This is a genomic window from Thermosynechococcus sp. PP555 (assembly GCF_031583225.1).
Lineage (GTDB): Bacteria > Cyanobacteriota > Cyanobacteriia > Thermosynechococcales > Thermosynechococcaceae > Thermosynechococcus.
In genome coordinates, this window is record NZ_CP134168.1 from 1,792,501 (window position 1) to 1,847,657 (window position 55,157).

Genomic DNA, 55,157 nt, shown 5'->3' on the forward strand with positions numbered 1-55,157 from the left:
TGAATACAGCAAGCCTGATATTGACGTTTAGCCGTGGTGGTTGGTTGGGGTTGGTTGCGGCGACGATCGCTGGGGTGGGGTTGCTGGGGATTTGGTTTTGGCCAAGGTTACCGCTGCAATGGCGGCATTGGGGGGTGCCAACTGTGGGGGGGCTGGCGATCGCCCTCTGTATTGGTGCGATTGTGAGTGTGGCGCCGCTGCGGGAGCGAGCAGCGAGTATTTTTGTTGCCCGAGGGGACAGTAGCAATAATTTCCGCATTAATGTTTGGACGGCAGTGCAACAGATGATTTGGGCACGGCCTTGGCTCGGCATTGGACCGGGGAATGTGGCCTTTAACCAGATTTATCCACTCTATCAGGTGAATGTGCGCTTCACAGCATTGAGTGCCTATTCCATCTTTCTGGAAATCCTTGTGGAAGTAGGGGTGATGGGCTTTAGTGTCTTTCTCTGGTTGTTGGCGGTGCTCGCCGATCGCGCGTGGCGTTGTTTGCGGGCGTTACGGACAACAGCAAACCCTCAAGGGTTCTGGTTGATGGGAGCTGTGGCAACCATGGTGGGAATGCTCACCCATGGGTTGGTAGATACGATTTGGTTTCGCCCGGAGGTGGCTACCCTTTGGTGGCTGATGGTGGCGATCGTTGCCAGCTTTGCGCCGTTGGCAGACCGAACAGAGAATACAGCCGCTAACGGTCTGGATGCTGAGCCGTCAACCTAGGCATAAGCTCGGGATCGCCCGCTTGATCTTGCCAGCCACAGTGGGAGCAATGGCACTGACCTATCTTGAGTTGGGAGTGATGGATGGGTTGCCGACACGCAGGGCAGCGACCGGTGAAGTAAGGGTGGTACATCAGCATCCGAATCTGCTCAACAGGAGGAAGATGACCAATCACTTGCTCAAGACTGGCTGTGGGGGATTCTAGGGAAAACATCAGGGAGTCCACAGGAACGTTCGTATCGGTTGGCACAATCTCTTTTTTTCAGTGTGCGAGCGATCGCCGGCAAGGGGAATCGTAGAAATACGGAAATCTTCCCCCTCTAGCCTGTGGAAAACTCCAAAAAGCCTGTGGAAAATTCTGGGGAAAACCTGTGGAAAACCCCGGAAAAACTCTGAAAAACTGTGGAAAACTTTTTATTCTTTTTCCACTAAGATAATGGCTTGTGGAAAAACCCCCCACTTTTTCCACAAGTTTTCCACAGGGGGGAAGTGGCTCAAAGTCGCTCTGCAAGCGGGTTTCCGAAAATTTTTCCACATTTCCACAGCCCCTACTACTACTATAAATATTATTTAAATAATTTAGTAGCAGTAGTAGATCCCTAGATCTAAGGGGAATAAGATTCTGCCAGAGAAAAATAAAAGATGTGATTTGGGGAACGTGGGGTTAGTTTGAAGCTGGCTTAGAGCTTGAGGAAATCTTGGTTGAGAGGGTTGTGATACTGGGAAACATTAGGAAGACAAGAACAAAACGAAAGGTTGAGATGGCTAGAGGATCAGAACTTCCAAGTGCTTGGGGAAAACTTTGGGGAATTTGGGGAAAACTGTGAAAAAGGATTTGAATTTAGGTTCAGGATGCTCTAATAAGGATCTGTTTGCGCCGCGAAAAATTTTTTTGGCCTGAGAAGGGTCTAGAAGCTCCTAGAAGGAGGGCGATCGCCCTAGTGAGTAGGTTTTATCGTTGAGGGGATTTTGCTGCCCATAGAGGCGATTTTATGAGGGGTTGTCTAGACAACCTTGGGATAACCGTTTGTCGATAGGATAGTCCAAGCAACTACCGTCCTCAAACTTGCCATGACACGCATTGTTACTCTCCTAGGAGCAACCCCAGAACAACAAACGGCACTGGGTCTGGCCATTGCCCAGTGGTTTGCCGAGCGACAGCAGCGAACCTTGTTAGCGGTGCCGAGTCCAGCCACTTCCCTGCAATTTCTCATTGGCAGTCCAGATCGGGCGATTGGTTGGCAACCCAAGTTGCTGTCGGAGGGATTAGCGATCGCCGAGCTGATGGCCACTGAAAGTCTCAACGCGGCATGGCAAGAACTTAGCCGTTTAGTGGAACCCTATTTGCCCCAAGAATTGGTGGGTAAGGTTTATGCGGGCGAATTGGTGATCTTGCCGGGGATGGATACTTTGCTGACCCTAAATGCGCTGCGCGTGCACTACAGCAGCGGTGAGTACGATGTGATTGTCTATGTGGGGGGGAATAGTCAAGATACACTGCGGCTGATTGGGTTGCCCCAAGGGTTGGCATGGTACTATCGCCGCTTTCAACGTTTGCTGGATCAACTGGATCTCAACGCGATCGCCAATGCGATTGGGGGGCCGATCGCCAGCGCAATTATGGCGGCCAATATTGACACCCAAAAAGTGCGTGAGCGTTTCGGTGAGGCGAAGGAGTGGATCGATCGCGGTGTGCAGATTGCCGCGGACTCGCAACGGTTATCGGTGTTTCTGCTAACGGATGGCACAGTGATCTCAACCGCTCAAACCGAATGGTTATGGGGCAGTGCTCAACAGGTGAATGTCCCTATTTCTGAGGTCTTTTGTATGGGGGAACCCACGCCAGAGGTCAGCCGCACGTTTGCACCGCTACGCATTTCCGCTCTTCCTAAAGACTGGAACAACTGGCAAAGTCTTGTTTCCTATCTTCCAGACTTGAACCAGCTAGGAGCGGCACCGGCTCCCTATGAGTTTGATGAGACGCAACAACAGGTGCGCATTTTTCTACCGGGATTTCGCAAAGATCAGGTGAAACTCAGCGAGTTTAGTGGGGAACTGACGGTGGAAGCTGGCGATCAGCGGCGCCACATTGAGCTACCCCCTAGCCTCAAAGGCAAACCCGTTCGCGGGGGTAAATTTGAAGCTCCCTACTTGATCGTCAGTTTCTAAGACTTTCTAAGGTTCAAGGCGCAGACGCACAGAGTCGCGGTGGGAAATCAGGCCTTCTGTTTCAGCGAGGGTCATGACCGCTCCCCCCTGTTTGCGCAAGGCAGCAGGGGTGTATTGAATAATGCTGGAGTGTTTGAGGAACGTTTCTACGCCCAAGGCAGAAGCATAACGGGCGGCACCAGAGGTGGGCAGGGTGTGATTGGGACCCGCGAGATAGTCGCCAACCGCTTCAGGGGTGGAATAGCCGAGGAAAATCGCACCGGCATGGCGCACCTGCTCGACAAGGCTCCAAGGGTCTTCGACTTCCAATTCCAGATGTTCAGGGGCAAAGTGATTGGAGAGTTCTACCGCTTGTTCTAGGCTCTCGACAATGCCAATCAGGCCATAGTGGGCGATCGCCTTCTCGGTGAGAACCCGGCGCGGATGGTCAGCCAATTGTTCGTTCACCGCTGTAACCACCGCCTTTGCAAGGGGCAAACTCGGAGTCAGTAAAATGGCCGCTGCCAAGGGGTCGTGTTCTGCTTGAGCTAGCAAATCAGCGGCAATGTGAACAGGATTGGCCGCCTCATCGGCAATGATTAAGACCTCTGAAGGCCCTGCTAGGGAGTCAATACCAACCCGCCCATAGACTTGCTTTTTGGCAAGCATGACATAGAGGTTTCCCGGCCCTGTAATCACATCCACGCGGGGAATCGTTTCTGTGCCATAGGCAAGGGCAGCAATGGCTTGGGCGCCACCAACGCGATAAATCTCTTGAATTCCCGCTTCTTGGGCGGCAACGAGAACCGCAGGATTAATACCTTTGCCCTGACCGGGAGGGGTGACCATGACAATCCGCTGCACACCGGCCACCTGAGCGGGAATCGCATTCATTAACACCGTACTCGGATAGGCAGCCCGTCCCCCCGGCACATACAGTCCGGCAGCATCAACAGCAGTGTAGCGTTTGCCGAGGACAATGCCATCTTCACCAAATTGCACCCAACTTTTGGGCACGCGCTGGCGGTGGAAGGCTTCAATTTGCTGCTTGGCAAGGCGAATGGCATCGAGGAGTTCTTTGGACACCTGTTGGTAAGCGGCATCCAGTTCATCTCCTTTCACTCGTAAGGTTTCGGGGGTGAGGTCAATGTGATCAAACTGGGCAGTGTACTCAATCAGGGCGCGATCGCCTTCCTTGGCCACACGGCGCAAAATTGCCTCAACAGTAGCCTCTTGGTCGCTCATCTCCCCGCTATCGGTGCGATCGCAAATGCGGCGTAGTTCAGCGCGTAGGTCGGTTAACTGGGTGATGATCCGCAACATGGTCGTTCACGTAGGCGAGGCAGAGAGTCGGGGAAAGGTTAAAAAACCTTAATCAACCCTATCAATAGCTTACAGCGATTTTCCAATTACAGGGGCGGGCTAAGGCTGGCCAACAACGAGTGCTTAGGGCAAGATCGCGATTCACGAGACTGAGCCTTCGGAGTTCGCATCAGATTGCCAAGGCAGCCACTCCTCATCTAGAGCTTCCTCCATTCTGAAGGCGGGGACTTCCGGAATCACGTCAGGGGATAACCCAATCGCTTTCAACATATTTTTCCTTGACTTTTGATAGGAGTCTAGGAAAGCTGCCTTTGCAAATGGCTGAAGACTGGGGCTATCCTGCAAAATTAGCGCAATTTCTAAACGGAAATGACTAATCTCCAACAGCCAACCCCTATAGCAGTATTGTCGCTCAGTTTCCCAGTATTTGAGCTTGAGAAGATGCTCACAAAGACGCAGTAGATAGCTGAATAGGGCGCGTTTTTCGCTTCGACCCAAGCTCTCAATCTCCTCAATTAAATTTTCCACATCTAAGTTGTCAAAGTTCCCTGCCTTGAGGTGGGCAACGGTCTCCTTAAGCCAAAGGTAATAGTCGGTCTCATAGAGGAGTTGGGTCTTAAGACAAGGGGTCATGGGGACTAGATAACAACGGCAACTGGTTTTCTGGTGGAGTATAGCCTAGGTGTTGCCAAGCGCGGGGAGTGGCAACGCGGCCTCGGGGGGTTCGTTGCAGATAGCCCATCTGGAGCAGGTAGGGTTCATAGACCTCTTCAATGGTTTGCACATCCTCACCAGTGGCTGCAGCAAGGGTTTCAATGCCCACAGGCCCGCCTTGATAGGACTCAATTATCAGACTGAGGAGCCGGCGATCGCTCCAATCCAAGCCTGCTGGATCCACATTGAACAGTTCAAGGGCAGCGGTAGCCACCTCTAGGCTAATCGTGCCATCGTGCTTCACATCGGCATAGTCCCGTACCCGCTTTAGGAGCCGCAGGGCAATGCGGGGTGTACCCCGACTGCGGCGGCCAATTTCTAGAGCGGCTTCAGGAGTAATGGGAGTTTGTAAGAGGGCTGCCCCCCGCTGAACGATCTGCTGGAGTTCTTCGGGATGATAAAAGCGCAAGCGCTCCACTAAACCAAAGCGATCGCGCAAGGGCGAGGTCAAGGCGCCGGCACGGGTGGTTGCTCCCACAAGGGTAAAGCGATTGAGTTTCAGTCGTCGCGTGCGTGCCGTTTGCTGTTTGCCCACGGTGAGATCAAGGTAAAAATCCTCCATGGCGGGATAGAGGAGTTCCTCGGTCATGCGGGAGAGGCGGTGAATCTCATCAATAAAGAGAATATCCCCCGCTTGCAGGTTCACCAAGAGACCCACAATGTCACGGGGGCGTTCCAAAGCTGGGGCACTGGTCACTTTGCAGTTGACCCCCATTTCTGCCGCTAAGATCAAGGCAATGGTGGTTTTCCCTAAGCCCGGCGGGCCATAGAGCAGCAGGTGATCAAGGGGTTCTTGGCGTGCCTTGGCTGCCTCGATCGCAATGTGCAGCACATCCTTGAGTTCCTGCTGGCCAATGTAGTCGTGCAAAAAGCGGGGACGTAGGGACTCTTCAGCCGGCGAGTGCTGTTCCTCTGGGGTGGGTTGGTTGGAAAGCAGTAAAGGGGGGCGCGATCGCTCCGGCGGTGAATTTTGCGACGAAATAATCGCCATTGGTGCCCCCTAGGGCAAAGCTTAAGCCCGTTTTAACCAACTAAACATGGAACGCAGTTCTTGACCCACCTGTTCAATGGGGTGTTCTGCCTCCCGTCGCCGCATGGCTGTAAAGCCCGGTTTACCCGCCATATTTTCCAGCACAAACTCACGGGCAAATTGACCCGTTTGAATTTCGTGGAGAATTTTGCGCATTTCCGCGCGGGTCTCCTCGGTAATAATCCGTGGACCACGGGTGAGGTCGCCATATTCTGCGGTGTTGGAGATGCTATCCCGCATTTTGGCAAGCCCCCCTTCCACAATTAAATCCACAATCAGCTTCACTTCATGGAGACACTCAAAGTAGGCCAGCTCTGGCTGATAACCGGCCTGCACCAACGTTTCAAAGCCAGCCTTAATCAGGGCGCTGAGGCCACCACAGAGCACCACTTGCTCACCAAACAGATCGGTTTCTGTTTCTTCGCGGAAGGTGGTTTCCAGAATGCCGGCACGGGTGCCTCCAATCCCCTTGGCGTAAGCCATGGCTAAATCGCGGGCTTGACCACTGGCATTCTGATAGACTGCAAACAGGCAGGGTACCCCTTCCCCTTGGGCATAGGTGCGGCGCACGAGGTGACCGGGGCCTTTGGGCGCCACCATCACCACATCCACATTGTCGGGGGGCACAATCTGGCCAAAGTGAATGTTAAAGCCGTGGGCAAAGGAAAGGACATTCCCCGCTTGCAGGTGGGGGGCAATCTCCTGCTCATAAACAACCCGCTGAACTTCATCGGGCAGAAGAATCATAATCCAGTCGGCCAGTTTCGCAGCTTCCGCCACGGAGTGCACCGCTAGACCATCGGCACGGGCGCGCTCTGCAGAACGACTGCCGGCATAGAGACCCACCACAACATTGAGACCGCTATCCCGCAGGTTGAGGGCATGGGCGTGGCCTTGGGAGCCATAGCCAATGATGGCGATCGTTTTGTCCTTGAGGAGTTCTAATTGGGCATCTGCGTCGTAATACATGCGCGCCATAGTGATGATGTTCCTTTCCAATTGCATTCAGCAGGTCGTTATTATTTCTCTACCACATTGGCAGAGCCGATATAGCACCTCCTAGAGGGCTAGTTGCGGGAGTTAGCGATTACGGGAATAACGATTGTTCCCACCGCCCATGGCTTCACGGGGGCGTGCCTTGTTGACCTTGAGTTGCCGTCCCATCCACTCGGCACCGTCGAGATCAGCGATCGCCGCATCTTCTTCAGCATCCGTGGACATTTCCACAAAACCAAAGCCCCGCTTACGGCCTGTTTCCCGATCCACCGGTAAATAGACTTGTTTGACGGAACCGTACTCGGCAAAAACGGCCTCTAGGTCTTCTTGGGTGGCCGTGTAGGAAAGGTTGCCGACATAAATAGACATAATCTGATCTGCTCCAAAGCAAAAATTGAACCCTGTGTTGACGCTGACTTCGGAGAGACGACTGTCACGTAACCAACCTTCCCTAAAACCGAACTCAAGAATCGCTCTACTTAAAAAACTCAAGCGGCGATTACTCGCCAACCTTGTCTTCCGATTATAGCCGATTGCGATCGCCTGCGCTGCGAAAGTAGGGATGCTACCCTAAAAGAGGTAGATTTTTTGTGAATCTTAACAATGTCCGATTTACCGGCGGTTGTTGTGGGCCTTTCCGGCGGTGTTGATAGTTCCGTGGCCATTGCTAGCCTCAAAGCTCAAGGGTACCCCGTTGTTGGTCTGACGCTGTGGCTGATGAAGGGTAAGGGGCAGTGCTGCTCTGAGGGGCTAGTGGATGCGGCGCGTCTTTGTGAGGAGCTGGGAGTCCCTCACCATATTGTGGATAGCCGCGAAATTTTCGAGAAATATATTGTGAACTATCTGGTCAGTGGCTACGCCAGTGGGGTGACACCGCTGCCCTGTTCCCAATGCAACCGTTTGGTGAAGTTTGGGCCGATGCTCGCCTATAGCCGTGAGCAACTGGGGATTGACTACATTGCTACCGGGCATTATGCCCAAGTGAAATACAATCCCACGAGCGATCGCTATGAACTGTGGCGGGCGGTGGATCGTCATAAGGATCAAAGCTACTTTCTCTATGACTTGCCCCAAGAGATTCTGGCTCATGTGCTGTTTCCTCTTGGTCAGCAAACCAAGGCGCAGACCCGTGCCCTCGCGGCGCAGTATGGCCTGCATACCGCCAGTAAACCGGAAAGCCAAGATCTCTGCCTGATTGAAGCCCATGGCTCCATGCGCCGATTCTTGGATCAGTATCTGCCCAGTCAGCAAGGGGAAATTGTCGATGTCCATGGCCGGGTGCTGGGGTACCATCAGGGGATTCACCACTATACGATTGGCCAGCGCAAAGGCTTGGGAATTGCGGCACCTGAACCGCTTTATGTGGTGGCCTTGGATCGGGAACACAATCGCGTCATTGTCGGCGATCGCGCCACCGCCGGCCGTCGTGAGTGTACAGTGGCCCGGGTGAACTGGGTCTCGATTCCCCCCCCCACAGAACCGATCACAGCCACGGTACAAATTCGCTATCGTACTCCTCCAGTGCCGGTGACTATCATTCCCGCTGCCAACGCTGAGCAGGTACAATTGGAGTTTACTGAACCGCAATTTGGGGTAACGCCGGGGCAAGCGGCGGTTTGGTATGCGGGCGATCGCCTGCTGGGGGGCGGCATTATCCAGCCCTTTGTGACACCGACACCACAACCCCTACAAGCAATGGCCACCCACGTTTAAGGAAAAGACTGACCATGCAAAAGCGCCTTCATTACTCATCCTTGGAAATTAACCGCCGAGCAGAAGAATTAATCAAGCACTCCGCCAATCGCTATCGGATTACGGTGCAAATTGCCAACCGGGCGAAACAGCGGCGGGGGCTAGAGGCCAGTGAAGATCTCGATGATCTGCCCCTGAAGCCGGTGACCCGTGCCATTATCGAAATGTCCGATGAAATTGCTCAACCGGAGTTACTGGCAGATTAGGCGCCATGGGAAGACGACGGGGCTGGACGTTTTTGGGCTGGGTGACGTGGGGGTGCTTGCTGGCACTTCTGTGGCTGCCCCTGAGCAGTACTTGGAGTGTGGGGCGATCGCAACCTGACCCCAACCTACCCGATGCCCCTGCCCAAATTCTCATTAACCCGCGGCTGGTGGCAGAAACCCTCTATCCGAAGTTGCCCGGTTTGCCGAAGGAAAACCACTATATCCGTCAAGACAACCGTCAGCCGGCACCAGAAAGTACCCTCCTTGAGCGATTCATTGTCTATCACACCACTGTCAAAGGGCGATCGCCCCTCTACCGTTTTGACTGGAAAATTTCCCTTGCTGACTATTTGGGGCTGAATGACTTCCTGCGCAGAGAAACCTATCCGGGACGTTCTTACCTGACAGTCAACCCCATGGAAGGGGATATGGCTGCCATTCGCCAACTCAATCGCCAACAACGGGATGCCTTGGTGAGCACACTGGCCACCTTCTACGCCCAGCAAGCGGGGTTACCCACGACTACACCCCAGCGTCCCCAACCCCAAACAACACTGCCAGAACCGACATGGAGACCCCCCACCGTTCTGCCCCCCGTTCCCCAACCCGGCAGTGCTGGACTTTTGGCGCCCCCCGAACCCCCCCGCCCGCTGCCCACTGGGGAATCCCGTTTTTTACTGCCCTAGATGTTTGCAATTGGGTTCATGAGTCATGGCTGTGCCGATTACTGAGTTGCTCACCCCAGAGATTCTCAAACCTGCTCGCTATTTGGGCAATGAGCGAGGGGCAGTTCATAAGCCGTGGCAGGCCGCAACGGTGCGCTGGGTGCTCAGCTATCCGGAAATCTATGAGGTGGGCGCCTCGAACTTAGGACACATTATTCTCTACAACATTCTCAATGCCGTCCCCGATCAACTGTGCGATCGCGCCTACTTACCCGCAGCGGACTTAGCCGCCAAATTGCGAGTGACCCAAACTCCCCTTTTTGCTGTGGAATCGCGCCGCGCCCTGCGGGAGTTTGACCTCATTGGCTTTAGCCTCAGTTATGAGTTGGGTGCCACGAACATTCTGGAAATGCTCGACTTGGCCGGCCTACCCCTGACTTGGCGAGAACGCCAACAGGCACCCCTAGAAGAGATTCCCCTTATCTTTGCCGGTGGACAGACAGCGACATCAAACCCTGAACCCTACGCTGACTTCTTTGACTTTTTTGCCCTTGGGGATGGCGAGGAACTCTTGCCCGAAATTGGCCTCGTGGTGGCAGAAGGCAAACGAGCCGGCTTGAGTCGGCAGGACTTGCTATTGGATTTGGCACAGGTGCCGGGGGTCTATGTGCCGCAATTTTACGATCGCCAAGGGGATGGCGCCGTCAAACCCAATCGTCCCGATGTGCCCGAGCGCATTTTGCGGCGAGTAGCTACCCCGATGCCCCACTATGCCATTGGCTTGGTGCCCTATGTAGAAACCGTTCACGATCGCCTGACAGTGGAAATTCGCCGGGGCTGTACGCGCGGCTGTCGCTTTTGCCAACCGGGGATGCTCACCCGCCCTGCCCGCGATGTTGCCCCCGATGAGGTGATTGCCGCCATTGAAACGGGGATGCGCGCCACGGGCTACAACGAGTTTTCGCTACTGTCGTTGAGTTGCTCCGACTATCTAGCTCTGCCCGCCGTGGGTGTGGAAATTAAAAATCGCCTGCAAAACGAGAACATCTCCCTCTCACTCCCCAGCCAGCGGGTGGATCGCTTTGATGAAAACATTGCCCACATTGTCGGTGGCACGCGCCAAGGGGGACTGACCTTTGCGCCGGAAGCGGGAACGCAGCGGCTACGGGACATTATCAACAAGGGGCTGACCAATGCGGAATTGCTGCGGGGGGTCAAAACTGCCTACGAACAGGGCTGGGATAAGGTCAAGCTCTACTTTATGATTGGCCTGCCGGGGGAAACTGATGCTGATGTGTTGGGCATTGCTGAAACGATCCGCTGGCTGAAGCGAGAATGCTGGATCAAAGGACGCAAGCCCCTGAGCTTTAACCTGACCATCTCTAACTTTACCCCCAAGCCCCATACACCCTTTCAGTGGCACGCCGTCTCCACCAGTGAGTTTCTGCGCAAACAGGAGCTACTGAAGGCGGAATTCCGCACGATCAAGGGGCTAAAGGCCAACTTTACCGATGTGCGCATCTCAGCAATGGAAGACTTTGTCGGTCGGGGCGATCGCCAACTGGGGCCAGTGATCCGCCGCGCGTGGGAATTGGGGGCACGGGAAGATTCTTGGTGGGAAAGCCTCGATCGCGCCTATGCCGCTTGGACGCAAGCCATTCAAGAAGCGGGTCTGGACTGGAAATACCGTCAACTGGAAGCGGGTGAGTGGAATGTCTTTAGTGGTGGCAGCCACAACCTTGATGCGCCCCTGCCTTGGGATCACATTGATACGGGCATTAGTAAAACATGGCTGAAGGAAGACTTGCAGCGTGCCCTAGAAGCGGTGGTCGTTCCCGATTGTTCCTTTGAGGGCTGCTCCCATTGTGGCGTCTGTGGCATTGACTTTGGCCATAACGTGGTCGTGCCGCCCCCCCCGATTCCGCCTATTCAAGGTCAACCCCAAGCCCCCCAAGAACGGGTGCAACGTCTGCGCCTCACCTTTGGGAAAACTGGGGAAATGACGCTTCTCAGCCATTTAGATCTACTGCGCCTCTTTGAGCGAGCAGTACGCCGTGCCCATCTACCCATTGCCTTTACGGGGGGATTTCATCCTTCACCCCGCATCTCCACCGCCAGCGCCTTGCCCCTTGGGGTGACCAGTTATGGCGAAATTGTTGATCTGGAATTTTATCGCGAGGTGGAGCCGTCAACGGTGCTGGAGCAATTGCGGCAACAACTGCCGGCGGAGGTGCCCCTTTACACCTGTGCAGTGGTGCCCTTAAGTGAACCGGCAGCAAGTCAAGCCCTGCGGGCAGCTACTTATGAACTGCTCATCCGTACCCCTGAACCTGTGGAGCGGGACACTTGGCAACAGTGGTTAGAGGATTTGCGAGCCACCCCTGAAATTCTCTATGAGCTAACCACCAAGTCAGGGAAAACCCAAGTGGTGAATTTGCGCGATCGCCTGCTGCAGATCCGCCTCAAGGAGCACCAAGACCACTGGCCTGCCGTCAGCCTCATCTACACGGGAGTCTGTCGCAATGATGGCACGTTCCTGCGGCCAGAGCATTGTCTGTACCTCCTAGAAAAAGTGAGTGGTCTGTCCTTGGAACTGGGGGCGATCGCCCGTCAGAAATTACACCTCGAAACGCCATGAACCTAGCAACGCAAATTCGCGGCGGTCTGATTGTCTCCTGTCAAGCCCCGGCAGATTCCCCTTTGGCGGCGCCAGAAATCATTGCCGCTATGGCAGGGGCAGCGGTTTTGCGGGGGGCAGTGGCCGTGCGCATCAATACCCCGGCCCATATTCAGGCAGTGCGCCAAGCAGTAAAGGTGCCCATTATTGGTCTCTGGAAGCAAGTTTTGCCCGAGTACCCTGTGTATATTACGCCTCGCTTTGCCGATGCGGTGGCCGTTGCGACAGCAGGTGCTGATGTGATTGCCCTCGATGCCACAGCGCGATCGCGCCCTGAACCCCTACAGGACTTGATTCAGCGAATTCACGATGAACTGGGCAAGCCCGTCATGGCCGACATTGACTCCCTTGCAAGTGCTGAAGCGGCGATTGCTGCCGGTGCTGATTGGGTGGGCACGACCCTCTTGGGTTACACCGAAACCACGGCGCATACCCCACCCCCCAGTTGGGCGCTCCTGAGTCAGCTGGTTGAGCACCTCAACGTGCCTATTCTCTGTGAAGGGGGGATTGCCAGTCCCACAATGGCTGTAAAAGCTTTGACTTTGGGGGCTTGGGCAGTGGTCGTGGGCACCGATATTACAGGCATTGACCTCAAGGTGCAGCAGTATGTCCAGACCCTAAAGGCAACGACGATTGAAAATTCTCAACCCTAAATCCTATCCAATTCTATCGGTTTGTATATTTTCCTCTATATTCCGACCGATAAACGAGAGTTTGTGGCAAGATAGAATCCGTAGCTAAAGATACATCGTTAGCCTAGGAGCCACCATCTATGAGCCTAAAACTTGGGGATGTCGTACCCAACTTTACCCAAGCCTCTTCTATGGGGGAAATCAACTTCTATGAGTGGGCAGGGGATAGCTGGGTTGTACTGTTTTCCCACCCAGCGGATTACACCCCCGTTTGTACGACAGAACTGGGCGAAGTGGCGCGGTTACGCTCAGAATTTGAGAAGCGCAATGTCAAAACCTTGGCCTTGAGTGTGGATAGTGTGGAGTCCCACCTCGGCTGGATCAAAGACATTGAAGAAGTCAACAACGTCAAGGTGGATTACCCGATTTTGGCAGATGAAGATAAAAAAGTCTCCAACCTCTACGATATGATCCACCCCAACTCCCTCAACAACCTGACGGTGCGCACAGTCTTTATCATTGACCCCCAAAAACGCCTGCGCTTGACCTTGACCTATCCCGCCAGCACGGGGCGTAACTTTGCTGAGATTCTGCGGGTGATTGATTCGCTGCAACTGACGGACAACTACAGTGTGGCCACCCCCGTCAACTGGCAAGAGGGTCAAGAGTGCGTGATTGTGCCTTCCCTCAGCGATGAAGAGGCGAAGCAGAAGTTTCCCAAGGGCTTCAATGCTGTTAAGCCCTATCTGCGGTTGACACCTCAACCCAACAAATAGCCTAGATTAGCCTAGACAAGTCATGGCGACACCCTGAGCTGTTCGGGGTGTTTTTTTGTGCCTTGGCAGCATCCCAAGATAGGATAATCTTGCACAGCAAAACCAAGGAAAGGAATAGAGGCGGAATGCAGCGCTGGATACTTTGGCTCTTGATACCCCTTGTGGTCTGTTTGAGTGGATGCGTCCAAGCAGATATGGTCATCCAGCATCAGGGACAAACTGGGGGGAACCTCACCTACACGCTGACGCTGCCCCAACCCGATCTCCCTTTTACCGAACAGGTGATTCAGCAGGCGCGCCGCTTGGGGGGAACGATCAAGGAACGGGATAAAACGCATCTTCAGGTGACGATTCCCTTTGACACCAGCCAGCAATTGGCCACTGTCCTCAACCGCATTGGTGGTGTGCCCTATCTTCCCCAAGTCACTGCTGAGGCGGATATTTTTGACCAGAACTGGTTGCTCTTTGTGCGGGAGCGCTTTCGCTATGACATTGATCTGCGCCCCTTGGGTATTGAGTCCCGTGATCAAGCTGTTCTTGTGGCACCGCAGTCGCTCCTGAAGTTTCAACTTGCCCTAGAAACCCCTTGGGGGGCGCGCCCGATTGAGCGTCCAGCCACTACTGCTGATACCGTGGTCAATCCTCATGTTCAGCGGGGGGGCGATCGCCTGACTTGGACATTGATGCCCGGTTATCTGAATCACCTAGAGGCAGCCTATTGGTATCCAAGTCCCTTGGGTTGGGGCACACTGGCGATCGTGGGCTTGCTGGTGCTGGGCAATTGGTTACGCACTCGCCTGCCTAGGAGTCATTCAACCTAGAGTCCCATGAGATGGTCTGGCCCGCCGCAGAGTTGGCAACGGTATCTTGCCTATTTAATAGCGGGACCTCTGATTGTCCTCAATCTCTGGGTGGCGGAGCAAGTTTACCTCTATTTTGAATATCCGATTAATCTCCTTGTCATTGCCGCCATTTTGGCTTTTTTGCTCAATCAAGTGGTGATTCGCCTCTGTGCTCGTGGTTTGCGGCGGCGGAATGCGATCGCCTTGGTGTTACTGATTACCCTTTTGGTGGTCAGTGTCTTGATGCTGTTGCTGCTCCCCCTTGCTATTCAACAGGCGGAAGAACTCCTAAATCAACTGCCAGAGTTGGCGGATACGGGCAATCAAAATTTGCGCCATCTAGATCAAGTGCTGCGCCGCTACCAGTTCCCTGTGGGGGTGAATGACTTGATGGAAGAGCTGACGATCCAGCTCAAAGGGATTGCCGCCATGTTACCGGGTGTGGCGATTACAACCCTAACTAAATTTGTTGATGTGCTCCTCGTGCTGATCCTAACGGTGTATATGCTCTTTTATGGCAGTGAGATTTGGCGCGGACTCATGAAACTGGTACCCAAGCCTTGGCGGCAGATGGTGGATTACTCGCTGCGGCTGAATATTCGCAGTTTTTTCTCGGCACAGCTTTTTTTGGGGCTGTTTATGTTTCTTGCCCTGATTCCCTTTATGATCGCCTTCAAGGTCAATTTTGGCTTTCTCTTTGCCCTGATCATTGGTATTGCCCAGCTCATCCCTGTGGTGGGGGCGACCTTGGGCATTGGTTTAGTAACACTGCTTATCCTTTTTCAGGATGCGTGGCTGGCTTTGAATATTTTCGTGATTGCTGTGGTCTTGCAACAAATTAAGGATAACGTGCTTACCCCGAAGTTACTGGGGGACTTGATGGGCCTGAATCCCCTCTGGCAGTTTATTGCGCTACTCATTGGCGGACGGGTGGCGGGTTTCTTGGGAATTTTGCTGGCCATTCCCCTAGCCGCAACACTGAAAACCGTCCTCGAGTCTGAGCCTGTCGAAGACACCTAACTAGGCGATCGAATAACTAGGCGATCGAAACGTTTTGATCACCGTACACACCCCATGACCGCAAATGTTCATCATGACGGCATTTGTAGCCCCGCCAATCACGCCACTCACAAGGGGAACGGCTCGCGCAGGTAGGGTGAGACTTTTACTCGAGACCTTGCCAAAAATCTGCTGCAAAAGGGGACGCGGAAGCTGCCTGAAGACCGCCATCAGCACTTGGGATAAATTTTTTTGCGCCGCCTGCCGGCCAAAGGTCTTGAAGATTTGCCGACAAAATTGGGTACCGAAGTGGTTTGCAAGTTCAGCGGCAGTAACCCCCAAGGCAGTGGGAATCAGCATCATCAGCACATTTTCGTTTTCAGAATCTAGGCCATAGATGGTGAACAGCGCCGCTGCCAGCTTGATTTGGGCATGGTAAAAGTAGGCAATATCGAGGGGCACGCCAGCCCAGCCCATGACGCCAGTGGCGACTCCAGAACCCACTGACCAGAGGGTGGCTTCATAAATTGCATGGTTGGCCATGCGATCGCGATCGCCCCCCCAGCGAGGATCATGGAGAAATTGGTATCCCCACTGCCGCCCCTCTTCGATGGCAAGGAGCATGAGCTTGAGCAGCCAATCGGGTATAGACGCTGACGCTGTGGCCATAGGCTTAAGAAATAATTGTCAACTTAAGGGATGGCATTGGCATAAATCTACCACAGTCAAAATTGAGCAACAATCTAAAAATGTAAAGTTTTAATAAATAAAGTTTTAATAAAAATTATTGGCTAAAGTGTTGGACTGCATGGATGAATGTGAAACTTCAGGGGAGCGATCGCCCCTTGGCAATTTCTCACCGCTACGCGTTTGTTATAGACGGTATCATTCATCGAGGCACTGTTGAACACGCCCAGATTGACCAATAATTCGAAATCTTTTTTCTTTTTCAACCCGATCTTAAGGTGTTATTCTCTATCTGCTTCTGCAGCTTGCCTTAATGCTAAGAAAGCTTCTTTGAGAGGCTGACTCACTGCACTATCGGGTTCATTCAATACTAGCTTTTGATACGCGTCCAAAAACCTGGCTCGTGACCTGTGGAAAAAATGCAAAAAGTGGCGCAAAAAACCTAGTATGGCTTTCGGGGATCAACATCTGGTCGGTCTATTTTGGCTAACAGACAAGCCATAAGAAGTCTTGTGCACGCCCGATTACTAATCTGTCGGCACACATACTCAATCCGTGAACGAATATCATGGTCTGAAATAGCCGAATTGTTTATATCTTGATAAGCACGTTTTAGGATGTTTGTAAGAGCCTTATCAGGTGTACTCATTGTTTTTTCCTAAAATAATGTCTTTTGATTGATCGCTTTGGGGGCATAATTTGTCCACAGAATCTCAGTTCGCTCATCTTTGGTCGAATGTATTGTTTTGCTCGGGGCGATATTTTTGTACCAATTCGGAGAAGGATACAACTCGTCCATTAAATCGCAATCGTAACCTGAAATGGCAACAATACCTTGAACTGAATTCAGCACGGACGCCAGCTCACGATGTTCTTTGTTGCTCATTTCATAAGCGTAAGCGTTACTATCGCCCCGCGTGTCATGGACATAAGGTGGATTACAGTAAAAAAGCGTATCTGGTGAGTCGTACAAACGTATGACTTCAATAGCGGGTCTATTTTCTATTTGAACACGCAACAAACGCAGGGCTATATCTGGTAAGTCTTCAATTGCACCAAGCCAGCGAGACACAGCTCCTGACATACCTGCTCTACTCGTGTTTTTGCAATTTGCCCAGCGTCCCAGTGTTGCAGATTGAGCTAGACCAGTTCGCACTTGACGGGCGCGTACATAAAACCTTCTTGCACGTTCAACAGGATCTAAAGATGGGTCTATTTCACAGGCGATTGAAAATTCTTCACGTGAAAAAGGGGTGAGACCAATTGCTCTTATCAAACGCTCTGACTCATCTCGTAAGACGCGGAAGAAATTTGCAACCTCACCATCAACGTCATTATATGTTTCTACAGCTGAAGGTTCTCGGTTCAATAAAACAGCAGCCGAGCCCCCAAATGGCTCACAGTAATGGTGGCAAGAGGGTAATAGAGGCAAAAGCCAATCAAGGTGTGAATATTTTCCACCATACCAACCAAATGCTATTATCCTTTTTCTGCTTCGCTTGACGACTGGGGAAGGTGTGCCGTTTCTCTTCATTACACGATGAGTGCCTTTTGCGATACTTCTCGGTATTGTCCTCTACGATGTCGATACCATAAATTGATGCCACTGCCAGCACCGTGTAGCGCTCATATTCAAGTTGAACCTTGGCATAACGGGCTTCCGCGCGAGGATTTCTACCAAGAAGTTGCCAGTACCGCAGGTGGGTTCCAAGAAACGCGAGTTAATGCGTTCGGTTTCTGGCTGGACTAAATCTAGCATGGCCTGCACGATGTGCTGGGGGGTGAGACTTCACCATGGTCAGGAACGCGGCGTTTGGATTTGACAGTTTTTTCCACGGGGACTTGCTGTAAAGGACTCAATGAGGAGGACTTCCTGCTTTCTATTATTTCGGCACAGCTGCTGTCAGTACTTCGTGCCCCTCGGTGGTGACCAAGACATCGTCTTCGATGCGCACACCAATGCCGCGCCAGCGATCGCTAATCTCGGGCTGACCCTCAGCAGGAGTTGCTTCGAGGTGAATATAGATTCCCGGCTCCACTGTCAGCACTTGACCCGGTTGCAGCGTGACCCATGTTTCTTTGTTGTGCTTGTAAAGACCGACATCATGGACATCGAGACCCAGCCAGTGACCGGTGCCATGCATAAAGAAGGTGCGATATTTCTGGGTATTGTTCTCTTTGCCTTCGTTGATCAGATCGTCAATCGCTCCCCGCAGCAGGCCAAGCTCTACTAGACCCTCAACGATCACCCGCACCGCCGCATCGTGGATTTGGTTGTAGGTATTCCCCGGTTGCACCTGCTCAATGGCGGCTTTTTGGGCAGCGAGGACAATATCATAGATCGCCTGTTGCTCGCCGCTGAACTGGCCACTCACAGGAAAGGTGCGGGTAATATCAGCGTTGTAGTAGCGATAGGCACAGCCAGCATCAATTAAAAGTAAGTCTCCTGCTGCCATTTGCCGTTGGTTCTCAGTGTAGTGAAGTACACAGGCATTCGACCCCGAGGCAACAATCGAGGGATAGGCCGGGCCATCGCCCCCCCGTAGGCGAAACAGATGCTCTATCTCTGCCTGAATTTCATATTCCCAGCGTCCGGGGGCAGCCACTTCGCGGGCACGCTGATGGGCTTCGACAGTGATGGCGATCGCTTGGCGCATCAAGGCCAATTCTGCTGCTGATTTAATTTGCCGCATCGGTGCCAAGAGAATACTGGGATCGGCGATCGCCCGTGGGCCTGTGCCCCGTTTTGGTAGTGTCGCCAAGAGGCGCTGATAGTGCTTGAGAATCACTTGATTAAAGCGCTCATTGTGACCAAAGTGGTAATACAGCGGATCCCCCGTCTCCAAATAGCGAGGGAGGTGCTGCTCTAGCTCACTAATGGGATATACGGCATCGGCACCTAATTGCTCCTTGGCTGCTTCTACCCCAAGGCGTGCCCCTGTCCAGATCTCTTGGCTGAGATCCTTGGGCTGCACAAAGAGAACATAGCGATGCTCACTGTGGTTTGGCGCAAAAACAGCAACGGCCTCTGGCTCATTAAAGCCCGTGAGGTAATAAAAGTTACTTTCTTGGCGAAAGTTGTAGTCCACATCATTGTGCATGATGGCGCGCGGGGCACTACAGAAAACAGCGACACCCGTGCCCAATTTCTCTAAAAACTGCTGCTGTCGTTGCTGGTACTCTGTTTTCATCGCGCCTTGAAGAGTGGGTCAACCCTTGGGAATGATGACCCTGAAGTGGTTTGGTGGGGGCGGAGGGACTTGAACCCTCACGACTTGTTTAAGGTCAACGGATTTTCATCCTCCTGCCGCTTTCGCGACCACCCCTTGGGTGTTGAGGATTGGACTCTCCCTTTACCCGCGTAGAGGATCTACGGTAGGGTAGCTCCCGTCGAGTCTCTGCACCTTCCGTTTCCAGTCTGGGTTTGAGAAACGGCTTGGCTCAGGATTGCCCTATTTGCCCTATGGACAAACGTAGGTTTCCCTGAATTTGAGAGCATTCACTTAATAGATTTCTCTACTAAGGCTCAATTTCTTAAGTCCGCAGCGTCTACCATTCCGCCACGCCCCCTTAAGTACCGCTACTATACCACCTTGGCTTTGGGGGATGCAATTCCTACTGGCGTTGGTAATAAGCCCGCAACCCCTCGAGGAGCCGCTGATTTTCGCTGTCACGGCGCACCGCCACTCGGAAGTAGGAAGCGCCCAATTCGGGAAAGCTGCAACAATCACGAATCAAAATGCGATGCTGCTGGAGGAGGTAGGTTTGCAGGGGCAAAATGGCGTCCGTTGCTTTGATGAGTAGAAAGTTTGCCTTACTCTCGGTCACCACCTTCAGTTCGGGCATAGTATTTAAGGCCGCCGCAAAGGCATGACGCGCTGGCGGTAACCATGCCCACGTCTGTTCCTGAAAGGGGCGATCGCCCAAAGCTGTGACACCGGCAATGATTGCTAGATTATTCACACTCCAAGGATCGCGCCACGATCGCCAGCGTTGCCAACGTTCTGGAGAGGACACACCATACCCTAAACGCAGACCCGCCAGACTATAGAACTTCGTTAGCGATCGCAGAACAATCAAGTTCGAGTACTGAGGCACAACCCCCACTAGGGATTCACTAGCCGCCGGCGGCAAAAAGTCCATAAAGGCCTCATCCACGACCACCAAGGCACCCGTCTCTAACAACGGCTGGAGCTGATTCCGCGACCAGAGCTGTCCACTGGGGTTATGGGGATTGTTAATGAGGATGGCATCTTCAGGGGTTAGGGAGGGCGCGATCGCCCCAAAGTCGCTTTGCACCCGGGCTAGGGGAATCGGCACAATGGGGCAAGCAAAAGACGCCAGTGCCCGCTGGTAGTCAGCAAAGGCAGGAGTAATAAGATAAATCTGCTGGCGATCGCCACACTCGCGACCTACCCAAGTCAATAACTCCGCCGCGCCGTTGCCCACCAAAAAATAATCCCTCGGTAGTTGATGCAGGGTGGCAATAGCATCCACTAAGGGACGGCAATCGGGATCGGGATAGTCGCGAATCGTGGGCAAAGCAGTCTGTAGGGCGGCAATCACTGAATCAGGGGGCCCCCAAGGGTTGAGACTGGCCGAAAAATCCAAAATCTCATCGGGAGCACAGCCAGCGATCGCTGCCGCCCAAGCTAAATTGCCACCGTGGCGGGGGGGCATTCAGACTATTTTTTCTTGCCCTTGGCCGCCGGTTCGGGAGCTGCAGGCGGTGCAACTTTTTCTTTGAAGAGTTTCCCTGCTGAAAAGGCGGGAACGGTAGTTGCTGGGATTTGCATTTTTTCTTTCGTTTTCGGGTTGCGTCCCTCACGGGCCTTGCGCTCCCGCGGTTCAAAGGCACCAAAGCCCACGAGCGTCACTTTTTCTCCCTTGGCCACGGCCTCCATGATTTCCTCGACAGTGGCTGAGATAATCGCCTCAACTTGCTTTTTGGTGACGTTGTTGGTGCTATGGGCACGACTAAACACAGCATCCACGAGTTCAGCTTTATTCATGGGGATAACTCCACAGAAACATTAAAGGTTGTTAATTGAGGAACAAATGGGTGAAAGGCACGAAACCCTTGCCTCTGCTTGCTTTCAAGCCTCATTCTAGAATAGCCAGACCCCAACTGGAACCCTGAAACCTTTAAGATATGTGGTTTTCAGCCACTTTTATCCATTAGAAATTTCTCAAACCCTTGATTCATCAGTCTTTTAGTCTATTCCATCCTCTTTGCAGGGATAGTTTGGGGCAGTGACAGTTGTTAGAAAAATTAACAAATCACGGTGTCCCAAGGTCTGAATATCGCCCCAGAGAACAAAAAAGCCCCATGGCTGAGACGATGGGGCATTCACAAATTTCATGAATTTAATGCTTGGATTCGGAGGATTTGATCACAGCGTATTGGCGATGATCTATCCCCTAGGCATCATCCAAGGCGGCAATACCAGGAAGTTCTTTGCCTTCGAGGAGTTCAAGGCTCGCCCCCCCGCCCGTGGAGATGTGACTCATGCGATCGGCAACGCCCACTTTTTCAACCGCCGCCACAGAATCGCCACCACCAATAATCGTCGAGACGCCCTCACTGGTGAGGTCAGCCAAACAGCGGGCGATCGCCTCCGTGCCCTTGGCAAATTGATCAAACTCAAACACCCCCATTGGGCCATTCCAGATCACTGTTTTGCAATCCTTGAGCGCCTCTTGGAAGAGTTTGACCGAAGCAGGCCCAATATCCAGACCCATCCAGCCATCGGGAATCGCTTCGATACTGACCACTTGACTATTGGCATCGGCGGCAAAGTTATCCGCCACCACGACATCTGTGGGCAAGAGCAACTCCACCCCTTTTTCTTGGGCTTTGGCTGCGAGGTGTTTGGCTAGCTCCAACTTGTCTTCTTCCACCAAGGATTTGCCCACATTGAGACCCCGTGCTTTGTAGAAGGTGAAGATCATGCCGCCGCCGATCAGCAATTTATCCACTTTTTCTAAAAGGGCTTCAATCACACCAATCTTAGAAGAGACTTTCGATCCCCCCACAATCGCAGCCAAGGGACGGCGGGGATGCTCAATGGCGTTTTGGAGATATTCCAGTTCTTTCTCAATCAAAAAGCCCGCCACGCAGGGACTGAGGTATTGCGTCACCCCAGCAGTTGAGGCATGGGCGCGGTGCGCAGTGCCAAAAGCATCATTGACATAGACTTCTGCACAGGCCGCTAGTTGCTTGGCAAATTCAGGATCATTTTTTTCTTCCCCCGGATGGAAGCGCACATTCTCGAGGAGACAGACATCCCCATTGGCCATTGCTTGGGTATGGGCCACCACGGCATCACCAATGCAGTCATCGAGCTTGGCCACGGGTTTGTGGAGCAGTTCCGAGAGCCGCTGAGCCACAGGAGTGAGGCGCAGTTTATCATCCACACCCTTGGGACGGCCAAAGTGGCTGACAAGAATCACCTTGGCACCTTTGCTGATCAGGTCTTGAATCGTCGGCAGTGCGGCGCGGATGCGGGTATCATCGGTGATGACACCATTCTCATCGACAGGAACGTTAAAATCCACCCGCACGAGGACACGCTTTCCTTCTAAGTCGGCAGCCGATAACTGTGCCACGGATTTTTTAGACACGCTAGAGCCTCCTAAATGCGTTAAAACATGGATGATGGTACTAGGGGCATAACAATCCCAGCCAGCGATGGAGTGACCCGTTACAGAACCCTCACCTGACCCTCATTCTACCCAAGGGCGTGCCCTTCCACTTGACTCCAATGAGGTGAACTCTATGTTCAAAACCATTCTTTTTCCCATTGACCGTAGCCGTGATACCCAAGAAGCCATGCCCACTGTGGTTGAGATGGTGAAACTGTTTCAGAGTCAGTTGTTTCTGCTCTCGGTGGAGGAAACCCCAGAACCCGATGCGGAGCTAGAGGCGGCGATCGCGGAATTTTTGAATCGAGTGAAGGAAGCCTTTGCCCAACACGCGATTGTGGCGGAAACACTGCTGCGGCGCGGCAAACCTGCCTTTGTGATCTGTGATGTGGCCGATGAGATCAATGCCAGTTTGATTATTATGGGTTGCCGGGGAACGGGTCTGACCCCAGAGGGGTTTCAAGAAAGTGTCAGCAACCGCGTGATTAATTTGGCGCCCTGTCCGGTCTTGGTGGTACCCTAGCGTAACTGAATCTTGCGGAGCTTAAAGTTTCGTCACAGGCGGCCTAGCCCTTGGGGCGATCGCCGATGACCAAGGAAAGTGAATGTGTTGTCTTGTGGTTGATCTGCATGCTGAATCCAACAGATGTAACGCCGACCGTGTTTTCCCCTGCTGCTGATCAACTGCAAGCCCTTGGGGTGTACGTAACCATCCATGGCCATTTCTATCAGCCCCCCCGCGAAAATCCCTACCTCAATGCCATTGAACACCAACCCAGTGCCCAGCCGTTCCACGATTGGAATGAGCGTATTTACTACGAGTGCTATCGCCCCAATGCCTTTGCGCGGATTCTCAACGATCGCGGTGAGGTCATTGGTATTGTCAATAACTTTGAATACCTCAGCTTTAATATCGGCCCGACGCTCTTTAGTTGGCTCGAACGCTACGATCTTGAGGTCTATCAGCGCATTATTGAGGCTGATCGCCACAGTTGTCAGCGCTTCAATGGCCACGGCAACGCGATCGCCCAAGTCTATAACCACATGATTTTGCCCTTGGCCAACTATCGCGATAAACTCACGCAAATTCGTTGGGGCAAGGCGGACTTTCGGCGGCGGTTTGGCCGCGAACCGGAGGGGATGTGGCTGGCAGAAACGGCCATTGACTATGAAACCGTAGCCGCCCTGATTGAGGAGGGGATTCGCTTTACGATTTTGGCGCCTTCCCAAGCCCAACGCTGTCGTCCCATTCTTGCCGACGGTGAAAGCGAGTGGATTGAAGTCAGTGGCAGCCAAATTGATCCGACCCGTCCCTATCGCTGCTATTTGCCGGGGGGCGATCGCCAGCGGGATTACTTGGATATCTTCTTCTACGACGGCCCCATTTCGCGGGACATGGGCTTTAGCGATCTGCTCACTAGCTCGCAATTTCTAGCGGGACGGTTGGGACAGGCCGTGCGCGGTGATCATCGCCCCAGTCAAATCATTGCCGTTGCCACTGATGGGGAAACCTTTGGCCATCACAAGTATGGCGGTGAAAAAGCCCTCGCCTATGCCTTTAAAGTGGAATTTCCACAGCGGGGCTGGCAGATCACTAACTTTGCCTACTACCTCAGCCTGTTCCCGCCCACATGGGAGGTGGAACTCAAACCCGTCACCGCGTGGAGCTGTGCCCATGGTGTGGATCGCTGGCAGGACAATTGTGGTTGCGGTGGGGGCGGTGAGTGGCATCAACGGTGGCGACGCCCCTTGCGGGAGGCACTGAACTGGTTGCGGGATGAGCTAATTGAAATTTATGAAACCTTGGGCAGTGACCTATTTCAGGATGTTTGGGCAGCCCGCGATGCCTATATTGAGGTGATTGGCGATCGCTCGCCGGAGACTCTGCATCGTTTTTTGGCACAACACCAACGCCGCCCCCTGAGTCAAAGCGAGCAAATTGATGCCCTGCGCTTGCTGGAGATGCAGCACCATGCCCTGCTCATGTTTACCAGTTGTGGCTGGTTTTTTGATGAACTCTCGCGGCCTGAGGGGGTGCAAATCCTCCGCTATGCGGCACGGGCGATCGAACTCGCGGCAGATGTGGCAGGGGTGCAGTTGGAACCCGAGTTTATTGAGCGTCTGGCCGCTGCCCCCAGTAATGTGCCGCAGTTTGGCGATGGGGCAACGGTCTATCACCAGTTGGTGAAAACGGCTCAAATTAGCTTGCAGCAGGTGGCCGCCCACTATGCCATGAGTTCCCTCTTTAATAGCTACCCCCGCCAACATCAACTGTACTGCTATGAGATTGAGCAGGGGGATTATCATCTCCAACGCATGGGCAGCCTGACCTTGGCGATCGGCCAGATTCAACTCACCTCGACGATGACAACCGAGTCCCAACTGCTGATCTTTGCTGTCTTGCACTTGGGGGGCTGGGATTTCCACTGTGCGATTCAACCCTTCCAAGGGCGGCGGGAATATAGCCAGATCAAGACCCATCTCCTGCAAGCCTTCCAACAGGGGAGTGCAGCACGGGTGGTGATGGCAATTACGGAACGCTTTGGGGGGGTAGCCTACAGCTTGGATGATCTCTTTGCTGAGGAACGACACCGTCTCATGGGGGTGCTGGCGCGGGAAACCCTTACGCGCTTGGATCAGCTTTATACCCAAGTTTATCGCGATAACTACGGCATCCTGATGGGGTTTCAGCGGGATGGCCTGAGTGTGCCCCAAGAATTGCAAGTCGCGGCAGCGGTGGCGTTGACCCATCGTGCCATTAGCCATTTGCGGAGTTTAGAGCAAGACCTCAGCGATCTCAGTGATTTGCCCTTGGCGGATCTGCAAAACCATTTGGCAGAATTGATGGCGATCGCCCGTGAAGCACGGTTGTTGGGTTGTCACCTTAGCCTTCAAGAGCAACAGCGACTCCTTGAGCAGCAAATTAGCACTGGATTGCGTTATCTTGCCCACCACCTCGACAGTGACACCCTTAGCCAGTTGAGTCCCCTGCTGCAGGACTTGATCACCATTGGCGATGCCTTAGGTTTGAACCTGAATCTGGATCGGGCACAGGAACAGCTTTATACCCTCATAGGGGATCTGCGCCAGAATGGACAGCGGCTTACAGAGGGCGATCGGCGGCACCTACAAACCTTAGCTATCCGCCTCAAGGTTGATCCCCAACTATTGGTTGCCCTCTCTTCCTAGGGAAGAATCTCCGTTAAATCCAGCACGAATCTGGGGAGCAGGTCTTCCCCAAAGAGGTGCCGAGGGGCGATCGCGACTTCAGGGGGCATTTGAGAACGGTAGATTTCTACCCGTTGATTTTGCGGGTCAATCAGCCAACCTAGGTGCAGACCATTGTCCAGATATTCGCGCATTTTGGCTTCGAGTGGCCGCAGATCATCACTGGCAGCGCGCAGCTCAATTACAAAATCGGGACAAAGCGGTACAAATCCTTGCCGTTGTTCGGGGGTCAAGGCGTGCCAGCGATCGCCTCGAATCCAAGCAACATCGGGACTGCGAATGGCGCCGTTGGGCAGCTTAAATCCCGTCGAGGAGTCAAAGGCAACGCCCAATCGGGATTGCTGATTCCAGAGGTACAGTTGAACAGCTATTTGAAGATGACGCCTGCCAGTTTCTCCACCTGTGGGGGGCATAATGATTAGTTCTCCACGGGGCGATCGCTCCAGCCGCAGATCAGGGTTTTGGCGGCAAATTGCGGCAAACTGCTCATCGGTTAGTTCCAGCACCGGTTGTAGGGCGATCGTCAGCATGGCTGAGCAGCCTCTCATCGCATTTCCACTACCCCAGTTCTAGCAAATTAGGAAAGTTGCCTCTGACCAGACCAAACCTACGTCCAGTTTCGTTAAAATCAGCGAACTAGCCCCATAGGTTGGCCTAGGTATCACCCAAAAAGTGTGTGAGGAGTACGTATGTCGTTAACGTCCCCAGAAATGGCTGAGGCGTTTGGTGCCGCTTCTGAACGCGGACTAATTCCCCGGATCTTGCAACCGGCGTTGCACTGGTGGTTATCTGCGCAGTTGGAGCAGGCAACAGGCTTGGAAATTCAAATTCAAGGGGGCGATCGCCAGATTTTGCGGGGATACTTACCCCACGTGCGCGTTGCCGCAGCTAGCGCCAGTTATCGCGGTATTCAATTGCGCCAAGCAGCCGTCCAAGCGGAACAGATTCAGATTAATCTAGGGCAAGTGTTGCGAGGCAAACCCCTAAAACTCTTGGCACCAGTGCCGGTGCGCGGGGAACTAATTCTCAGCCAAGCCGATCTCGACGCCTCTTTGGGGGCGCCGCTCCTGCAATCCAGCCTACGGGAACTGCTGAAATTGCTCGATCAGCGCGGCTTGGGCAAAGCAGGGGTCAATCTGCAAGAGTGGCAATTGCGGCATACGCAGGCAGAATTGGGTGCTGGGTGCCTCAAACTGGTGTTCTCGATGGTGAATGCCCAAGGGGAGCAGGCGGATTGGCATTTGATGACCCAGGTGCGCTTGCAGGATGAGCGAACCCTCTGCTTAGAAAAGGTGCATTGGCAAGGGGAAGGTGACCCTCACCCCACGGTGGCCATTGATTTGGGTGAGGGGGTGGCCATCCAAGAGTTGCGGCTAGAAACGGGTGCCCTCAGGGTGCAGGGAATGATTTGCATTTATCCCTAGGTTGCTCAGCAATGCTGCTACGCGCCCTAAATCCTTGATCCCCGGTTGGCTTTCCACACCACTGGCTAGGTCAATCCCTTGGGGTTGGGTTTGGGCGATCGCTTGACGGCAATTTTCCGGCGTGATGCCCCCCGCCAGCCACCAAGGGCAAGGAATGGCTAAGTCTTTCAGCAATGTCCAGTCAAAGGGCTGCCCCGTGCCCCCCAACTGCTGCGGGTGATAGGCATCTAGGAGAATGCGATCCACAATCGGGGCGTAGGCGGGAATCTCGGCGAGGCTGGCTGCCGATCGCACCCGCAGGGCTTTGATCAACACAATATTAGGGAAGGCATGGCGTACCTGTTGGCAAAACTCGGGCGATTCGCTGCCATGAAGCTGCAGTGCCTGTACCCCTGTGGTTGTGACTAAATGGGCTAATGCTGCTAAATCGAGATTGGCAACCACGGCAACAGTCAGTACTGAGGGCGGCAACTGGCGACAGATCTCGGCAATGGTTGCTGCCGGGACATAGCGGGGGGAATGGGGCACGGTAATAAACCCCAAAGCACTGACGCCCATTTGGGCGATCGCGATCGCCTGTTCGGGTAGAGTCAAGCCACAAATTTTGACAGCAATTTTGACAGGGACAGTTGAGTTAAGCATTTGTAACGAGATGCACCATTTTGTAAAGAACTAGCGGTGGGCGATCAGGCCGTTCCGTATAATTCATGGGCAATTGTACCCATTTAGGAGGAACCATGGTGTTAGCCACGCTCCCCGATACCACTTGGACGCCGTCTGTGGGTTTGGTGGTGATCCTCTGCAACCTGTTTGCGATCGCCATTGGCCGCTATGCCATTCAATCACGGGGAAAAGGCCCCGGTTTACCCGTTTCCTTGCCCGCCCTCTTTGAAGGCTTTGGTCTGCCCGAATTGCTGGCTACCACCAGCTTTGGTCACCTTTTGGCGGCCGGGGTTGTCAGTGGCCTACAGTACTCCGGTGCCCTCTAGGGTCGGAATACCACTGGCAATTTGACGGGAAATAAAGGGCAAAACCTCTGTATTCATACTGGCAGTGCGATTCTCAATAAAGACCACCAAGGTATAGGGGCAATGATTGGGGAGTTCAATATAGGCCGCATCGTGGCGCACCCAACTGGTGAGTCCCGCCTTTGACCACAACTTTGCCCCCGGAGGTAGCCCTTCCCCCAAAAAGCCCTGTACTTGGTTTTCTGGATCCTCGGCCAAAAGCTCTGGATCGAGGGAACGCTCCATCAGTTCCATCATCGCTTGACTGGCGCTAGCAGACACGGCAACACCGCCCACAATACTGTGGATTAACTTAGCCGTGGCATCAGTGGTCAGACGATTAGCATTCTGGCGATCGCGCCCGACAAATTCCTGCTCTCGTCCATAGGGGCCATCACACCACGTTTTTTGATTCACGTTGATATTAGTTAGCTCTGGCCACCCTAAGGATTGAAAATAGCGATTGACGATATTGCGCTGGTATTGCCATGTGCGAAAAGGTTCCGGTGGCAGCACCGGGCCACTGGTCGTCCCCGTGAGCATATCCACCACGAGGCTCGTGGCATCATTGCTGGAGTCCACAATCATATCCCGCAGGGCGCGTGCTAATTCCGCATCCGGCTGAAGCATACCGCTGTGGAGCCACTCATGACAGGTCACCAGATAAAACAACTTCACCACACTGGCCGGGTACATCGGTACATCGCCGCGATAATGGGCGCCGGGAATCGAATACCGCCAAAATTCTGCTGCGGTCAGCGCTCCGCCCGTATTCACGGGAATGGGGGGTGGATACACCAATAAGGTCAGGGCAATGTCCTCTTGTCCCAGCCAAGGAAAGTGTTGCCATGTCGCTTGGAGCGTCCGCGTCACCAAATCCGTGAGATAGGTGTTGGCCTGAAAAAAAATCATTGCCTGTTCCACTCCTACTCGGGCGATCGCTCGACACCATTGCGCGCACCGGAATAGACCAAGCCCCGTTCCACATCCATAGTGAGAATCGTGCCCTCGCGGATCAGGCGGGTGGCATTTTTGACCCCGACAATCACTGGAATGCCCAAGCGCAACCCCAAGACCGCCGCGTGGCTCGTCAGGCTATCCTCTTCGGTAATAATGCCTGCCGCTTTGCGAATGGCTTCCACCAATTCAGCACTGGTGCGCTCGGCCACCAAAATTTCGCCACTATTAAACGTGCGAACTGGCATTCCTGCGTGCACCACCCGCGCCGGGCCACTCACCGACCCATGACCAATGCCACAGCCGCGTCCCATCACCGAGGTGACGAGTTCCACCTTGATCATATCCGTGGAGCCAGAGACCCCTTGCAGCGTGCCAGCGGTCATCACCACTAGATCCCCTTCCTCTAGGAAGCCCCGCTCCTGTGCCGCATTAATGGCTGCCTGAAACGACTGCCGCATCGAGGGATGATCCAGAGTCAGCAGTGGTTCTACCCCCCAGACTAACTGCAAGCGCCGTGCCACCTCGATATGGGGCGTTGCCGCCAAAATCGGAATTTGGGGACGAAACTTGGAGACATTGCGGGCGGTTGCCCCTGTTTTTGTTTGGGTGATGATGGCCTTGGCTTTGAGTTGAGCTGCTACTTGTCCCACCGCTTGGCTAATGGCATTGGGAATGGAACGTACCGCCACAGCATCGACAACAGGCGGTTGCCGCAGTTGGGGTTGGTTGTCAATGCGCGCCGCGATCGTCGCCATCATCTTCACTGCCTCGACGGGGTATTCCCCCATGGCCGTTTCATTGGAGAGCATCACGGCATCGGTGCCATCGAGAATAGCATTGGCAACATCGGAAATCTCGGCACGGGTAGGGCGGGGGCTTTTCACCATGCTGTCCAGCATTTGTGTGGCCGTAATCACGGGAATGCCCAAGCGGTTGGCGGCAGCAATCAGCCGTTTTTGCAGAATCGGCACCTCTTCGGCGGGCAGTTCCACCCCCAAATCTCCCCGTGCCACCATGACACCATCGCAGAGGGAGAGGATGGCATCCATTTGCTCGATCGCCTCGTGCTTTTCGATTTTGGCAATCACCGGCACCTGCTTCCCAGCGTTGGCAATCAGTTCTTTGATCTCCAGTACATCTTGGGGATTGCGAACAAAGCTGAGGGCCACCCAATCTACCCCTTGATTGAGGCCAAACATCAGATCTTCACGATCTTTCTCTGTCAGAGCCTTAATGGAGAGGTAAACCCCTGGAAAGTTCACGCCCTTGGCATTCGAGAGCGTGCCGCCAACAACCACTCGGCAGTGGAGTTCACCCGCCTCCTTATCCACTTCTTCAACGACCATTTCCACGCGGCCATCATCCAGCAAAATCGTGGCGCCGGCGGGAACCTCCTGAGCCAAGGGAGGATAGGTAATCGAGCTAATGTGCTGGTTGCCCATGACGGAGCGACTGGTGAGGGTAAAGCGATCGCCCCGTTTGAGGGAAATGGCGCCCTGTTCAAACCGCCCGAGGCGAATTTTGGGGCCTTGCAAGTCCTGCAAAATGCCCACGGGTTGCCCCAACTCATAGGAAATTTGGCGAATCAGGCGAATGCTGCGCTGGTGATCGTCGTGGGTACCATGGGAAAAATTCAGGCGCAGGGTAGTCGCTCCCGCTTGGATAATGGCGCGCAGTTTATCGGGATGGCTAACCGCTGGACCAATGGTGGCGACAATTTTAGTGCGGCGTTGCAACGGCTGGTTCGACATATTCAACTTAATCGTTAGGCCTCAACAGGTTACCCTATTTTGCTTGACATGGCGAGACATGCAGGAGCGTTTTAGACATTGTCCCACCCACGGTAACGGCTGTTGGTGGCAATCGGGTCTTGTTTCTAGCCTACAGCGATCGCTCACCCCTTGAGCGAGGTGCAGCGGCTATAATTTGAGAATAATTCTCGCTCTTAACATCCTGCCTATGACGACTTCTTCCCTGCCTACAACTGCCAAAATGGAGGCAATGAAGCACGGCCTACCGGTAACTATCATTACAGGGTTTCTCGGTAGTGGTAAAACCACACTCCTCAATCATATTCTGACCAATCAACAGGGACTGAAGACCGCCGTCCTTGTCAATGAATTTGGGGAAATTGGTATTGATAATGAGCTATTGGTGACCAAGGATGAGGGCATGGTGGAGCTCACCAATGGCTGTATCTGCTGCACGATTAACAATGACTTGGTGAATGCAGTTTATCGGGTTCTCGAACGTCCTGACAAGGTGGACTATTTAGTCGTGGAAACAACGGGCTTGGCGGATCCACTGCCGGTGGCTCTGACCTTTTTGGGAACTGAGCTGCGGGATCTCACCCGTTTGGATTCAATTATTACGGTGGTGGATGCGGAGAACTTTAGTCTTGATCTTTTCAATAGCAGCGCTGCCCAAAGCCAAATTGCCTACGGTGACATTATTCTCCTCAACAAAGCAGATCTGGTGACTGAGGAACGCTTGCAGGAGTTAGAACGGCGAATTCACGAAATGCGGGAGGGAGCGCGGATCATTCGTACGGTGAAGGCGCAAGTGCCCCTGCCCTTGATTTTGAGTGTGGGGCTGTTTGAGAGCGATCGCTACTTCCAGCCTGAGGCAGCGCCCCAGCATTCAGAACACGACCATGAGCACCACCATCACGACCACGGTCACCACCATCATCATGAGTGTGATGACCATTGCGATCATGATCATCCTCACCCCCATCAGACCTCCAACCACCTTGAAGAGGATGGCTTTACCTCCGTTTCCTTCCAGAGCGATCGCCCCTTTGAACTGCGCAAATTCCAGTATTTTCTGGATCACCAGCTACCGGAATCCGTCTTTCGTGCCAAGGGCATCCTTTGGTTTAAGGAAAGTCCCCGCCGCCACGTCTTTCACCTCAGTGGTAAGCGCTTTAGTCTCGATGATGAGGAATGGAAAGGCGATCGCAAAAATCAACTGGTGCTCATTGGCCAAAATTTGGATCATCCAACCCTGCTGACCCAGTTGGCCGCCTGTGTCACTGACGCATAACCCCCAATCATGGCCAAGCAACGGCGCAAAGAAAACCTTCCCAGCAAAATTTGTCTGGTCTGTGGCCGGCCTTTCCAATGGCGCAAAAAATGGGCGAATTGCTGGGAGGAGGTGAAGTACTGTTCTGAGCGCTGTCGGCGGCGGCGCTCCCAAGCCCAAAGTTAATGTGCTTTTGCTGAATCAAAAGGAATGGTTCTATGAAAGTTGCCTATATTTTTGCCACTGACATGGCCAGCACCTTTAAGCTGGCAACGATGGTTTTACCGCAGCTGGAGCGGGGCGATCATGGCGCTGAAGTGGTGGGTATGATGTTTTTTGATGATAACCTCTTTTGTTTGCGTTTAGGGGATCCCGTTGGTGAGCGCTTAGCCCGCATTGCCAAGGAACAGGGGATTTTACTCATGGCCTGTGATCAGTGTGCGGTGCGCCGTGGTTTGGCCGAAGGAACATTTGACGAATGTGGTACCGGTTCTGTCAAAGCCAAGGGGATGGTTGAAGGGGTAGTATGTGGCTGCTTTCCGCAGTTTTATGCTAGCCTTGCAGACAGCGGACTCGATCAAGTCATTACCCTTTGAGTCTCTGCTGAGGAAGATGAGTCAACCGTCAGTTGTGTTTTCCAGCACCTTGGTCTGTCCCCATTGTCACACGGAGCAAGCGGAATGGATGCCCAGCGATGCCTGTGTCGTGTTCTGGGAGTGTCCCCAATGTCATGCCCACCTCAAACCCAAGGCGGGGGACTGTTGTGTCTTCTGTAGCTACGGCACGGTTTCTTGCCCCCCACGACAGCTGGAACACACTGGCGATCGCTAGAATTGGGGGTTGCTATCCCCTGAGGAAACCGCTATTGTGGGAGCGCTTTTGCCTCCCGTGAGTAACCGTATGCAGGAAATCTACGACTGTATTGTGGTGGGTGGGGGTGCTGCTGGCGGGTCAGCCGCCTATCATCTCGCTTGCCGCGGACGTCAGGTTTTAGTTCTAGAAAAATTGGCCTTGCCCCGCTCAAAGCCCTGCACTGGAGGGGTTTCACCCGCCATTGCCCAGTGGTTTGATTTTGATTTTCAGCCCGCCATTGCCGATACCACCCGCACTGTGCGCTACAGTTGGCAGCTCAGTGATGCCATTGAAGCCGAGTTAAGCATTCCCGAACCCATCTGGATTGTTGATCGCACGGTGTTTGATCAGTACCTGTTGCAGCAGGCACAACAAAGGGGTGCGGTTGTTACAGATCAGACCGAGGTTACTGGGATTACGTTCCAAGCAGATCGCTGGCAGATCCACACGGCAACCACGACCTATGGTGGGCGGTATCTCATTGCTGCCGATGGTGCCAATAGTCAAGTGGCTCAGTGGCTGGGGTTTAAGCCCAAAGTGGTGCGCACGGCGGCGGTGATGACCATCCCCAATCTAGGGGGGGATCGCGCGGCGCATTTTGAATTTGGCCTCGTGAAAAATGGTTACCTCTGGAGTTTTCCGAAGGGGAACCAGCGAACCGTTGGGGTTGCCGTTGTGCGGGGCAGCGATCGCCCCAATTGGGAACCGATTTTGCAACAGTATTGCGCTGCCCATGGGCTGCAGTTGGCCGACGCTGCCATTCAATACCATCCCCTGCGGGTATGGGAGGGTCAGCAACCACTCCATACCCACCATGCCCTCCTTGCGGGTGAAGCCGCTGGTCTGGTAGATCCCTTTTCGGCTGAGGGAGTTCGTCCTGCTCTCTACAGTGGCATGCGGGCTGCTGAAGCCATTGACGCAGCTCTTGCTGGCGAAGTGGATGCCTTGGCCACCTACAGCAAAAGATTGCAGGAGGAATGGGGAGCGGATTTAGTGTGGGCGCAACGCCTCGCAGCACTCTTCCATCGCATGCCGAAGGTCGGCTATCACCTTGCCATGAAACGCCCCTCCGCTACCCAGCGGCTCGGTCAAGTCCTCTGTGGTGAGTTGCGCTATCGCGATATTGCTGGCCGTGCCATCCAACGGCTCAGCAGTTCCCTGATTCCCGGACGTTAGATCTCCACTTCAATGGCGGTGGGCTGATTGGGGGCGATCGCCAGCCCTTCGCGGACGCCGAGAATGCGAAAGACCTGAATTTTGCGCTCTTTGCCCTTGAGTTCCAACGGTCCCCATGCCTCGACCTCGTAGCGATCGCCGAGATACTCCAGCGTTTCCTGTGCCACTAAAATCCGACAGGGGCTAGGCTGGCGGTGCTTGTCCACACTCTCAAGGCGCGAGGCGGTATTCACACTGTCGCCAATCACACCGTACTCGAGGCGATTTTTACTACCGAGACTGCCGACCACAATCGGACCTGTGTAGATCCCCGCCCGCATCATCACCTGCGGTAACCCTTGAGCCGCCCATTCACGATTCAGTTCCTCTAGTAGTTGTCCCAAGGCCAAGGCACAATCCACGGCATTGCGGGCATCAATGGCAATTCCTTCGCGGCTGGTTCGTTTAATGGGCACGCCAAACACGGCCATAATGCCGTCACCGGTGAACTTATTAATCACGCCGTGGTAGCTTTGTACCACATCCGCCACTTTTTCGAGATAGGCATTGAGCCAGTTAAAGAGTTCCTCCGGTTCCATACCTTCAGAAATGGTGCTAAACCCCTTCAAGTCAGTAAAAAGCAGTGTGGCAATCAGGCGTTGGCCGGGCAACTTACCATCCTTGAGGAGTTCATCCCGCCGTTCCCACATGGCAGCGGCAATTTCCGGCGAGATATTTTGGCCAAGGAGGCGCATCACCATTTGCCGTTGCTGTTGGGCTTGTTGTGCAGTGTAGGTGACGACTCCGCCACTGCCAAGGAGGAGGGTCAATGCTGGCGGTACAAGGGGCACCCAGCCCAATTTCAAAAACAACCCATAACAGGCCAGCAGTAGGATGAGGAGAGCCGTGCCCACTGCCGTTGCTAGAGCCAAGGGATGCCGCACGCGCCAAGCAAGGATGGCACCAATCAATGCCCAAAGAACAATCCAAACGTTCTCCACACTGTTGGGCCAAAACCATATAACCGCGCGATCGCCCAAACCCGCATCAATGAATTGCCCCACCATTTGGGCGTGGATAAACACCCCTGCCATGCGCTGATTGTCCCGCAGGCCGGAACTAAAGGGGGTATAGAAAAAGTCTTTGCCACTTTCGGCAATGTTGCCAATGAGAACCACGCGATCGCGAATCAATGCAGGAGCAACCCGCCCATTGAGCACATCCTCCAAAGGTACCCAGGTCACTGCCCGCTGATCACCGCGATAGTTGAGCATAATTTGATAGCCCGCCGTATCGGCACCCACATAACCGCCGTCATTGGGTTGCAGGGGTGTGAAAATACTCTGCCCCAACTGCATTACATTGGGATCGGCATCACTGCCTCGTGGCTCAATCCCCTCATCGGCTAAGTGTCGCAGCGCCAGCCGCAAGGAGAAAGAGTACAGCGTATTCCCCTGATCGTCCGGCAAAAATAACAAGCTGCGACGGACAATGCCACCGGCATCCACAGTGACATCATTAAATCCCACCTGATCGGCACTGAGGGCCGCCGGCGGACGAATGGTTGGGTGAGTGGCATCCCCTAGTTTTGTGACCGCAAACAGGCGATCGGAACTTAACCAAAGGCGGTTTAATTCCTCATGTCCCGGCGGTACAGCAAAATCGCGGTAAATATCAAGACCAATGGCACGGGGCTGATGTTTGAGGAGTTGTTTTAGAGCTTGGGCGTAGATCTGATCCGGCAGCGATAGGGAGCGGTAACGTTGAATATCGGCTTCGGTGACTGCCACCACCAAGAGTCGCGGATCGGGGCCGGGCATAGGGCGCAATTGCATCAGGCGATCGTAGGCACCCAATTCCAGGGGTTGGAGCCAACCCATTTCGCGAATCCCAATCACCACCGTGCTGGCGATGGCACTGGCTACGACAATCAGGCCCAGATCAGCAAAGGTGCGGCGAAAGTGGGACAATAGGGGCAGCATAGCTTTGCAAGCAAGCAAGAGATTTTCTTCATCCTATCGCTATGAAAAATTACTTGGTAGCGACATTGGGCGATCGCCTCCAAGCCGAGGCCGTTTATACCCAGCTGGAAAAGGACGGCTTCCCCATGGCAAAGGTCGCCCTTTTGGGTCGAGGCTACAAACAGTGGTCAGAGTTGGGACTCACCGATCCCTTTCAAGTGGCACGCCAGCAAATGCAACGGATGTTGATCTGGCTTGTTCCCTTTGGCTTCTTTGCCGGTTTTACCTTTAACCAAGCGACTCAAATTGACATTCTGCCGATGCTGGATCGCCTCAACAATAGTCTTTTGGGGGGCATCTTTGGGGCGATCGCTGGCGCTCTCGGTAGTCTCACCGTAGGTGGTGGTCTGCAAGTGGTGATTACGGGTAAGTCGGGCATCCCCTTTGAAAAGCGATTGCAGCGGGGCAAATACCTGATCCTAATTCAAGGTAGCGACAGCGAGATTCGCCGCGCCGAACGTCTCCTCAAAGTGCAACCCCTAGAAAACCTGCAAAGCTACACCCTCGACGAGTAGGGAATGGTTTTCTCAAAACGGGAAGCTCAAGTCTCCCCCCTGATGTGGTATATTAAAAAATCGCGATGAAAGGGTCGGTGCCCGAGTGGTTAATGGGGGCGGACTGTAAATCCGTTGGCTACGCCTACGCTGGTTCGAATCCAGCCCGGCCCATAGAGATAAAAAAGCATGAGTGAACCTGTAACGCGATCTGAATGGAGTCAAGTGTTGGATGCCATCCAAGGGATGCAGGCCAGTCTTCAGGCTATAGAGAAAAAGCTAGATATTCACATTGCCACCAGTGGCGAGAGGTTCCAACGACTTGAGGACAAAATTGATGCTGTTGAGGCGAAGCTAGAGCAGCGTATCAATGCTGTTGAGGCCAAGCTAGAGCAGCGTATCAATGCCGTTGAGGCCAAGCTGGAACAGCGCATCAATGCCGTAGAGGCGCAATTGTCGCAGCGTATTAGTGCCGTAGAGACACAATTGGGGCAGCGCATTGACACAGTAGAGACCACATTGCAGCAAATTGTCAAACGGCAGGATGGAACCGATGCTCGTTTGTGGGGATTCTTGGTGACGCTGCTAGTGCTGGCTGCTGGCTTAATCACTAAGCTGCTGTTCTTTGACACGCCACGCCTTTGATGAAGTTTTGCGAATCCAGCCCAGCCCATCAAAGTAAATAGGCAATTCCCCAAGCGAGAGCGAGAATGCCTAGCCAAGGGTGCCACATCTGTCGTAGGGGCGATCGCGCAATCTTTTGACTGAGGAGCAAACTGGCAAGGGTACTGACGACAAGTGTGGTCGTTTGCAGGAACCCGATCACTGCTGGATGGGCTTGCCAACTGGGCAAACTCGTGCCATCGAGGCCAAAGGTTGCAAAGGTTACGGGCAACAACTGACCCGCCTCCCCTAGACCAAGGGGCAAATAATAGGCCAAATTGGCACCCAGCACCAAAGGCAGATACCCGTAGGCCAAGCGCACAAAGGGAACCGAGCCTTGTCGGTGTATCTGATGCCAACCCCATGCCAAGAGTCCCGGCAGAGCTAGCGCCACCACCGCAATCATCGCCTGCAGGCCCAAATTGGCCTCTGCAAGTCCCAGCCATGCCAGAAGCAGCGGTAAACGGTGCAATACCACCGCCCCCAAGAGCAAAAACAGCAGGCAAACTTCAGCCGCCGTGGCCTCATGACTGGTCCAGAGATCAATAGCCGGCGGACGCAGATTCACTTCCACCGAGCGATGCGGGCAAGCCTTGAGACAGGTCATACACAAAACGCAATTGCGGTTATCCGTTAGTTGAGCCGGATGGGAATAGACGGGACAGCCCCCCGTTTCTTGACCTTCCCCAAGGGCGGGCCCCCCTTTGTAGCATTGGTAGGTCTGGCAACTGGCAGCGCACACCCCCTGCTGTGCCCGCAATTCAAGAATGGAGAGTTTGCCAAAGAGGCCATTCATGCCACCAATGGGGCAGAGATAGCGACACCAAAAGCGACGTTCATAGAGCTGAGAAAAAATCACGGCTCCCGCTGTAATCAAGATCAGTAGCCAACTGGAGAGATAGGCCGTATTGGGTAAATCCCACAATTCTTCCCACAGGAGAATCACGGCAAAGAGGCCAAAGAGCACCCAGCCCCCCCAGCGTTCCGCCAGTTGACGCGGCCAAGGGCGCAGCTTGCGCGGCCAAATCTTGAGGGATAGCCTTTGCAGGACTTCGCCGTAAATCATAAAGGGGCAGACCGCACACCAAATGCGCCCCAAGAAGGGAAAGATCAGCAATGAGACCGGCCACCACCACGCCCAGAAGAGGTTCAGGGTAAAGTTGTCTGGGCGATCTTGGGGTCCCCAGAGGCCAATGGCGACAATCAGCGGAAAAAGCCAAAGGGTCAGGCCATAGTTGAGGCGATCGGGCCACCACGGACTGCGTAGAAAAGCACGCAATTGGGGATAGGCATTGAGTAGGTTCCAACGAAATCGCCGTTGGCGCGATCGCTCCGGCCAAAAGACTTCTTCAGTGAGTAACTCCGCCCCGTCTGCTTGCACAAGGGCACGCTCCACCAGACTCGCCAACTCCCGCAAATTGCCGGGAAAATCATAACTTTGCAGCCGGCGTAGGGCTTCGGGGGTAATCTGAGGCTTAGGAATGCCCCGTTGCCGGCAGTAGAGGGCAATATAGTAATTCACCAAGGCTTCAATATCTGCTTTTGTCACCCGCAGTGGGGGTACTTTAATTTGGTGGTGCACCAGATTTTGGTAACCGCAGCCTTTCTTTTCGGCAATCAAGATCAATCGCCCCGGAAAGCGGCGGGAGGGTACGGGGGGGTCGGCGACGGGTTCATAGGTCTGTTCGGCCACAAGGCGGCGCAGTTGCGGATAGAGGTGGGCAGGCCATTCATGGACATTGTTGAGGATCAGGGTGCCCTCTGCGACCCAGTCAAGGAGACCTAGTTTCGTGGCTTTGCCAAAGAGTTCTGCCCCATTGGCGGATAGGGTGCCACAGTTAAAACGAATCAGGGGTTGGCGACGATCGCGCGAGCCATAATGAATTAGCGCAGCAATATTGTCCTTTTCCAGACCCGGTTCACCAAAAATCAATACCGGCTGGCGATCGCTCGCGGCCTCTTTAATCCCTTGGCGTAAGCGCACGGCATAGCGACTACTCCCCACAATTCCCTGTTTTACGCGCGGTACAAGATAGGGGCGCAAGACTGCCTGCCGCTCCTGCTCGTGGGCAAGATCACTGAGGGTACTTTGTAACTGCTGCGACACCTGTTGGCGGAGTTCGGGAAATTGATCAGCCAATGTGGCAAACACCTCGCGGGGCAATGTCCACAATTCACAGTCCGTGAGGGTAATCACTGTTTGCGGTGCCCGTTGCTCCAGTACCAGTTCTGGCCAGTGCAAAACCGTTCCCGGTGGCAGGGTCATTATAGTGGCGGGGCGATCGCGGGTGGTGTGGTAGGCTTCCAGCTCTCCCGATCGCAGGATCATCAGATGAGTAACGGGTGTGTCTTCAAGGACAATGCGACGATTGGCCGCAATGGATTCTGTGCGCAGGGCGGCAGCGATCGCCTCTAATGCTGCCAAAGAAAGCGATCTAAGAGGAGTATGGGTTTGCAGCCAACTCAGGCGATCGGTCATCGAGGGCACCCCCCAACAAAATTAGTGATGAGGAAACACCTCACTACCTATGGCTCAGTTCCTTTACCAAACTACGCTAGGATTGTAAAGGTTTCTTACGCTCCTCAACGCTCTATTACAAAACCCGCAGGAAGTCGCTATGAGTCTGCCGATTCGTAATGTTGCCATTATCGCCCACGTTGACCACGGCAAAACCACTCTGGTGGATGCCCTACTGCGTCAGTCGGGTACCTTTCGTGAAGGGGAAGACATTCCTGAGTGCGTCATGGACTCCCATGATCTGGAGCGCGAGCGTGGCATTACGATTCTGGCCAAGAATACAGCGGTTCGCTACAAAGACTTGACGATTAACATTGTGGATACCCCCGGCCACGCCGATTTTGGCGGTGAAGTGGAGCGCGTCCTTGGCATGGTGGAGGGTTGTCTGCTGATTGTCGATGCCAACGAAGGGCCAATGCCCCAAACCCGCTTTGTCCTGAAAAAAGCCCTGGAAAAAGGTCTGCGCCCCATTGTGGTTGTGAATAAAATTGACCGGCCGCAGGCAGAACCCTACAAAGCCATTGATAAGGTGTTGGACTTATTTATTGAGCTGGGGGCGGATGATGATCAGTGCGAGTTTCCCTATCTTTTTGCTTCGGGCTTGGCGGGCTACGCAAAAACAGATCTAGACGAAGAGGGCAAGGATATGCAGCCCCTCTTTGAGGCCATTGTCCGCCATATTCCACCGCCCGTGGGCAATCCTGATGCGCCGCTGCAACTGCAGGTGACCACCTTGGATTACTCGGAGTACCTAGGGCGAATTGTCATTGGCAAAATTCACAACGGCACCGTGCAGGTGGGACAGCAGGCGGCCTTGGTCAAGGATAACGGCCAAATTGTCAAGGCAAAGATGACCAAACTCTTGGGCTTTGAGGGACTGAAGCGGATTGAATTGGACATGGCCAGTGCCGGCAATATTGTGGCGATCGCGGGCTTTAGTGATGCCAACATTGGCGAAACCATCACCGACCCCAACAACCCCCAAGCCCTACCCCTGATCAAGGTGGATGAACCGACCCTGCAAATGACCTTTGCGGTCAATGACTCCCCCTTTGCCGGTCAGGAGGGAACCTTTGTGACCTCGCGGCAATTGCGCGATCGCCTGTTTCGGGAACTGGAAACCAACGTGGCACTGCGGGTCGAAGAAACCGACTCCCCCGATCGCTTTGCCGTTTCTGGTCGGGGTGAATTGCACCTTGGCATTCTCATTGAAACGATGCGCCGCGAAGGCTATGAATTCCAAGTGTCCCAGCCACAGGTGATCTATCGTGAAGTCAATGGTCAGCCCTGCGAACCCTACGAATGCTTAGTGCTCGACGTTCCCGATGAAGCCGTTGGCGGCTGTATTGAGCGCCTCGGCCAGCGACGCGGTGAAATGCAGGATATGCAGGTGGGGGGCAATGGTCGGACGCAACTGGAGTTTGTGATTCCGGCGCGGGGTCTCATTGGTTTCCGGGGCGAATTTATGCGCCTAACGCGCGGCGAAGGGATTATGAACCACAGCTTTTTGGACTATCGTCCCTTGGCAGGCGAGATCAGCACCCGTCGCAATGGCGTCTTAATTGCCTTTGAGGAGGGCACGGCCACCTTCTATGCCCTGAAAAACGCCGAAGATCGTGGTGTCTTTTTCATTACCCCCGGCACCAAAGTCTATAAGGGTATGATTGTCGGTGAGCATAACCGTCCCCAAGACCTCGAAATCAACGTCTGCAAAGCCAAACAACTCACCAACTTCCGCTCCTCAACCGGGGATGAACTAGTGCAACTGCAAGCACCTGTGGAAATGAGCCTAGAGCGGGCACTGGAGTACATTGGCCCCGATGAACTGGTGGAGGTAACGCCCCAATCCATCCGACTGCGCAAAATGAGCAAGAAGCTGGCACGCCGCTAATGCTGACGAATGCCTTTTTTGCCCTCTCGCTGTTTCCCTATTTGGGGTTCTTGTACTTCATGACCCGCAACCCCAACACCCCCCGTTTAGCCCTCATTGGCTTCTATGGGACACTGGTGTTTGTTGCTGTCACCATTCCAGCGGGACTCTATGCCCAGCAGGTCTATGACACAACCTTGGCCAATGTGGATGGGTTGCACGGGGGGGCAGAATTTTTTCTAACCTTGGCCAATATCCTGATTGCCTTGGGCTTTCGCCGCGCCCTCAGGGAATCCTCCTAACCGCCTATTGCCAGCGGCATAACCAAAGAAAGCGCAGCCAACTACGCAGGAGTGCCAAACCCGCTAGTGCTGCTACTGTAAAAAGAGCGATCGCCCCCCCCAAAGCTTTGGCTGACCACAACATCGCCCCCGCCAAAAGGGTAAAACCAGCCAATCCCAAATAGACTAAACAAATTAACAAACTCTCAATGCGCCGCAGTTGCCGCTCCATGGTGGGATTGCGCACCGACAGTTGCAGTTCGCCACAAGCCAAGCGATCCTCTAACTGTTGCAGCCGCACTTCAACCCGACTGGGCTGCTGTAATCGCTGGTTGATTAGGGTTTGGGTTTGGTGAATCAGTTCTCGCCAGCCCCCCCGCGAGTGACGCATGAATTCCTTGACAAAGGGTTGGGCCGCCGCACTCAGGTTGTACTCAGGGTCTAAACTGCGGGCAATCCCATCGAGGGTTGTGAGGGACTTGAGAATATAGGTCATCTTTGCGGGTAAGCGAAAGGGTTGCTGCTCAAAAAGGGCATACACATCCTGTTGCAATTCCCGAAAGGCAGCTAAATCCACAGGCCGTTCGGTAAATCGATCTAAAATCAATTGCATAATCCGTTGTAGGGGGACTCTATCGGTAACAGGCATCAATAGCCCCAGTTCAATCAAGGCAGCAATCACGCGATCGCTATCCTTTTGCAGCACCGCAAAAAATGTTTGTACCATCTGCTGCTGATTCAGGGCTGGCACTTCCGTCATCATGCCGTAGTCATAGAAGATGAGATCGCCTTCCTTGGTCACGGCCAAGTTCCCCGGATGCGGATCAGCGTGGAAGAAGCCATCAATCAATAATTGCTTGAGATAGCAACAAATCCCCCGTTGGTTAATCATCTGGGGATTCAAGCCAAAGGCTTCGATGGCGGCGCGATTGTCAATGCGAATGCCGGGGAGATACTCCATCGTCAGGACATAGCGGCAAGTATGCGTCCAATAGACCTTGGGGACGCAAATATGGGGGTCTTGGGCAAAGTTGGCCCGAAAGCGATCGGCATTTTGCCCCTCTTGAACGTAATCAATTTCCCGCAGCAGAATACTAAAAAACTCCTCATAGATTTCGTGGAGGGCATAGGGACGGAGAAAGGGCAGCCAGCGATCGCCCCAGCGAATGAGTTCACCAATGGCCAGATAGTCCAGATACAATTTCGCCTCTAGATGGGGGCGTTGTACCTTGACAACAACCTGTTCACCACTGTGGAGTGTGGCGCGATGGACTTGACCGAGACTGGCGGCTGCAAGGGGTTTGGGATCAAAGGTGGCGTAGAGATCGGCAAGGGGTTGCCCCAAGTGCTGCTCAATCAGGGCGATCGCCTGTCGCGAGTCAAAGGCAGGCACCTGATCCTGTAGCTTTCTTAGCGCTTCAATGTATGCCGGGGGCAAAAGATCAAAACGAGTGGAGAGAAACTGACCCATTTTAATAAAGGTCGGCCCCAAGACCAATAATTGCTGTACGAGCCAACGCGCACGTTGAGATTGGGCGCGATCGCTCCGCCGCCGCCAAGTATAGTCCCACAGCAGTTGACTCCCAAAGCGCCCCAACACCCCCACAATTTGGCTCACACGGCGAAACAGGAGCCAGCAACTCGGACGATAGGTAGAGGCAGTAACCAGCATTCAGCAGCAATCACAAAAAGTGCCCAACCTCAACAATACTCCCTTTTTCACGGGCATTCAGATTTGCTCGCCCCGATTCTCTTCTGCCGTGTCTATGATGAGAACTAGAGTCCTGATCGGAATTTGCTATGGCGACCACACGTCAATTTAGTAGCTTCAGCGATCTCCTAGCCACCACAGATAGACCCCTCCTAGTTGACTTTTATGCCGACTGGTGTGGTCCTTGCCGCATGATGGCGCCGATTTTAGAGCAGGTCAAGCAAGTTTTGAAATCGGCTGTTGAGGTCGTCAAAATTGACTCCGAGCGCTATCCCCAACTGTCGAGTCAATACCACGTTCATGCTCTGCCAACCTTGATTCTTTTCCACCGAGGCCGTGAGGTTCAGCGCTGGGAAGGGGTTCAGCCGCCAGAAGTTCTGATTGATGCGATTCGCCGCCTGTAAAATTCTTCAAAAGAAAGGTGTTTGAGGAATCAATCAGGATTGGCCAATATCAGCTATTGGACATTGCTCGTACCACCGTTGGCGGGGGGCGTCATCGGCTACTTTACGAATGATTTAGCCATTACCATGCTCTTTCGCCCCTACAAGCCTATTTATGTCGGCGGCAAGCCACTCCCCTTTACCCCCGGTCTGATTCCCCGCAATCAGGAGCGGCTGGCTCGTCGCATTGCTGATGCCATTCTGGGTTCTCTCCTGACGCCAGAGGAGCTGCAAAACTTAGCGCGGCGTCTGTTGCAAGTGGAACGAGTGAAGGCGGTCATCCATTGGCTCCTCCAGACAAGTCTGAGCCAAATTCAGGCTCAAAGTGAACAGCGATCGGCCCAAGTTTTGGCCAATATTCTACGGGATTTTTTTGGCAGTGCCCTACCCCGTTTGATTAAAGTGTGGTCGCGGCGGGAAGATTTTCTGGAACCACAACTGAATCAACTCTTTGATCAGGTATTAGTGGAGCTGCAACTGAGTGATGAGCAGGCGGAAAAACTGGCAGATTGGCTGCTGTCGGTCATGTTGCCCCCCGATCGCCTGCGACTGGCGATTATTGACTTTCTCACCGATCGCACGATTAATGTCCTCGATCAAGAACTACGCCAAAATACCAGTGGCACCTACTGGGTGGTGGCTAATCTGGTGGGGGTGCGCAATACGTTAATTCGCCTGCGGGAGTATTGTCTCAATGAACGCGAAGCTTGTAACCGCCGCCTTGGAGAATTAATCACGGCATTGGCACTGCGGCAACGCTTGGTGGAAGCGCTGCAAAATATCACCCTACAAAGTTTGCCCCTCGGTACGGTGCGGGAGCTACGGCAACTGTTTCGGCAGACAGTGCGCAGCTATATCCAGGAGCAGGGCTTTAGTGTCGTTGAAACGCTCAGTCAAACGGTGGAGTGGGAAACGATTTCCCTGAGTATTTTGCGGCGACTGCGGGATTCAGCCAGTCTGGGTGCCTCGCTGGAAGTGGTCAGCGATGAATTGGCTCTAGTGCTCGATCGCTATCTGGAACGGGATATGGAACTGATTATTGAGCGGGCGATTCCGATTTTGGATTTGGATCGGGTGATTGTGGATCGGGTCAAGGCCACCTCGCCAGAAAATCTGGAACTAGCCATTCAGGGCATTGTTCGCAGTGAGTTGCAAGCCATTGTCCGCTTGGGGGGCATTCTTGGCTTTTTGATTGGGGTGGCACAGGCCGGCTTTTTGTACTGGCAAAGTCTGCAAGCCCCCTAAACAGGAACTTTGATCTCAGATTCACCCGCCAACTGGCGCAGGTTTTGGCAGCGAATGAGTTCTGTGACCGTGAGGACAGGACGCCGCTCTAACTCTGCCACCTGAGAAATCCCTGCAAGGAGAGCCTTGGCAGCCTCTTGTTCACTGTAGCCGCGCCGTTGAGCCAATTGCAGGGCTTGGCGATCGGCCGCTACTTCCACGGGAATCCCCCGCGTATTTTGCCACACTTGAAGGCCAGCAAAGGTGGTTAGCCCCCCGGCTACCAAAATGCCGACAGGATCTGCTTGGACAACTTGTAAGACTGTACCCAGCAAGCCTGCCACCGTGAGTCCTTGGTAGAGGTCAAGTTTGATCAAACCCGTGGTGTTAAACCACGCCACTGCCCGCAGCAATAAAAGATCGCGCTCTGGGGTATCGAGATGCTGCCACAGGCGAAAGTTAATTTCAATCGGGCGATCGCCCCAAGGAAGAGCGGGCTGATAGCGCAACACTTTGCTTTGTTGTGGTCGAGAAACCAACTTACAATACATCCGTGCCGACGCCGGCATCAGATCAAGCAAGCGCGGAATCTCAGCCTCTGGGGTCATAGGGAAACTCATACACTCATTGCTCTGCCTTTAGTCTGCCATTACCATCCCTTTTCTGCAATCTTTTAAATTCCTTAGAATGAGGGAGCAAGTGTTTTTTGTGCCCGAATCAAAATGGTGATGACATCGGCTTTTGCCCCCGCAGAACAATCGCTGGTCGCTTCTGGCCAAGAATTGCCCGCCGTGGATGTGGCGATTGTCGGTGCGGGGATTGTGGGTCTGAGTTTGGCCTGTGCGCTGCGAAACAGTGGTCTAGCGATCGCTCTCATCGAAGCAACACCCTACGCGCGGGAAAACACCAAAGGCCAAGCCTATGCTCTGCACCAAGTGTCCCGCTACTTCTTTGAGGGGATAGGGGTGTGGGATCAGCTGATGCCCCATGTGCAGCCCTTTGAGGTGGTGCAACTCTCCGATGGCCATTGCCCCTTGACCGTTCGCTTTTATCCTGAGGATTTGGGCACAGCGGCCATTGGCTATGTCGGTGAACATGCAGCGATCGCCGAGACCCTTCAGAGCGTTCTACAGTCTGTTGGCAATGTGACGTTCTATTGTCCGTGGCGGGTGGTGGCCAATGAAGTGAAGGGCGATCGCGCCCACCTCACCCTCATCTCTGACCACTCCTCAGAACCCCAAGTGGCGCATTTGGCAGCGCGTTTAGTGGTGGCAGCAGATGGTGGCAAGTCTCCCCTGCGGCAGCAGATGGGCATTGAACCCAAGGGATGGCAGTATGGTCACTCCTGTGTGGTTGCTACCCTCGATGTTGCCCATCCCCAACCCGTGATCGCCTATGAACGCTTTTGGCCAACAGGCCCCATGGGGGTGCTCCCCCTAGCGGGGAATCGCTATCGAGTGGTTTGGACACTGCCCCACCCAGAGGCACAAGCCGTTGCTGCCCTCGACGATCGCGCCTTTCTAGCGAAACTTCAGCCCTATCTTGACCCGCAGATGGCGCAGATTAGGGGGGTGAGCGATCGCTTTGTCTTTCCAACCCAATTAATGCAAGTGAATTCCTATGTGGCCGATCGCTTTGTGGTTATTGGCGATGCCGCCCATCGCTGTCATCCAGTGGGAGGGCAAGGGCTAAATTTAGGCCTGCGGGATGTGTGGGCACTAGCGCAACAAATTCTTGCTACACCTTGTGACAGACTGGGCGATCGCCCGTCCTTGATCCAATTTCACCGTCAACGCTGGTGGCAAAATGCCCTAACCCTTGGATTTACCGACCTACTCAATCGGCTTTTTTCCAATGCGTGGTGGCCTTTGGTGGGGGTGCGCCGCTGGGGCTTGTGGCTGTTGCGAACTGTTGCCCCCTTCAAACGTCTGGTGCTGCGGTTTATGGCTGGTCTCCTGCTACCCCTACCGAGCGATCGTCAATTCCCCAGAGGGCGTTAAAACTTTCTGCGCAATTATCTCCAGCGCCATCATTCTGTAGGATTAATTTGACAGAGAAACGAACCACTTGGGAGAAATAGATGGCTGCTACGGATGATCTAGAGAAAATTCGCCGCCAGTTTGACTATGGCCCCTATCCCCGTGTTGCCATTGACAAAACTCCCAAGGATGAGCCGAATGTTCTCTTTGTCCACGATTTGGTGACCGCCTTTTATGTGCGGGATCATTGGGTGCCAGAGACCAAGGGCAAGCGGATTCTCGATGCCGGGTGTGGCACTGGCTATAAGTCCTTAGTGCTGGCGATCGCCAACCCCGGCGCGGAAATTGTCGGTATTGACCTGTCCCCTGAGTCTGTGAAGTTAGCGGCAGAGCGACTCAAGTTCCATCACTTTGACAACGTTTACTTTGAGGCGCGCTCCATTTTGGATTTACCCAGTTGGGGCGAGCAGTTTGACTACATCAATTGCGATGAGGTGTTGTATCTGCTGCCTGACCCCGTCGCAGGCCTCAATGCCCTCAAAAGTGTCCTTAAGCCCGATGGTATCTTGCGCGCCAATCTCCACAGTGCGCTGCAACGCTTCCCCTACTTTCGTGCCCAAAACCTCTTTAAGCTGATGGGCTTGATGGACGACAACCCCGAAGAAATGGAAATGGACATTGTCCGCGAGATCATGAAAGAACTCAAGGATGGTGTCGATCTGAAGGTTCGCGCTTGGAACCCGCACTATGAGAAGGAGGAGAGTAATGAGACCCTCTTGGCGAATCATTTACTGGTGGGCGATAAGGGCAGCACGATTCCCCAACTCTTTCAATACCTAGAAGCAGCGGGTCTGGAATTCATTTCCATGGTTAACTGGCGCCACTGGAATCTGGTGGATCTCTTCAAAGACCCAGAGAACCTGCCCACCTTTTTAGCGCTGAGCTTGCCCGATGTGCCCCAGGCAGTGCAATTGGAGATGTATGAACTTTTGCATCCCGTGCATCGCCTCTTGGATTTTTGGTGTAGTCCGCAACCCCGTGCCGCGGTACCCGACTTAGGGGAATGGTCTGAGGAGCAGTGGGATCAAAGTACGATTTATCTCCATCCGCAACTGCGCACTGAGGCAATCAAGGAAAAATGGCTAGGGTATCTCAATGACCGCATGATTGTAGACTTGGGCACATTTATGTCCTTTTCTAGTCCCACGTCGGTCTATGTGGATCCGCTGGGATTGGCAACACTGCTGCCCTTGTTTGATCAGCCCCTTCCCTTTCCAGAGCTGTGCGATCGCTATCAACGCTTGGCTCCCCTCGACCCCCTCACCCTAGAACCCATTGAACCAAGGGTGGCACGGCAACAACTGCAAGCCCTTTTGACCCGCTTGGAATTGAGTTTATTTGTTCTGGTTAGTTTACCCTAAACCCATCCAGCCAAGAACTTGGGCAAGCGCCAGTCCCAAATAGCTGGCGATCGCATAGCCAAGCAGTCCCAAGGTAATCCCGACCCCCATTAACTGGGGTTGATGCCGACCCGTGGCTTGGGCAACGGCTGTGGTTGGTCCGCCAACAGCTGCCTGGGAGGCAAGGGCAAGCAGTTCCACATCCAACTTCAGGAGTGCCCCAAGGCCGAAGGTGACAAGACCGTGGGTAAACACAATCATGGTAGTAAAGAGAATCATTTCCAGTCCCACCGGAATGAGCGAGGGCACATGGGTACCGGCACCAATCACCGTAAAAAAAAGATTCAGGCCAAACATTCCCAAAGCGCCCGTGCCCCGCAGGTAGCGCATCCATTTGAATTGCGCCAGCGCCAAGCTGAGGGTGGTGAGCCAGACAACAGTGGGAATTAGCGGCCAAAACTGATGCAGCGCCGTTGACAAGACCAAGATAGCTATGGCCAAGCTGAGGAGAATGGCCAAATCCACAGGAGCGATCGCTGAGGTCGTCGGTAGCGGCATCACTCTAACAGTTGCCTCTGCATCCCGTGAAGGATAAAAACGGGCTAATAGCGAGGGTAGAGTAAGGGTTATCGCCAGCCAAACTGCCGTGAGCAGGTTATCCGCCGTCGTGGCCGCACTAAAGAGCAAATCCGAAAGGTTGAGGGCACGCCCAACCCCCACGAAGTTAATGCTGCCGCCAATATAACTAGCCGCCAAACTGCCCGCCAAGCGGGGGGTATCCCCCAAAAACCAACGATGGAACAGCACACCTGCAAGGAGAGCGCCCACCAAGGTTCCACAACTGGCCAGGCCAAAGGCCAACAGCGCCGATCGCCCCAAGCGCCGCACATCCTGTAAATTCACCAGCAGTAGTAGCCAGACGATCGCCAAGGAGGTGATGGTGCCGTAGATCGTGTCATAGACCGGCGATTGTTGGGGAATAAGACCCAAATTTGCACAAATGGCAGCCAGAATCAAAACAATCAGCGCAGACCCCAAGCGTGCTGCCCAGGGAAAACGCTGCTCTAGCCATAGCCCCAGCGCCGTCAGCGTCGATAGGATGCCCCAAAGGATCAAGTCATCCATGGGGGGTCAACTCCGCTAGCCGCTGTCCCAACCGTGTCGGCTGCTCATAGACCCGCCGCAGGGTATTCACATCCCGCTGTGAAATGGGGGGCGGATCCGCCACTTGGGCAAAATAGAGGGCATCAGTGGGTAGGGGGCTATGTCCCCAAATGCCGAGGGCATGACCCAGTTCGTGGCGCAGCGCTGCAAGGACAAACTTGGCAGCTTGAGTCGGACGCACCACGACACGGCAGCGATGACGCAGCACCCCTTGGCTATCCACAAAGAGTTCGTAGCTGGTTTCAGCAAAGCGGGCGCGGCGGTTATTTTGATCCGTGGGTCGCTGCGAGAGCAAGCGAATATTCGCCGCCAGGCTGGCATCCACAATTTTTAGGGGCAAATAGGCGGACCACTCCTTTACGGCCTGTTCTGCCGCTGCTTGCCACACATGGTTCGGATCCCACGGCGGCGGTTCAATGGCAACGGTGACCGGGAACTCTGTCCACAGTAGATAGCCCACTTCCACCGCTTGGACTTCATCAAAATAGTCCTCACCTTTCCTAGGAATCTCAGCTAGGGAGGGGGGCAACGGATAATGCACTGCTGCTGGCAGTTGGATATTCTGGCGCGTCAGGTTTGCGGTGCCTGCCAAGGACTCCCAATTCCCTTGGGTACCGCCCAGCATCAATCCTAGGGCAACCATGCACACCAAGAACCACCAGCGACGCTTCATCCTTGCTCCTCAACAGGTCTGTACAAAGGGCCAGCCCGGAAATCGCCAGAGAATGATGGGAATTGCCACCGTCCAGAAAAAGGCATTGAGCAAGGCAATTTGACCCGCCAGATTCATCGGCAGATGCAACCATCCCTGCAACACCCAGCGATCCAAGGGCAAGACCAAGAGCCACATAAAACAAATGACGGCCATTCCGCCCCAAAAGATTGGCCAGCGGGCGTTGCTATTGAAGCCCTCAAAAAAGGTTTGACCCACCAGTTCTTCGAGAATGGCGACGGGGGCAGAGCGGTATTGCCCACCTGTGACTTGGGTAGCGGCGGCCAGTTGCGGAGCATGATCACCGACAACAATGGCGTTGATTTTGACTCGTTGTTGGCGGGCATTGGCCACCACGCCTGCATCTACTGGGGCTTCCCCATCGGTAATGAGGAGCAGTTGGCGGCAGCGATTCGAGATCTGTTGCAGTTGTTGGGTGGCCATGGCGATCGCCCCCGAAAGATTGGTGGCACTGGGATCCACTTGGGCAAGCAAGTCACTGCGATTAAGGGCTTGATCCAATTGGGTGAGGAGCAGATCACTATTGGTCTCAAACCGCGGCGTCAGAAACACCACATTGCGGCCAAAGCCGTGGATCATGACTTCGTTGGGGTTGGTGAGTTCCCGTTGGTTGCGTTGCAAGTAGAGCTTGGCAGCGAGCACCTGCTGCGCCATTACAGTTTGGGGTTGATTAAATTGCAACGGATTATTGCCAAACGTACTGCCGCTGAGATCAAGGGAGAGGACAACGGCGACACTAGGGCGTCCCCAATTCAACAGTGAGAAGAGCAGCGCCAGCAGGACACAGCCTATGAAAAGAATGAGGGGAATCTGAAAAAGAGGGTAATACCACAGTTGTCGCCGACGGGTCATAACTCACCTAAGGCAAGGTACCGCTAAAGACTGCGAGGGCAGGCCCGGTCATATACAAATGTTGGCTAGGCAAATCCCAGCGAATATGGAGATCTCCCCCCGGCAGTTCAACCGTGGCTTGGGCTTGATCGCCCACAGGACTCAGGCGATGGGTCAAGACGGCAGCGACGAGAGTGGCACAGGCTCCCGTTCCACAGGCAAGGGTCATGCCCGCTCCCCGTTCCCAGACGCGCATCCGCAGGCGATCGCTCCCTAGGACTTGGACAAACTCAGTATTGGTACGCTGGGGAAAAACGGGGTGATGTTCAAACTGTGGGCCAAGGGTTGCCAGATCAACCGCAGCAACATCCTCGACAAACGTGACACAGTGGGGATTTCCCATACTCACACACGTCACCAACCACGGGCGATCGCCCACCATTAGGGGCACATCAATCACCTTTTGATCTGCGGCTGCCAAGGTGGTGGGAATCTGCTGCGCCAAGAGTTGGGGTTTGCCCATATCCACCGTTACCTGACCATCCGCTTGTACCTCTGGCACAATGAGACCGGCAAGGGTGTCAATGCGGTAGCGCACGATTTCGCCGGCGGAGCGACCCTCAAGGGCAAAAATAAACTTGGCCAAACAGCGAATGCCATTACCGCACATTTCGGCCACTGAGCCATCGGCATTGTACATCCGCATGCGGTAGTCGGTATCCCCCGTGCCTGTCAGCAAAAAAATGACGCCATCGGCGCCCACGCCAAAGTGGCGATCGCACCAGTGTTGCGCTTGTTCTGGGGTTAAGAGCAGCTCTTCCTGATGGCGGTTGTCAATGAGGAGGAAGTCGTTTCCTAACCCTTGGTACTTCTGAAAAGATAGGCTCATAGAATTAAAAAGGTACGAGAGGGGAAACCAATGACCGACGAATTCAATACGGCACTGCCCAGCATTCGCCAGTTGCAGACCTTCATTAAAGATAGCACCGAGGTTGAAGTCAAGCTCAGCACCAGTGATCTCGTGGTTGGTAAGGTGCGCTGGCAGGATATGAATTGCCTCTGCGTTGTCGATCACTACGATCAACCCACCATTATTTGGAAACAGGCCATTGTCTTTATTAAACCCAAGCTAGCCTAGGGGCCACAGTGGCAGCGCCACGGCCAAGGCCTCTTGATAGACCACCTGCCAAGGTTGCTGATGCTGACGGGCAAGGGCGGCACAGTCTTCGTATTCGGGCTGGACATTGAGCCGCTGTCCTTGGTGTTCGGCTACTTTCACCCGTACTTCACCAAATGATGTTGTGATGGTTTTGATTTGGCGTTCAAGGATATAGCGCTCCTGTACCTGCCGCCGCAGCCCCAGCGTCGTTGTTTCGCGAAAGAGGGTCTGGACACAGGCGGCCTCTGCACTGGGGGGACACAACACCGTGAGCAACACCCCCAAGCGTGACTTTTTCATCGTAATGGGTTGGTAAAAGACCTCAATCGCACCAGCAGCATAAAGTTGTTCAAGAGTATAGCTGAGGGCTTGGGGTGTCATGTCATCCAGTTGGGTTTGCAGTTCGACAATGGTTTTTGCCGTAGTTGTTTCTGCTGAGTTCGACAGGGTTCCCAACCAGAGACGCAAGAGATTCGGTAGGGGCAACTCTTGACTCCCAGCGCCTAAGCCCACCCGTTTCAATGTCATCGCTGGCGGTGCCCCAAAGCCCTCACTCAGGGCACAAACCAAGGCAGCTCCCGTAGGCGTGACCAGTTCTTTTGCAATGCCGTTGCTATAGAGGGGCACTTGGTAGGTTTGGCACAGTTGTAAGACCGCAGGAACAGGGACTGGTAGTTGACCATGAGCCGCTTTGACCGTTCCGCCCCCAGTGGGTAGCGCCGAGCAGTAAATGTGACTAACATCGAGGTAATCCAACCCCAAGCAGGTGCCGACAATATCCACGAGGGCATCTACCGCTCCCACTTCATGGAAATGTACTTTTTCTGGCTCAATGCCATGCACGGCGCCCTCAGCAATGGCCAAGGCTTCAAAAACCTTGAGGCTCCAGTCACGGGCGCGATCGCTGAGGTGGGCGGCACGGATTTGCTCTGCAATGTCTGGCCAATGGCGATGGTGATGGGAGTGGCGATCGCGCCGATGCACCTGTGCTTTTAATCCCCGCTGTCCCTTGCGCTGCACCGTTTCTGTGGTCAACTCAAACTCATCGGCAATCCCGAGCTTTGCCAATTCGCTTTGGAGGTAGTCGAGGGGAACCCCCAGATCAAGGAGGGCACCCAGACACATATCCCCTGCCACCCCAGCAGGGCAGTCAAAATAGGCAACCGTCATAGCAAACTCACAGGTGCAGCGGCACTAAGGACTATGATACCGGGTTTATAGTGAGCGAAACTGCAAGGAGACTTACCCTACCGCTGAGGTTTCTGTGGCGATCAACAGCTCATCAACTATAACCGACGGTTGCCACTGGTAGCGCCTCAAGTTAATGCGATCGCCCGCCTCAAAAATAATCCCCTCTGCCTCTAGGCGCCAGCGCTGTAACTCATCCGTCCCTTGGCGTTGGGGCGCGTAGGAGATTTTGCCTTGGGCATTAACCACCCGATGCCATGGAATGTCAGAATTCGGTGCCACTTGATAAAGGGCATAGCCCACATAGCGTGCATGACGCGGCCAACCACACAGGGCGGCAATTTGGCCATAGGTGGCCACACGTCCTACGGGGATTTGCTTCACTAACCAATAAATTTTTTGTTGAAACGTCAGTGCCTGCGTGTCTGTCTTCATAAGATTTCACATTTTAAGGCACATTCAACTCCTCTAAATCCGTATTCCTACGGAGGAAAGCATCAAAATGAACCCCCTAGATTAAACATTAAGGGTGGTAACAGGATTACTAAATTCAATTAAGAACACCTGTCCCCGAAAAGATAGATCGGTCATGATTTAAGCAGCAGTAATGCTGAGGCAGGGGAGGGTGGAATTCGTTGTTTTGTGTTGAACCATGATGTGTTTCTCATCGAATTGCTTTTTGCTGAATGATGGCTTCTATGCTTTTTTGACTTGAGTTCCCAATTGTCTTTGTCAATATTCTTGACGCTATTTGATGGAGTCACCCTATGACCATGACCAGTTCCCGACCCCAAGCCGCCACTGGCGATCGCTATGGTGTTAACCATCTCCTGCGCAAAAAATACCCGAAACGCCACCATCACTATGCCTTTTGGGACTTCTTTGAATTCGATAGCGATCGCGGTACCTACACCGATTGGAACAATGCCCGCAACCTCCTCGTCACCGAAGACTTCGTCATTGGCCTCATTGAAGGCCTTGAAGAGGAAGTTGGCCCTGCCTCCAGCGTCGTCATGTACA

The 55,157-nt window shown here is 53.9% G+C and carries 55 protein-coding genes, 1 tRNA gene and 2 pseudogenes (2 of these 58 only partly in view); 30 read left to right on the forward strand and 28 right to left on the reverse strand.

Annotation, left to right across the window (positions count from 1 at the left end; genetic code table 11):
- On the forward strand, positions 1 to 716 hold the 3' portion of the coding sequence (locus RHH27_RS08805) for an IctB family putative bicarbonate transporter (protein WP_302678078.1). It extends 682 nt beyond the left edge of the window; the window shows 716 of its 1,398 coding nt (coding positions 683-1,398); its start codon lies off the left edge, out of view; it ends in the stop codon at positions 714 to 716.
- Here RHH27_RS08805 and RHH27_RS08810 read toward each other — a convergent pair.
- Positions 685 to 966 carry a hypothetical protein gene (locus tag RHH27_RS08810; RefSeq protein WP_302678079.1) on the reverse strand — a complete coding sequence of 94 codons (282 nt, stop codon included), beginning with the start codon at positions 964 to 966 and terminating at the stop codon, positions 685 to 687. The genes RHH27_RS08805 and RHH27_RS08810 overlap by 32 nt on opposite strands.
- An 821-nt stretch (positions 967 to 1,787) precedes the next feature.
- On the opposite strand from RHH27_RS08810, the gene RHH27_RS08815 reads away from it, so the two are divergent.
- Positions 1,788 to 2,885, forward strand: a complete 1,098-nt coding sequence (locus RHH27_RS08815) for an ArsA-related P-loop ATPase (RefSeq protein ID WP_302678080.1) — start codon at positions 1,788 to 1,790, stop codon at positions 2,883 to 2,885.
- Between the two features lie 6 nt (positions 2,886 to 2,891).
- Here the strand turns inward: RHH27_RS08815 and hisD are convergent, their stop codons facing one another.
- The 5 genes from hisD to RHH27_RS08840 all read right to left on the reverse strand — a co-directional run bounded on the left by hisD (position 2,892) and on the right by RHH27_RS08840 (position 7,296).
- Positions 2,892 to 4,187, reverse strand: a complete 1,296-nt coding sequence (gene hisD, locus RHH27_RS08820; protein WP_206199836.1) for a histidinol dehydrogenase — start codon at positions 4,185 to 4,187, stop codon at positions 2,892 to 2,894.
- A 141-nt stretch (positions 4,188 to 4,328) separates the two neighbouring features.
- Positions 4,329 to 4,820, reverse strand: coding sequence for a DUF29 domain-containing protein (locus RHH27_RS08825; protein ID WP_302678081.1), 492 nt, complete (start codon positions 4,818 to 4,820; stop codon positions 4,329 to 4,331).
- On the reverse strand, positions 4,804 to 5,892 hold the full coding sequence (ruvB, locus tag RHH27_RS08830; RefSeq protein WP_302678082.1) for a Holliday junction branch migration DNA helicase RuvB: 1,089 nt from the start codon (positions 5,890 to 5,892) through the stop codon (positions 4,804 to 4,806). Before ruvB ends, RHH27_RS08825 begins: the two co-directional genes overlap by 17 nt.
- A 21-nt stretch (positions 5,893 to 5,913) precedes the next feature.
- Positions 5,914 to 6,909 carry a ketol-acid reductoisomerase gene (gene ilvC, locus RHH27_RS08835; RefSeq protein WP_149818542.1) on the reverse strand — a complete coding sequence of 332 codons (996 nt, stop codon included), beginning with the start codon at positions 6,907 to 6,909 and terminating at the stop codon, positions 5,914 to 5,916.
- 102 nt (positions 6,910 to 7,011) lie between these two features.
- Positions 7,012 to 7,296: an RNA-binding protein gene (locus RHH27_RS08840; RefSeq protein ID WP_181494467.1), complete on the reverse strand. Its 285-nt coding sequence runs from the start codon at positions 7,294 to 7,296 to the stop codon at positions 7,012 to 7,014.
- 234 nt (positions 7,297 to 7,530) lie between these two features.
- Here RHH27_RS08840 and mnmA point away from each other — a divergent pair, with 234 nt between their 5' ends.
- From mnmA to RHH27_RS08880, 8 genes are all read left to right on the forward strand, one after another.
- Positions 7,531 to 8,640, forward strand: coding sequence for a tRNA 2-thiouridine(34) synthase MnmA (gene mnmA / locus RHH27_RS08845; protein ID WP_206199839.1), 1,110 nt, complete (start codon positions 7,531 to 7,533; stop codon positions 8,638 to 8,640).
- Positions 8,641 to 8,654: 14 nt separating this feature from the next.
- Complete coding sequence (locus tag RHH27_RS08850; protein ID WP_206199840.1) at positions 8,655 to 8,885, forward strand: DNA-directed RNA polymerase subunit omega; 231 nt, start codon at positions 8,655 to 8,657, stop codon at positions 8,883 to 8,885.
- Between the two features lie 5 nt (positions 8,886 to 8,890).
- The gene (locus tag RHH27_RS08855) at positions 8,891 to 9,571 is read left to right on the forward strand and encodes a hypothetical protein (protein WP_302676150.1); all 681 of its coding nucleotides are present in this window, start codon (positions 8,891 to 8,893) and stop codon (positions 9,569 to 9,571) included.
- 25 nt (positions 9,572 to 9,596) lie between these two features.
- Positions 9,597 to 12,188 (forward strand): TIGR03960 family B12-binding radical SAM protein, encoded by a 2,592-nt coding sequence (locus tag RHH27_RS08860; protein WP_302678083.1) that lies wholly within the window; start codon positions 9,597 to 9,599, stop codon positions 12,186 to 12,188.
- The gene (locus RHH27_RS08865) at positions 12,185 to 12,880 is read left to right on the forward strand and encodes an N-acetylmannosamine-6-phosphate 2-epimerase (protein ID WP_206199843.1); all 696 of its coding nucleotides are present in this window, start codon (positions 12,185 to 12,187) and stop codon (positions 12,878 to 12,880) included. Before RHH27_RS08860 ends, RHH27_RS08865 begins: the two co-directional genes overlap by 4 nt.
- A gap of 119 nt (positions 12,881 to 12,999) precedes the next feature.
- Positions 13,000 to 13,635: a peroxiredoxin gene (locus RHH27_RS08870; RefSeq protein WP_149818527.1), complete on the forward strand. Its 636-nt coding sequence runs from the start codon at positions 13,000 to 13,002 to the stop codon at positions 13,633 to 13,635.
- A gap of 125 nt (positions 13,636 to 13,760) precedes the next feature.
- Entirely contained in the window at positions 13,761 to 14,456 is a 696-nt protein-coding gene (locus tag RHH27_RS08875) for a DUF3153 domain-containing protein (protein WP_302678084.1), read from the forward strand.
- Between the two features lie 6 nt (positions 14,457 to 14,462).
- Positions 14,463 to 15,497: an AI-2E family transporter gene (locus RHH27_RS08880; protein ID WP_206199845.1), complete on the forward strand. Its 1,035-nt coding sequence runs from the start codon at positions 14,463 to 14,465 to the stop codon at positions 15,495 to 15,497.
- Here the strand turns inward: RHH27_RS08880 and RHH27_RS08885 are convergent, their stop codons facing one another.
- From RHH27_RS08885 to RHH27_RS08910, 8 genes and pseudogenes are all read right to left on the reverse strand, one after another.
- A complete protein-coding gene (locus tag RHH27_RS08885) occupies positions 15,498 to 16,145 on the reverse strand; it encodes a hypothetical protein (RefSeq protein WP_302678085.1) in 648 nt (215 codons plus the stop codon).
- 299 nt (positions 16,146 to 16,444) lie between these two features.
- A pseudogene (locus RHH27_RS13400) lies at positions 16,445 to 16,609 on the reverse strand (DNA methyltransferase); the annotation flags it as partial.
- A gap of 212 nt (positions 16,610 to 16,821) precedes the next feature.
- A complete protein-coding gene (locus RHH27_RS08890; protein WP_302678086.1) occupies positions 16,822 to 17,697 on the reverse strand; it encodes a DNA adenine methylase in 876 nt (291 codons plus the stop codon).
- Between the two features lie 13 nt (positions 17,698 to 17,710).
- Positions 17,711 to 17,999, reverse strand: a pseudogene (locus tag RHH27_RS13305) (N-6 DNA methylase); the annotation flags it as partial.
- Positions 18,000 to 18,046: 47 nt separating this feature from the next.
- Positions 18,047 to 19,354 carry an aminopeptidase P N-terminal domain-containing protein gene (locus tag RHH27_RS08895; RefSeq protein WP_302678087.1) on the reverse strand — a complete coding sequence of 436 codons (1,308 nt, stop codon included), beginning with the start codon at positions 19,352 to 19,354 and terminating at the stop codon, positions 18,047 to 18,049.
- Between the two features lie 424 nt (positions 19,355 to 19,778).
- Positions 19,779 to 20,843, reverse strand: coding sequence for a threonine-phosphate decarboxylase CobD (cobD, locus tag RHH27_RS08900; RefSeq protein ID WP_302678088.1), 1,065 nt, complete (start codon positions 20,841 to 20,843; stop codon positions 19,779 to 19,781).
- A gap of 5 nt (positions 20,844 to 20,848) precedes the next feature.
- Positions 20,849 to 21,175, reverse strand: a complete 327-nt coding sequence (locus RHH27_RS08905; protein ID WP_190278230.1) for an HU family DNA-binding protein — start codon at positions 21,173 to 21,175, stop codon at positions 20,849 to 20,851.
- Between the two features lie 409 nt (positions 21,176 to 21,584).
- Positions 21,585 to 22,787, reverse strand: a complete 1,203-nt coding sequence (locus RHH27_RS08910; protein WP_302678089.1) for a phosphoglycerate kinase — start codon at positions 22,785 to 22,787, stop codon at positions 21,585 to 21,587.
- A 154-nt stretch (positions 22,788 to 22,941) separates the two neighbouring features.
- Between RHH27_RS08910 and RHH27_RS08915 the strand changes: the two genes are divergently transcribed.
- Both RHH27_RS08915 and RHH27_RS08920 read left to right on the forward strand, forming a co-directional pair.
- The gene (locus RHH27_RS08915) at positions 22,942 to 23,331 is read left to right on the forward strand and encodes a universal stress protein (protein ID WP_206199852.1); all 390 of its coding nucleotides are present in this window, start codon (positions 22,942 to 22,944) and stop codon (positions 23,329 to 23,331) included.
- Positions 23,332 to 23,438: 107 nt separating this feature from the next.
- Positions 23,439 to 25,997, forward strand: a complete 2,559-nt coding sequence (locus tag RHH27_RS08920; RefSeq protein WP_302678090.1) for a DUF3536 domain-containing protein — start codon at positions 23,439 to 23,441, stop codon at positions 25,995 to 25,997.
- Here RHH27_RS08920 and RHH27_RS08925 read toward each other — a convergent pair.
- Complete coding sequence (locus tag RHH27_RS08925) at positions 25,994 to 26,584, reverse strand: Uma2 family endonuclease (RefSeq protein ID WP_302678091.1); 591 nt, start codon at positions 26,582 to 26,584, stop codon at positions 25,994 to 25,996. The two genes, RHH27_RS08920 and RHH27_RS08925, sit on opposite strands and share 4 nt — an antisense overlap.
- 141 nt (positions 26,585 to 26,725) lie before the next feature.
- Here RHH27_RS08925 and RHH27_RS08930 point away from each other — a divergent pair, with 141 nt between their 5' ends.
- Positions 26,726 to 27,460, forward strand: coding sequence for a DUF2993 domain-containing protein (locus RHH27_RS08930; protein WP_302678092.1), 735 nt, complete (start codon positions 26,726 to 26,728; stop codon positions 27,458 to 27,460).
- Here the strand turns inward: RHH27_RS08930 and RHH27_RS08935 are convergent.
- Positions 27,410 to 28,102, reverse strand: coding sequence for a phosphoribosylanthranilate isomerase (locus tag RHH27_RS08935; RefSeq protein ID WP_206199855.1), 693 nt, complete (start codon positions 28,100 to 28,102; stop codon positions 27,410 to 27,412). The genes RHH27_RS08930 and RHH27_RS08935 overlap by 51 nt on opposite strands.
- 95 nt (positions 28,103 to 28,197) lie before the next feature.
- Between RHH27_RS08935 and psaK the strand changes: the two genes are divergently transcribed.
- Positions 28,198 to 28,449: a photosystem I reaction center subunit PsaK gene (gene psaK / locus RHH27_RS08940; RefSeq protein WP_225901542.1), complete on the forward strand. Its 252-nt coding sequence runs from the start codon at positions 28,198 to 28,200 to the stop codon at positions 28,447 to 28,449.
- Here the strand turns inward: psaK and RHH27_RS08945 are convergent.
- Both RHH27_RS08945 and pyk read right to left on the reverse strand, forming a co-directional pair.
- On the reverse strand, positions 28,426 to 29,379 hold the full coding sequence (locus RHH27_RS08945; protein WP_302678093.1) for a serine hydrolase: 954 nt from the start codon (positions 29,377 to 29,379) through the stop codon (positions 28,426 to 28,428). The two genes, psaK and RHH27_RS08945, sit on opposite strands and share 24 nt — an antisense overlap.
- Positions 29,380 to 29,393: 14 nt before the next feature.
- Complete coding sequence (pyk, locus tag RHH27_RS08950; protein ID WP_302678094.1) at positions 29,394 to 31,178, reverse strand: pyruvate kinase; 1,785 nt, start codon at positions 31,176 to 31,178, stop codon at positions 29,394 to 29,396.
- Positions 31,179 to 31,386: 208 nt separating this feature from the next.
- On the opposite strand from pyk, the gene RHH27_RS08955 reads away from it, so the two are divergent.
- Genes RHH27_RS08955 through RHH27_RS08975 form a run of 5 tightly spaced genes read left to right on the forward strand, consistent with a single transcriptional unit; the run spans position 31,387 to position 34,479 of the window.
- Positions 31,387 to 32,472 carry a GTP-binding protein gene (locus tag RHH27_RS08955; protein ID WP_302678095.1) on the forward strand — a complete coding sequence of 362 codons (1,086 nt, stop codon included), beginning with the start codon at positions 31,387 to 31,389 and terminating at the stop codon, positions 32,470 to 32,472.
- Positions 32,473 to 32,481: 9 nt separating this feature from the next.
- The gene (locus RHH27_RS08960; protein ID WP_206199860.1) at positions 32,482 to 32,637 is read left to right on the forward strand and encodes a DUF2256 domain-containing protein; all 156 of its coding nucleotides are present in this window, start codon (positions 32,482 to 32,484) and stop codon (positions 32,635 to 32,637) included.
- A 32-nt stretch (positions 32,638 to 32,669) separates the two neighbouring features.
- Positions 32,670 to 33,047 (forward strand): SaoD/DsrE family protein, encoded by a 378-nt coding sequence (locus tag RHH27_RS08965; protein WP_302676094.1) that lies wholly within the window; start codon positions 32,670 to 32,672, stop codon positions 33,045 to 33,047.
- Positions 33,048 to 33,063: 16 nt separating this feature from the next.
- Positions 33,064 to 33,282: a GDCCVxC domain-containing (seleno)protein gene (locus tag RHH27_RS08970; RefSeq protein WP_302678096.1), complete on the forward strand. Its 219-nt coding sequence runs from the start codon at positions 33,064 to 33,066 to the stop codon at positions 33,280 to 33,282.
- 57 nt (positions 33,283 to 33,339) lie between these two features.
- Complete coding sequence (locus RHH27_RS08975) at positions 33,340 to 34,479, forward strand: geranylgeranyl reductase family protein (protein WP_310742723.1); 1,140 nt, start codon at positions 33,340 to 33,342, stop codon at positions 34,477 to 34,479.
- On the opposite strand, the gene RHH27_RS08980 is transcribed toward RHH27_RS08975, so the two are convergent.
- Positions 34,476 to 36,440: an adenylate/guanylate cyclase domain-containing protein gene (locus RHH27_RS08980; RefSeq protein ID WP_302678097.1), complete on the reverse strand. Its 1,965-nt coding sequence runs from the start codon at positions 36,438 to 36,440 to the stop codon at positions 34,476 to 34,478. The two genes, RHH27_RS08975 and RHH27_RS08980, sit on opposite strands and share 4 nt — an antisense overlap.
- Positions 36,441 to 36,481: 41 nt before the next feature.
- On the opposite strand from RHH27_RS08980, the gene RHH27_RS08985 reads away from it, so the two are divergent.
- From RHH27_RS08985 to RHH27_RS08995, 3 genes are all read left to right on the forward strand, one after another.
- Positions 36,482 to 36,994: a hypothetical protein gene (locus RHH27_RS08985; RefSeq protein ID WP_206199863.1), complete on the forward strand. Its 513-nt coding sequence runs from the start codon at positions 36,482 to 36,484 to the stop codon at positions 36,992 to 36,994.
- Positions 36,995 to 37,065: 71 nt separating this feature from the next.
- Positions 37,066 to 37,147: transfer RNA gene (locus tag RHH27_RS08990), tRNA-Tyr, on the forward strand.
- Between the two features lie 15 nt (positions 37,148 to 37,162).
- Positions 37,163 to 37,618 (forward strand): hypothetical protein, encoded by a 456-nt coding sequence (locus tag RHH27_RS08995; RefSeq protein WP_206199864.1) that lies wholly within the window; start codon positions 37,163 to 37,165, stop codon positions 37,616 to 37,618.
- Between the two features lie 28 nt (positions 37,619 to 37,646).
- On the opposite strand, the gene RHH27_RS09000 is transcribed toward RHH27_RS08995, so the two are convergent.
- Complete coding sequence (locus RHH27_RS09000; RefSeq protein WP_310742724.1) at positions 37,647 to 40,115, reverse strand: cyclic nucleotide-binding domain-containing protein; 2,469 nt, start codon at positions 40,113 to 40,115, stop codon at positions 37,647 to 37,649.
- 139 nt (positions 40,116 to 40,254) lie between these two features.
- Here RHH27_RS09000 and typA point away from each other — a divergent pair, with 139 nt between their 5' ends.
- Positions 40,255 to 42,045, forward strand: a complete 1,791-nt coding sequence (gene typA, locus RHH27_RS09005; protein ID WP_206199866.1) for a translational GTPase TypA — start codon at positions 40,255 to 40,257, stop codon at positions 42,043 to 42,045.
- A complete protein-coding gene (locus RHH27_RS09010; RefSeq protein ID WP_302676089.1) occupies positions 42,045 to 42,326 on the forward strand; it encodes a DUF3593 domain-containing protein in 282 nt (93 codons plus the stop codon). The genes typA and RHH27_RS09010 overlap by 1 nt, the downstream gene beginning before the upstream one ends.
- A 4-nt stretch (positions 42,327 to 42,330) precedes the next feature.
- Here the strand turns inward: RHH27_RS09010 and RHH27_RS09015 are convergent, their stop codons facing one another.
- Entirely contained in the window at positions 42,331 to 43,977 is a 1,647-nt protein-coding gene (locus tag RHH27_RS09015; RefSeq protein WP_310742725.1) for an AarF/ABC1/UbiB kinase family protein, read from the reverse strand.
- 128 nt (positions 43,978 to 44,105) lie between these two features.
- On the opposite strand from RHH27_RS09015, the gene trxA reads away from it, so the two are divergent.
- Together trxA and RHH27_RS09025 are read left to right on the forward strand one after the other, a co-directional pair.
- Positions 44,106 to 44,420 carry a thioredoxin gene (gene trxA / locus RHH27_RS09020; protein ID WP_310742726.1) on the forward strand — a complete coding sequence of 105 codons (315 nt, stop codon included), beginning with the start codon at positions 44,106 to 44,108 and terminating at the stop codon, positions 44,418 to 44,420.
- A gap of 126 nt (positions 44,421 to 44,546) precedes the next feature.
- The gene (locus RHH27_RS09025; RefSeq protein ID WP_310742774.1) at positions 44,547 to 45,704 is read left to right on the forward strand and encodes a DUF445 family protein; all 1,158 of its coding nucleotides are present in this window, start codon (positions 44,547 to 44,549) and stop codon (positions 45,702 to 45,704) included.
- Here the strand turns inward: RHH27_RS09025 and RHH27_RS09030 are convergent.
- Positions 45,701 to 46,291 carry a DUF3318 domain-containing protein gene (locus RHH27_RS09030; RefSeq protein WP_310744999.1) on the reverse strand — a complete coding sequence of 197 codons (591 nt, stop codon included), beginning with the start codon at positions 46,289 to 46,291 and terminating at the stop codon, positions 45,701 to 45,703. The two genes, RHH27_RS09025 and RHH27_RS09030, sit on opposite strands and share 4 nt — an antisense overlap.
- A gap of 120 nt (positions 46,292 to 46,411) precedes the next feature.
- On the opposite strand from RHH27_RS09030, the gene RHH27_RS09035 reads away from it, so the two are divergent.
- Both RHH27_RS09035 and RHH27_RS09040 read left to right on the forward strand, forming a co-directional pair.
- The gene (locus tag RHH27_RS09035; protein WP_310742728.1) at positions 46,412 to 47,683 is read left to right on the forward strand and encodes an FAD-dependent hydroxylase; all 1,272 of its coding nucleotides are present in this window, start codon (positions 46,412 to 46,414) and stop codon (positions 47,681 to 47,683) included.
- 80 nt (positions 47,684 to 47,763) lie between these two features.
- Positions 47,764 to 49,083: a class I SAM-dependent methyltransferase gene (locus RHH27_RS09040; RefSeq protein WP_206199870.1), complete on the forward strand. Its 1,320-nt coding sequence runs from the start codon at positions 47,764 to 47,766 to the stop codon at positions 49,081 to 49,083.
- On the opposite strand, the gene RHH27_RS09045 is transcribed toward RHH27_RS09040, so the two are convergent.
- The 4 genes from RHH27_RS09045 to dapF are packed head-to-tail and all read right to left on the reverse strand — an operon-like array spanning position 49,075 to position 52,679.
- Positions 49,075 to 50,187 carry a DUF819 domain-containing protein gene (locus tag RHH27_RS09045; protein ID WP_302678101.1) on the reverse strand — a complete coding sequence of 371 codons (1,113 nt, stop codon included), beginning with the start codon at positions 50,185 to 50,187 and terminating at the stop codon, positions 49,075 to 49,077. The two genes, RHH27_RS09040 and RHH27_RS09045, sit on opposite strands and share 9 nt — an antisense overlap.
- Positions 50,180 to 50,899 (reverse strand): peptidase, encoded by a 720-nt coding sequence (locus RHH27_RS09050; RefSeq protein WP_206199872.1) that lies wholly within the window; start codon positions 50,897 to 50,899, stop codon positions 50,180 to 50,182. Before RHH27_RS09050 ends, RHH27_RS09045 begins: the two co-directional genes overlap by 8 nt.
- A 9-nt stretch (positions 50,900 to 50,908) precedes the next feature.
- On the reverse strand, positions 50,909 to 51,811 hold the full coding sequence (locus RHH27_RS09055) for a VWA domain-containing protein (RefSeq protein ID WP_149818715.1): 903 nt from the start codon (positions 51,809 to 51,811) through the stop codon (positions 50,909 to 50,911).
- A 7-nt stretch (positions 51,812 to 51,818) separates the two neighbouring features.
- Positions 51,819 to 52,679, reverse strand: a complete 861-nt coding sequence (dapF, locus tag RHH27_RS09060; RefSeq protein ID WP_206199874.1) for a diaminopimelate epimerase — start codon at positions 52,677 to 52,679, stop codon at positions 51,819 to 51,821.
- A gap of 30 nt (positions 52,680 to 52,709) precedes the next feature.
- Between dapF and RHH27_RS09065 the strand changes: the two genes are divergently transcribed.
- Positions 52,710 to 52,928, forward strand: coding sequence for an Hfq-related RNA-binding protein (locus tag RHH27_RS09065; protein ID WP_149818719.1), 219 nt, complete (start codon positions 52,710 to 52,712; stop codon positions 52,926 to 52,928).
- Here the strand turns inward: RHH27_RS09065 and larC are convergent.
- Both larC and RHH27_RS09075 read right to left on the reverse strand, forming a co-directional pair.
- Positions 52,920 to 54,119 carry a nickel pincer cofactor biosynthesis protein LarC gene (gene larC, locus RHH27_RS09070; RefSeq protein WP_302678102.1) on the reverse strand — a complete coding sequence of 400 codons (1,200 nt, stop codon included), beginning with the start codon at positions 54,117 to 54,119 and terminating at the stop codon, positions 52,920 to 52,922. The two genes, RHH27_RS09065 and larC, sit on opposite strands and share 9 nt — an antisense overlap.
- Before the next feature lie 72 nt (positions 54,120 to 54,191).
- The gene (locus RHH27_RS09075) at positions 54,192 to 54,572 is read right to left on the reverse strand and encodes an MGMT family protein (RefSeq protein ID WP_149818723.1); all 381 of its coding nucleotides are present in this window, start codon (positions 54,570 to 54,572) and stop codon (positions 54,192 to 54,194) included.
- 332 nt (positions 54,573 to 54,904) lie between these two features.
- On the opposite strand from RHH27_RS09075, the gene RHH27_RS09080 reads away from it, so the two are divergent.
- On the forward strand, positions 54,905 to 55,157 hold the 5' end (the start) of the coding sequence (locus tag RHH27_RS09080) for a V4R domain-containing protein (protein ID WP_206199877.1). The gene runs 485 nt beyond the window's last position; the window shows 253 of its 738 coding nt (coding positions 1-253); the start codon lies at positions 54,905 to 54,907; its stop codon lies beyond the right edge, outside the window.

What these genes read in the sequence shown, in the direction of transcription:
- RHH27_RS08815 (WP_302678080.1), top strand. Translation starts at nt 1,788, where the DNA reads ATGACACGCATTGTTACTCTCCTAGGAGCAACCCCAGAACAACAAACG.
- hisD (WP_206199836.1), bottom strand. Translation starts at nt 4,187, where the DNA reads ATGTTGCGGATCATCACCCAGTTAACCGACCTACGCGCTGAACTACGC.
- RHH27_RS08825 (WP_302678081.1), bottom strand. Translation starts at nt 4,820, where the DNA reads ATGACCCCTTGTCTTAAGACCCAACTCCTCTATGAGACCGACTATTAC.
- ruvB (WP_302678082.1), bottom strand. Translation starts at nt 5,892, where the DNA reads ATGGCGATTATTTCGTCGCAAAATTCACCGCCGGAGCGATCGCGCCCC.
- ilvC (WP_149818542.1), bottom strand. Translation starts at nt 6,909, where the DNA reads ATGGCGCGCATGTATTACGACGCAGATGCCCAATTAGAACTCCTCAAG.
- RHH27_RS08840 (WP_181494467.1), bottom strand. Translation starts at nt 7,296, where the DNA reads ATGTCTATTTATGTCGGCAACCTTTCCTACACGGCCACCCAAGAAGAC.
- mnmA (WP_206199839.1), top strand. Translation starts at nt 7,531, where the DNA reads ATGTCCGATTTACCGGCGGTTGTTGTGGGCCTTTCCGGCGGTGTTGAT.
- RHH27_RS08850 (WP_206199840.1), top strand. Translation starts at nt 8,655, where the DNA reads ATGCAAAAGCGCCTTCATTACTCATCCTTGGAAATTAACCGCCGAGCA.
- RHH27_RS08855 (WP_302676150.1), top strand. Translation starts at nt 8,891, where the DNA reads ATGGGAAGACGACGGGGCTGGACGTTTTTGGGCTGGGTGACGTGGGGG.
- RHH27_RS08860 (WP_302678083.1), top strand. Translation starts at nt 9,597, where the DNA reads ATGGCTGTGCCGATTACTGAGTTGCTCACCCCAGAGATTCTCAAACCT.
- RHH27_RS08865 (WP_206199843.1), top strand. Translation starts at nt 12,185, where the DNA reads ATGAACCTAGCAACGCAAATTCGCGGCGGTCTGATTGTCTCCTGTCAA.
- RHH27_RS08870 (WP_149818527.1), top strand. Translation starts at nt 13,000, where the DNA reads ATGAGCCTAAAACTTGGGGATGTCGTACCCAACTTTACCCAAGCCTCT.
- RHH27_RS08875 (WP_302678084.1), top strand. Translation starts at nt 13,761, where the DNA reads ATGCAGCGCTGGATACTTTGGCTCTTGATACCCCTTGTGGTCTGTTTG.
- RHH27_RS08880 (WP_206199845.1), top strand. Translation starts at nt 14,463, where the DNA reads ATGAGATGGTCTGGCCCGCCGCAGAGTTGGCAACGGTATCTTGCCTAT.
- RHH27_RS08885 (WP_302678085.1), bottom strand. Translation starts at nt 16,145, where the DNA reads ATGGCCACAGCGTCAGCGTCTATACCCGATTGGCTGCTCAAGCTCATG.
- RHH27_RS08890 (WP_302678086.1), bottom strand. Translation starts at nt 17,697, where the DNA reads ATGAAGAGAAACGGCACACCTTCCCCAGTCGTCAAGCGAAGCAGAAAA.
- RHH27_RS08895 (WP_302678087.1), bottom strand. Translation starts at nt 19,354, where the DNA reads ATGAAAACAGAGTACCAGCAACGACAGCAGCAGTTTTTAGAGAAATTG.
- cobD (WP_302678088.1), bottom strand. Translation starts at nt 20,843, where the DNA reads ATGCCCCCCCGCCACGGTGGCAATTTAGCTTGGGCGGCAGCGATCGCT.
- RHH27_RS08905 (WP_190278230.1), bottom strand. Translation starts at nt 21,175, where the DNA reads ATGAATAAAGCTGAACTCGTGGATGCTGTGTTTAGTCGTGCCCATAGC.
- RHH27_RS08915 (WP_206199852.1), top strand. Translation starts at nt 22,942, where the DNA reads ATGTTCAAAACCATTCTTTTTCCCATTGACCGTAGCCGTGATACCCAA.
- RHH27_RS08920 (WP_302678090.1), top strand. Translation starts at nt 23,439, where the DNA reads ATGCTGAATCCAACAGATGTAACGCCGACCGTGTTTTCCCCTGCTGCT.
- RHH27_RS08925 (WP_302678091.1), bottom strand. Translation starts at nt 26,584, where the DNA reads ATGAGAGGCTGCTCAGCCATGCTGACGATCGCCCTACAACCGGTGCTG.
- RHH27_RS08930 (WP_302678092.1), top strand. Translation starts at nt 26,726, where the DNA reads ATGTCGTTAACGTCCCCAGAAATGGCTGAGGCGTTTGGTGCCGCTTCT.
- RHH27_RS08935 (WP_206199855.1), bottom strand. Translation starts at nt 28,102, where the DNA reads ATGCTTAACTCAACTGTCCCTGTCAAAATTGCTGTCAAAATTTGTGGC.
- psaK (WP_225901542.1), top strand. Translation starts at nt 28,198, where the DNA reads ATGGTGTTAGCCACGCTCCCCGATACCACTTGGACGCCGTCTGTGGGT.
- RHH27_RS08945 (WP_302678093.1), bottom strand. Translation starts at nt 29,379, where the DNA reads ATGATTTTTTTTCAGGCCAACACCTATCTCACGGATTTGGTGACGCGG.
- pyk (WP_302678094.1), bottom strand. Translation starts at nt 31,178, where the DNA reads ATGTCGAACCAGCCGTTGCAACGCCGCACTAAAATTGTCGCCACCATT.
- RHH27_RS08955 (WP_302678095.1), top strand. Translation starts at nt 31,387, where the DNA reads ATGACGACTTCTTCCCTGCCTACAACTGCCAAAATGGAGGCAATGAAG.
- RHH27_RS08960 (WP_206199860.1), top strand. Translation starts at nt 32,482, where the DNA reads ATGGCCAAGCAACGGCGCAAAGAAAACCTTCCCAGCAAAATTTGTCTG.
- RHH27_RS08965 (WP_302676094.1), top strand. Translation starts at nt 32,670, where the DNA reads ATGAAAGTTGCCTATATTTTTGCCACTGACATGGCCAGCACCTTTAAG.
- RHH27_RS08970 (WP_302678096.1), top strand. Translation starts at nt 33,064, where the DNA reads ATGAGTCAACCGTCAGTTGTGTTTTCCAGCACCTTGGTCTGTCCCCAT.
- RHH27_RS08980 (WP_302678097.1), bottom strand. Translation starts at nt 36,440, where the DNA reads ATGCTGCCCCTATTGTCCCACTTTCGCCGCACCTTTGCTGATCTGGGC.
- RHH27_RS08985 (WP_206199863.1), top strand. Translation starts at nt 36,482, where the DNA reads ATGAAAAATTACTTGGTAGCGACATTGGGCGATCGCCTCCAAGCCGAG.
- RHH27_RS08995 (WP_206199864.1), top strand. Translation starts at nt 37,163, where the DNA reads ATGAGTGAACCTGTAACGCGATCTGAATGGAGTCAAGTGTTGGATGCC.
- RHH27_RS09000 (WP_310742724.1), bottom strand. Translation starts at nt 40,115, where the DNA reads ATGACCGATCGCCTGAGTTGGCTGCAAACCCATACTCCTCTTAGATCG.
- typA (WP_206199866.1), top strand. Translation starts at nt 40,255, where the DNA reads ATGAGTCTGCCGATTCGTAATGTTGCCATTATCGCCCACGTTGACCAC.
- RHH27_RS09010 (WP_302676089.1), top strand. Translation starts at nt 42,045, where the DNA reads ATGCTGACGAATGCCTTTTTTGCCCTCTCGCTGTTTCCCTATTTGGGG.
- RHH27_RS09015 (WP_310742725.1), bottom strand. Translation starts at nt 43,977, where the DNA reads ATGCTGGTTACTGCCTCTACCTATCGTCCGAGTTGCTGGCTCCTGTTT.
- trxA (WP_310742726.1), top strand. Translation starts at nt 44,106, where the DNA reads ATGGCGACCACACGTCAATTTAGTAGCTTCAGCGATCTCCTAGCCACC.
- RHH27_RS09025 (WP_310742774.1), top strand. Translation starts at nt 44,547, where the DNA reads ATGCTCTTTCGCCCCTACAAGCCTATTTATGTCGGCGGCAAGCCACTC.
- RHH27_RS09030 (WP_310744999.1), bottom strand. Translation starts at nt 46,291, where the DNA reads ATGACCCCAGAGGCTGAGATTCCGCGCTTGCTTGATCTGATGCCGGCG.
- RHH27_RS09035 (WP_310742728.1), top strand. Translation starts at nt 46,412, where the DNA reads ATGACATCGGCTTTTGCCCCCGCAGAACAATCGCTGGTCGCTTCTGGC.
- RHH27_RS09040 (WP_206199870.1), top strand. Translation starts at nt 47,764, where the DNA reads ATGGCTGCTACGGATGATCTAGAGAAAATTCGCCGCCAGTTTGACTAT.
- RHH27_RS09045 (WP_302678101.1), bottom strand. Translation starts at nt 50,187, where the DNA reads ATGGATGACTTGATCCTTTGGGGCATCCTATCGACGCTGACGGCGCTG.
- RHH27_RS09050 (WP_206199872.1), bottom strand. Translation starts at nt 50,899, where the DNA reads ATGAAGCGTCGCTGGTGGTTCTTGGTGTGCATGGTTGCCCTAGGATTG.
- RHH27_RS09055 (WP_149818715.1), bottom strand. Translation starts at nt 51,811, where the DNA reads ATGACCCGTCGGCGACAACTGTGGTATTACCCTCTTTTTCAGATTCCC.
- dapF (WP_206199874.1), bottom strand. Translation starts at nt 52,679, where the DNA reads ATGAGCCTATCTTTTCAGAAGTACCAAGGGTTAGGAAACGACTTCCTC.
- RHH27_RS09065 (WP_149818719.1), top strand. Translation starts at nt 52,710, where the DNA reads ATGACCGACGAATTCAATACGGCACTGCCCAGCATTCGCCAGTTGCAG.
- larC (WP_302678102.1), bottom strand. Translation starts at nt 54,119, where the DNA reads ATGACGGTTGCCTATTTTGACTGCCCTGCTGGGGTGGCAGGGGATATG.
- RHH27_RS09075 (WP_149818723.1), bottom strand. Translation starts at nt 54,572, where the DNA reads ATGAAGACAGACACGCAGGCACTGACGTTTCAACAAAAAATTTATTGG.